Source organism: Nocardia panacis, assembly GCF_003598715.1.
GTDB classification, from domain to species: domain Bacteria; phylum Actinomycetota; class Actinomycetes; order Mycobacteriales; family Mycobacteriaceae; genus Nocardia; species Nocardia panacis.
In genome coordinates this window covers 1-56,008 of record NZ_QZFU01000019.1, presented here as the reverse complement: position 1 = coordinate 56,008, position 56,008 = coordinate 1, and the positions used below count along the sequence as shown (strand labels likewise).

The window sequence follows — 56,008 nt, the reverse complement described above, 5'->3', positions numbered from 1 at the left end:
TGATCCTGACCGACGAGCGCTTCGGCGGCAGTTTCCTCGGCGGCAACCTCTCCGCCCGCGACGCCCTCGACGAGGTCCTGTTCAATGACCCGCCGTTGGCGAACCTGCTGATCACCTACCCCAACCATCCGATCCTCATCGACGATGTGTGGTTGCCCGCGCACCAGCCCGTCGTCATCAGCATGGCGGCCTGCAACAACGACCCGGCGATCCGCGCGGGCGATCTCACCGGCAACCGCTCCCACCTGGCCTGGGGCCTCGGCCCCCATGCCTGCCCCGCGCGTTCCATGGCCTATCTGATCGCGCAGGAGGCCATCGACCAACTCCTCGACGCCATACCGGAACTCCAACTCGATCCGCCCGATCGGACACCGAACTGGCGACCGGGTCCGTTCCATCGGGCGCTGACCGAATTGCCGGTCATCTTCCCGCCGACCCCGCCACTGGATTACCCGCGGTAAGTCGAGGCGTCGCACCCTCGCGGGTGCGACAATAGCCACATGGTTGCCAATGATGTCGACAGCTATCTGGCAGAGGTTCCCGAACCGGGGCGAAAGACGCTGAACCAGCTACGTTCGGACATCCGCGCCCTGCTGCCCGAGGCGCAGGAGTGCATTTCCTACCAGATGCCCGCGTTCAGAATCGACGGCGAGGTCGTCGCGGGATTCGCCGCATTCACCCACCACCTCGCCTACCTCCCGCACAGCGGCTCGGTCCTGCCCGCCCTCGCCGCTGACCTCGCGGGCTACGAGATGACGAAGAGTTCGCTGCACTTCCCACCCGACCAACCATTGCCCCAGCCGCTCGTGCGGAAGCTGATCGAAACCCGGTTGCGGGAATCGGGCAAAGATCTCACCGATTGATGCGGCAGTGCCCGCCGATATCCCGGCTCGGCCGAGAATCGGTGCGGGCGTTCAGGATTCGGCGGCCGCCCGGCGGGCTTCCAGCGCGTCCAATATCAGATCGAGCCCGAATCCGAACTCGCCGGTGTGGTCGTAGTCGGGCCGCAGCGCGTGGTCGACGATGATCTCCCTGAGATACGGCAGTTCCGCTCCCGGCAGGTCGCCGAGGATGGTGCCCGCGACCTCCCGGACATCCTTCGGCGTCGCGAGCGGCAGATTGGCTTCCTGCAGGACATATCCGCCGATGTAGCTGTCGATGAGCGAGACGGCGTGCGCGGCGAGCGGCAGCGGAAAACCGGCCCGTCGCAGGACGCCGAGGACGGCATTGTGGTGCCGCAGCGTCGCGGGACCCGGATCGCGTCGGGAATCCATGAGCCCTAGCGCCCAGCTGTGCCGGGACAGCACCGTGCGCGCGGAAAAGGCACGGGTGCGGATCGCGTCGCGCCAGTCCGCGGCCGCGCCGTCGGGCAGTTCGATGGCGGCGAATACCGCGTCGACCACGCTGTCGAGGATGGCGTCCTTGTTCGGCAGGTGGTGGTAGAGCGACATCGCCTCGACGCCGAGTTCCTGCGCCACCCGCCGCATGGTGATCGCCTGCACGCCACCGCGATCGGCGACCCGGATCGCGGCGTCGAGCACGCGTTCGCGGTTGAGGGGTGGTCGGGTCTGCTGCGGGGGCATGGCGGCTCCAGGGTCGGATGCTTGACAACCTTACAGGTGTAAGTCAACCTTACAGGTGTAAGGTTCCCCGGTGGGAGCCCGTCGAATGCGAAGGAGATTCCCATGCCGATGCCGAGATGGTGGGGCCAAGTGAACAAGCGCGTGTTCAATCCCCGCGCCCTGGCCAGTGGCAATTGGCCGGTGCTGACCCACGTCGGACGTGTCTCCGGCGCCACGTATCGCACCCCGCTGGATGTACATCCCGTCGAGGGCGGGTTCCTGTTCGTGCTCGTATACGGTTCGCGATCGGACTGGGTGCGCAATGTGCTGGCCGCCGGTCGAGCCCACCTGCGCGTCGAGGGGCGCGAGATGAACCTCACCGCACCGCGTTTGATCGGGTTGGACGAGGCGAAGCGCGACCTGCCTCCGAAAGCCCTGGGGCCGAAGATGATGCGCATCACCGAGTTTCTGCGCATGGATGTGGCCTGACGGATCCGAATCGCGGTGTGCGCGCATGAGCAAGCCTCTCGAGCGCACCGTCGCCCAACTGGGCAGGCTGGCCGAAAAGGCGGGCCTGCGCCTCGAGGCGATCCACCCGGCAGGCAACCGCTCGGTCCTCGAACTGCATCCGACGGACCGACTCGTTCGGTGCGTCGCCAGGTGGCTCGAGAATTCCTATACCGCACCATGATTCGGCTTCGATCTGCTCGGCCGGCGAACTCCCCTGCAATTCGGGCGGTTTCGACCAGGCGTCGTCGATGAGGGCGACGCTCATCCTGGACAGGCAGTGGCAGAATCGTGCGATGACAGCCGCCAGGAGCGACCGCCACCGCACACTCTCGGCTTTCCTGGCCTCCCGCAGCGATATTCAGCTTGCCGAGCTGATGGATGCGGGCGTGTCCCAGAGCGTCGGAGTAGGTGGTGGTGCAGCAGTCGTCGATGTCGCCGGGATCTCAGTGTTCGTCAAGCGCGTCCCGCTGACCGATCTGGAGCTCACTCACTGGGGCTCGACAGCGAACCTGTTCGACCTGCCGATGTTCTGCCAATACGGTATCGGCGGACCGAGCTTCAGTGCCTGGCGCGAGTTGGCCGCGAACATCATGGTCACCGATGGTGTGCTCGCCGGCGAGGCACAGTTCTTTCCGATGCTCTACCACTGGCGGGTGCTGCCCGGCCGGTCGCCGATCGCGGACGAACACGCCGATACCGAGGCGGTGGTCCGCGCCCTGGGTGGTTGCCCGGCGGTGCGCACCCGTCTCGAAGCGTTGGCGGCCGCCCGGTGCAGCCTCGTGCTGTTCTGCGAATACATCCCGCTCTCGATATCGGACTGGCTCGGAGCGAACCCGGCGGACAAGGTCGTGACGCTCGAGCGGCAACTCTCGCGGATCGTGACGTACCTGGACGGTCGGCTGCTGCACATGGACGGGCATTTCCTCAATATGCGCAGCGACGGGGAGCGGATCTATCTCAGCGATTTCGGGCTGGCCACCTCGCCGCATTTCGACCTGTCGACCGCCGAGCGCGAGTTCGTCGAACGCCATGCCACCCATGACAGCGACTATGCCGCAATGCGATTGGTCAACTGGGTGGTGACCGATATCTGTGGCATACCGACCCCGATCCGCGGCGGCCCTGTTGCCCGCAACGAGTACGTACTCCGGTGCGCCGCGGGCCACGTCCCGGATGAGGCGCCGTCGGCTGTCGCGCCGATCCTGGTTCGGTGCGCACCCGCCGCCGCGAGGATGAACGCCTTCTACTGGAAATTGTTCGGCGGAGACCTTCATGCGGAATTCCCGGTCCGCGAAAACGAATAGGGCTCATGCCCTTTGCTCGGTCATCGGCGTGAACGGTCGAAGACCGGTGTACACCTGATGTTCACGACGATGGTGATTCGCGCGCTCGTCACAAGCAACTTGTCTCGGTACGGTGGCCGCGCATTGTGGGTTCCATTGAGGAGAAGAAGTTTTGACCATTCACACCGAGACCGCTGTCGTACTATTCCTGGCCGGTGTCATCTTCCTCGTGGCTCTGCTGCTGGGTGTTTGGAAGTGGCGGGCGATGTCCCACGCTCCGGGCGGGCTGGCGCATCCGTATGTCGATATCGCGCACCGCGCCGCCCTCATGTATTCGTTCGCGACGGTGCTGATCGCCCTGTTCGTGGAGCTGTCGGGCTGGTCGGCCGCAGTGAATCTCGGTGCGGGACTGGCGATTATCGTGCTTTTCATGGGAACGATCGCGAACTACATCCGCTTGGGACTGCAACGACAGACCGTCAACCAAATGCACAATCCCCCAAGCTGGTTCGGCTTGGCTTTGGCGGTGCTGATACTCGGCGAAATCGGCGGCTTCAGCGTCCTTCTCACCGGCTTCGCCGCAGGGCAAATATAGGGCCGTTCGCTCGACTTAGGTTAGTCTGACCTGGCTTTGAAGTCGGAATTCGAGAGAATACGCTGTGGGCGCAAGGACGAATGCCGATGCTCAGAAGGGCGAAATATGACAACAGTCGAAATGCCCCATGTCAGCGAGTGCACGGTCGCGAACTGTTCCTACAATCATGACGGCTGCCACGCCTATGCGATCAACGTATCGGGCCAGAATGGCAGCGCCGATTGCGCCACCTTCATCCCCCTGTCGATGAAGGGCGGCTTGGACACCGTCACCAGTATGGTCGGAGCGTGCCAGCGCGCCGACTGCGTCCACAACCAGAACCTCGAATGCGCTGCGGGCGAGATCCGTGTCGGCCCCGGCACCGGGGAACACGCAGCACGCTGCCTCACCTACAGTCCGCGCTGATCACGACCGAACCGGCACGGTCGCAGGTCAATGACCTGCGACCGTGCCGGTTCTTCCGCTGTGTGCGAGCCCAACCGGTGCCCTACGCGGTACCCTACGTTCATGAAGGCCAAGACGAGTGTGTATCTCGACCCCGCGCAGGCTGCACAGCTGAAGGACGCTGCCGAGGCGACAGGGAGGTCGGAGGCCGACCTCATCCGTGAGGGCATCGATCTGGTTCTGCTGCGAGCGCACACGGTGCGTCGCACTCGCCCTTGGCCCTCGTTCGATTCCGGCGATCCAGGGTTCGCCGCCAACAGTGCGGATTTGTTGGGACAGGCATACGGCGAGTGAGCTTCTTCATTGCCGACACCTCGGCTGTCATCGCCGCCTACGACCGGGCGGCGGAACTGCACGAGCGCGCCAAGGAATACCTCGCCAACTCCGTCGCTGTCGTCTCGCCACTGGTGTTCGACGAAATCGATCATCTACTCGTCGCCAGATTCGGAAAGGACCGTCGGACAGCGAATCTCGTACTCGACGACCTGCTCACTTCGGCAGAGGAGGGTGCGGTGCTCATTCCGGCTGTCGACCGTGACGACCTCCGAGTCGCCCAGAGGATCATCCAGCAGTACCGCGGCCTCCGCCTCGATTTGGCTGACGCGGTCAATGTCGTGCTCGCTGAGCGTTACCTCACCAATGACCTGCTGACATTGGACGAGAAGGACTTTCGCGCCGTGCGACCGTTGACACCCACCCATGTGTCGTTCCGGCTCCTGCTGCAGGACGACTGAACCGCCGAGGCGTGTCGGCGAAACACTGCAGGGGGCCTCGGGTTCGCCGGTGCGAACCGCGGGCGGTCCGGCGTTGGCCGATGATGCTATTGGGCGTCGTCGGGTTGTGGAGTGTTCCAGCGGCGGGTGTCGGTGATCTGGGTCAGTGCCGTGATTCGGTCGTCGCGGGTGGTGATGATGTGGGCGAAGGCGGCGTCGACGTCGCCGTGGCCGGAGCGGGCGGTGCCCCAGTAGCGGCCGGTCACGACGACGCGGTGGTGATCGACATGCAGGTATTCGATCGGGTCGACGTGGATGTCGTAGGCGGCGGCGACGCGGCCCCAGACGTCTTTCACCATCGCGGTCGGTCCGTGGTGGTGACCGCCGACACCGAGCGGCATGCCCGCGCTGACGGTGCCTTCGAAGTCGTCGGTGAGCAGGTCGTGGGTGGCGAGTGCGTCGTGGCGGGCGAGTGCGTCGTAGAGCTTCGCGGCGATCTCGGTGGGAGTGGACATGATGTCTCCATGAATTAGCGAGTGGTCTCTAATATGATGAGAGCATGCCACACGCCCCGCCCTGCCCGCTACGGCGCCAACGTGTTCATCGAATGCCGAGCCGGGGTGGCTTGATGCCTAGGCGTTCCCTCGGCGAGATTCGAACTCGCAACAACCGCATCCTGAGTACGGCGCCTCTGCCAGTTGGGCTACGAGGGATAGCGAAAGGCCACTCGGGGACGTGTCGCCGAGTGGCCCTGAGGGGTGCGGGGATTAGGGGCCGTGGCGGGCGGGAAAGGCTAGGGTGCGAGGCGACGTGACACCCGGGGAGAGCAGGGTGCCGGTCATGGGGGAGCCTTTCGGGGAGGGGGTGGATTGCACGCTAGCACCGGATCATGGTGGGCGGTGCGGGTTCCGGGCACGGGTGGGCATATGTCCGGTTCAAGGTTTGCGGGCTTGGAGGGTGAAGCTGAGAGGGAGGCGCTCGGGTTGGTCGGTGAGGCGGTATTCGCCGGAGGCGTCGTAGGTCATGCGGCCGGGGAGGGCTTCCCAAGGGACGCTGCGGTGTTCGGTGAGGCCGGTGAGGGTGAGGCCCGCGTCGAGGACGGCTTGGACGATCTCGCCGAGGCCGTGGTTCCACTCGTGGGTGGTGGTCGCGGTGAGCCGGGTGTCGGTGGCGACGTAGGTGGTGTCGTCGGAGAACACCACGGGCTCAGCGGTTTCGAAGTAGGGGTAGCCGATGACGAGTCGGTCCGTGTGGGTTTCGTCGACCGACTGGAGGACGGGGTGTCCGTCGCGCAGGAAGAGTCGGCCGCCGGGGCGCAGCAGCGCGGCGACGGTTCGTGCCCAGCGCGCCACGTCGGGCAGCCAGCACAGGGTGCCGACGCTGGAGTAGACGAGGTCGAATCGCGCGGCGCCGAGGGCGGTTTCGGCCGCGTAGACATCGGATTCGACGAATTCGATGGCGGCGCCCGTCTTCTCGGCCAGGGCGCGGGCTTGGGCAAGGGAGCCGGGGGAGAGGTCGAGTCCGGTCATGGTCGCGCCGAGGCGGGCCAGACCGAGGGTGTCGGTGCCGATATGGCATTGCAGATGCACCCCGCGCAGGCCGCGTACGTCGCCGAGCAGTGGCAGATCGAAGCGCAGGTCGCTGCCGATGAAGTTCGGATCGGCGAGGAAGTTCGCGAGGTCGTAGTCGGCGGACGCGGCGTGCAGCGGCGCGCGTTCGTCCCAGTTGGCTCGATTGAGCGCGAGATAGTCGTCGGTCACTCGGCTCACTGTGCCACGATGGGCGGGCCGGACGCATGTGAAATTATTGGCGGCAACCATTCGGCAATTCCAACGGAACGGATGAATCGGGCATGATCATCGCTATGAACCGGGCTGCCGGATGCAGGTGACCGCGTTGGTCTGGGTGATCACCATCGCGGCGATCCTCGGGCTGTTCGTCTTCGACTTCTTCGCCCATGTGCGCACCCCGCACGCGCCGACCTTCGCCGAATCCGGTTTCTGGTCGGCGGTCTACATCGGTCTGGCGCTGGCCTTCGGCGGAATCATTGCCTGGCAATGGGGTTCGCGCTACGCGGGGGAGTATTACGCGGGTTTCGTCACCGAGAAGGCACTCTCGGTGGACAACCTGTTCATCTTCCTGATCATCATGTCCACCTTCGCGGTGCCGAGGATCAACCAGCAGAAAGTGCTGCTGATCGGTATTGTCATCGCGCTGGCCATGCGCGGGGCGTTCATCGCGGTCGGCGCGGCCGCGATCAATGCGTTCAGTTGGGTGTTCTACCTGTTCGGCCTGTTCCTGGTCTACACGGCCGTCAAACTGGCACGCGAGAGCGGCCACGAGGCCGAACACGAGCAGCAGCGCGACAATCGGATCATCGTGCTGGCCAAACGTCTGCTGCCGACCACCGACGAATACGACGGCGACAAGCTGATCACCCGCATCGACGGGCGCCGGGTGCTGACCCCGATGGTGCTGGCCTTGCTGGCGATCGGTTTCGCCGACCTGCTGTTCGCGCTGGATTCGATTCCGGCGATCTACGGTCTGACCGAACAGCCCTACATCGTGTTCACCGCGAACGCGTTCGCCCTCATGGGATTGCGCCAGCTCTACTTCCTGATCGGCGGACTGCTGGATCGTCTGGTGTATCTGTCCTACGGATTGGCGGCGATCCTCGCCTTCATCGGGGTGAAGCTGGTGCTGCACGCACTGCACGAGAACACCCTGCCGTTCATCAATGGCGGCGAAGCGGTGGCCGTCCCGGAGATCTCCACGCTCGCCTCGCTCGGCGTGATTATCGGCATCCTGCTGGTCGCGACGGTCGCCAGTTTGATCAAGACCCGCGACCGCGGTAGGCAGCGCTAGCTCAGAAGAGTCGATTCGTGCCGGGCGTCATGGTGAACCCGTGTCCGCTGACGTCATTGCGGCAACTGACGCCCATCTGCTCGGTCTGACAGGTGAAGCCGTGCACGGTCAGGCTGGCCCCGGCGGGTAGCACCTGCCCACCGCTCTGGCCGCCACCGTCCTCGGGTGGTCCGACGAACAGGCCCTGATTCACGCAGAGGTAGCTGGCGCTTTCGCCGACCGCCATGGCCGCGGCGTCGGGCGCGCTGTTCCAGCACGCCTGCATCTCGGGCGGCGGTGGTGTCGATCCCTGGCATCCCGCCGAATGTCGGGATTGGCCGACCGCCTCGTCGAGGATGCCGCAGGACAGGCCGCGGTCGGCGGTGTGGAAGAAATAGCCGCCGACCGCCTGGTACCAGGTGGGATCCATCGGTCCATGGCCGGTCGGCACCCGATCCGGCGTCGGCGGGGCCGGTGTGCTGCCGGAGCAACTCGTGAGCAGCGCGGCGAGCGTCGCCGACGCGAGCAGGGGAGCGGATCTGCGCACAGCGCGAGTCTGCTCGATAACGCGCGCGTCGGGCAGCAGCGCACCCGGTGTGTCGCCGGTAGTTAGCTGAGTCTCATTCGGTGAACGCGCCGAGCGCGGGGAACCATTCGACGACCCGCACCGCCTCGATCAGGCCCTGCTTGTAGAACGGATCCTCGGCGAGCAGCGCCCGCTGCGCCGCCTCGTCCTCGGCGCGGAACAGCAGCAGCGCGCCCGATCCATCCGGATACGGGCCGCTGGTCAGCATGGTGCCCGCCGCCAACTGCTCGCCCAGCCAGGCCCGGTGCGCCGGACGGTGCTCATCGCGTCCGGAGACGGTCGCGTCGGAATAGTCGTAGTGAACGGCGAAAATCGGCACGGTCCGGTCGCTTTCGGTCGGCAGGTCAGAGGTTCAGCAACATTCGAGTATTGCCGAGGGTATTGGGTTTGACGTAACTCAGGTCCAGGAATTCCGCCACACCGGTGTCGTAGGAGCGGCACATCTCGGCGAAGACCTCGGCGGTGACCGGAGTGCCGTCGATCTCGACGAATCCGTGACTGCCGAAGAACTTCGTCTCGAAGGTCAGCACGAAGACCCGCTTCAATGCCAATTCCCTGGCCACCGCGACGAGTTGTCGCACCACGAGTTTGCCGACGCCGGTGCCCTTCACATCCGGGTCCACCGCGACCGTGCGGACCTCGCCGAGGTCGGCCCACAGCACGTGCAGCGCCCCGCAGCCCACCACCCGGCCGTCCAGTTCCGCCACCCAGAATTCCTGAACCGACTCGTAGAGCGTGACCAGATTCTTCTCCAGCAGGATGCGGCCCGCGTAGACGTCGATGAGGCGTTTGATCTCGGGCACATCGGAGGTTCGCGCGCGTCGCACTACCGGAGCCGGGAGTTGCGTGGCCTGGTCGGTGTCGCGTGTCGAACCGCCCAGCGGTCCCGTTGTCGTCATGGGGTGCACATTAGTCCGGCCTGGAACAGGTGGTCATCCGTGGCGGTGCCCTTCGCTCCGGCCGTGCGCGGGTCTACGGACGGCTTCGCCGACAGCGCCCGTTAGGCTGAGCGGGTGCCGCACAATCTGTCGTCCTGTTCACAGCTGCGCGTCCTGTGCCGCGCCCGGAACCGGCGACGGATATGAGCGATCGTCCATCGGCGTGCCACGCCTCGAAGTCACAGACGAGACCCGCCGACGAGTCGGGGGGCGGGTGCAGACCGCAGCCGAACGCCGCCGAGGCGGAGGTATGACGGTGCAACCGGAGGAGATCGACCGATCCATCGCGCAGGCGTCCGGCGCCGCGCAACCGGAGCCCGCGGTGCCATTGCTGAATATCGCCAATGTGCTCACCATGCTGCGCATCGCGATCGTGCCGCTGTTCGTGCTCGCGCTGTTCACCGAGGGCGGCCACGAGACGGGGTGGCGGATCGGCGCGGCCGCGCTGTTCGGCCTGGCCGCCATCACCGACCGTTTCGACGGGCAGTTGGCCCGCAAATACGGTTTGGTCACCGATTTCGGCAAGCTCGCCGATCCGATCGCGGACAAGGCGCTGATCGGGTCGGCGTTGATCGGGCTGTCCATGCTCGGCGATGTGGCCTGGTGGATCACGCTGGTCATCTGCGGCCGGGAGATCGGGGTGACGCTGCTGCGGTTGGCCGTGGTCCGGCGCGGGGTGATACCGGCCGGTCGCGGCGGGAAGCTGAAGACGCTGGTGCAGTCGGTGGCCATCGCCGTGCTGCTGCTGCCGCTGTCGGGTGGATTCGCAACGGCCGGAATGGTTTTGATGTACGTTGCGGTGGTGCTGACGGTGCTGACCGGATTGGACTATGTGGGCCAAGCGGTGCGCGTGTGGCTGGCGGGCGGGCCGGGGCGGGCGCGTCGCGCATGACCGATCCGCTGCTGGCCGAGGCTCCCGCCGCCGATTTGGTGCGTGCCCTCGCGGCGGCCCGCCAGACCGTGGCCACCGCCGAATCCCTCACCGCGGGCCTGGTGTCCGCCGCCATCGCCGGGGTGCCCGGTGCGAGCGCGGTGCTGCGCGGCGGCCTGGTGGTGTATGCCACCGATCTCAAACACAGCCTGGCCGGTGTCGGCGCGGAGGTGCTGGCGACGGAGGGGCCGGTGGCGGCGAGTACGGCCGAGCAATTGGCCGTCGGGGCGCGCAGCCGGTGCGGCGCGGACTGGGGCGTCGGACTCACCGGCGTCGCGGGTCCCGAACCGCAGGATGGTCATCCGGTGGGCACGGTGTACCTGGGGTTGGCCGGTCCCGGCCACACCGAGGTGATGCGGTTGAAACTGTCGGGTGACCGGTGGACGATCAGAATCGGCGCTACCAAGACCGCGCTGCGCGAGTTGCTGCGGTGTCTGCGGGATACGCGGTAGGTGTTCGGGTCGAGCCATCGGGCCGAGGACAGTCGGTGCGGCGGTCGGGAACCTCCCGGCCTTGCCCGGCGTTGTGCCAGAAAGAACTGCGTGCACGGTGTGGGCGCACATCGCGCGGGGAGCGAAGGAGAACGAGATGACGCTGCTGCGAGAGGCGATCGGGGACAGTCTGCGGCGTGCTCGTCTCGCCCAGCACCGGACCCTGCGCGAGGTTTCCACCTCGGCGCGGGTCAGCCTCGGCTATCTGTCCGAGGTGGAGCGGGGTCGCAAGGAGGCCTCCAGCGAACTGCTGGCCTCGATCTGCGAGGCGCTCGACGTACCGCTGTCGCGGGTGCTGTGGGATGTGAGCACGATCATGGCGGGCGCCGACGGATTGCCGGTGCCCGATGGCCGGGTGGCGGCAGAGCCCGCGCCCGCCGAATCCGTGGCTGCCGAGCCCGCCGCCGAGGAAGCGCCGGTCGCGAGCATGTCGGCGGCGCAGGCCGAGCCGATGCCGCGCATCGATGGGGACACCAGGATCGTCATCCCGGCTCCCAGGAGCGACATGCTGGTGCTGGTTCGGAATAACTGACACCCCCGGTGCGGTGGCGGCTCGCCCTGACGCTGCGGACCACCGCCGAAAACGGCTAGATTCTCACTAGGCGTCTGTTGGGCCGGGGTTCGCCCGGCGCGGGTGCCGCATGGTGGAGGATAGGCACATAGGCGGGTGCGTGACGGTCGCGCACCCCGGCCGCTACAGCGGCACAGCAGATGGAGGCGGGATCAATCGATGGCTAATCCGTTCGTCAAGGCCTGGAAGTACATGATGGCCCTCTTCGACGCCAAGATCGAGGAGCACGCGGATCCGAAGGTCCAGATTCAGCAGGCTATCGAGGAAGCCCAGCGTCAGCATCAGGCCCTCTCGCAGCAGGCGGCCTCGGTGATCGGCAACCAGCGCCAGCTGGAGATGAAACTGAACCGTCAGCTCGACGAGGTCGAGAAGCTCAACGCCAACGCCCGTCAGGCGGTCACCCTGGCCGACCAGGCGGCCGCCGCGGGCGATACCGAGAAGGCGATTCAGTACACCAATGCCGCCGAGGCGTTCGCGGCGCAGTTGGTCACCGCCGAGCAGTCGGTCGAGGATCTGAAGGTCCTGCACGACCAGTCGCTGCAGGCCGCCGCGCAGGCCAAGAAGGCCGTCGAGCAGAACGCGATGCTGCTGCAGCAGAAGGTGGCAGAGCGCACCAAGCTGCTCAGCCAACTCGAGCAGGCCAAGATGCAGGAGCAGGTGTCGGCCTCGCTGCAGCAGATGGATTCCACGCTGTCCGCGCCGGGCAGCACACCGAGCCTGGACGCGGTGCGCGAGAAGATCGAGCGCCGCTACGCCACCGCCCTCGGTGCGGCCGAGCTGGCGCAGAATACGGTCCAGGGCCGCATGATGGAGGTCCAGCAGGCCAGCGTCCAGATGGCGGGCCACAGCAAGCTGGAGCAGATCCGCGCCTCCATGCGCGGTGAGGCGCTGCCCGCGGGCGGCAACACCGCCATCAATCCGGCACAGGCCAATCCGGCGGCCACCACTCAATTGAACAAGGGCCAGGCCGCCCAGCAGTAGACGGTTCGACGGTTGCCGATCCGCTGGACGGCATCCGGAGACCCGGCGAGCAGGCCGTCTGCCGCGCCGGTCCCGGATCCGTGCCGGGTGGTCGGTGGGAGAGATGGCATGAGCGGCAAGCAGTCCGGCGGTCGTCGCGTGGTGGCGCGGGCGCAAGCGGTGTTGGCCCGGCAGCCGGGCGGTCTGCCCGAATCGCTGCTGGAGATGGGCGAGCACGCCATGGTCACGGTGCGCCGGTGGGCCGATCCGCGTGAGCGGGAGTTGCGCAGGCGGCGTCGGATGCGCCGCCGCAGTCTGCAACTCGGCACCGCCTCGGGTCTCACCACGGCGGGAGCCGTCGGGCTGTTGATTGTTTCCGCGCCCGCCTGGGCGGTGGTGGTGCTCGGAGGCGGCGCGGTCGCATTGGTGACCGGCACCGCTGTCAGCACCCGGCGATATCTACAGTCGCGTGCGTCGCCGCTGCCGCAGGCCGCGTTCGTGCCGCGCAAGCGGCCCCCGGCTCGGTCGGTGGCGCGCGCCGCCATCGACAGGTTGCAGCGGGCCGAACGCGCGCTGCACGCCCTGAGCGCACAGATCGTCACGTCCCGGCGCATGCCTGCCGAGGAGTTCGCGCAGATGGTGCGGACGGCAGGTTCCGGGGCGGCGGCGCTGCATGCGCTCGCCGCCGATATCGCCGCCATGGAGCAGGCCGTCCAGACGGTCGGCCAAGCCAATCCCGCTGCCGCGCGGGCACTTACCGAGAACGCGCGGTCGGCTGCGGTGCGACTCGAGGGTGGTGTGGCCGAATACGAGCAGGTGGTGGCCGCGGCGGGCAGTGTGCTGGCCGTACCCGAAACCGCCGTGCAGGCTTACCGGTTCGACGATATCGTCGCCGAACTGCGGGATGCGGCCGACCGGCTCGACGGGTGGGCGCAGGCGCTCACCGACCTCGCCGATCGTTCGCCGCGAATCTAGTTCCGCGCGACGGACGCGGCCACGTCGGCCAATTCGGCCACGGTGCCGGTCATGATGGTGGGGATGTGCTCGGTGAGCGTGTCGATCGGCCAATTCCACCAGGCGATTTCGAGTAGCCGCGCGATATCGGCGTCGTCGAAGCGGCGGCGGATCAGGGTGGCCGGATTGCCGCCGACGATCCCGTAGTCCGGAACATCCTTGGTCACCACGGATCCGGACGCGATGATCGCGCCGTGACCGATGCGCACCCCCGGCATGATGGTGGCGTTATTACCGATCCAGACATCGTTGCCCACCACCGTGTCCCCGCGCACCGGCAGGTCGACCAGCAGTTGGATGAACTCCTCCCAGGCGCCGCCCATCAGGTGGAACGGGAAGGTGGACGGCCCGTCCATGCGGTGGTTCGCGCCGCCCATGATGAACCGCGCGCCCTCGGCGATGGCACAGAACTTCCCGATCACCAGCCGATCCGGACCGTAGTGGTAGAGCACGTTCTCCTGCTGGAATCGCGTCGAATCCGCGAATTCCGCATCGTAGTAGGTGAATTCGCCGACCTCGATGAGCGGTGAATCGATCAGCGGCTTCAGCAGCGCCACCCGCTTCATCCCTCGGAACGGATGCAGCACAGTCGGATCGGGCGCGGACACCGGAGTCCGCTCACCGGGCGGGTTGGTCATTGTTCGATACTGCCAGGTCGACCTGCTTTTCAACGGACCGGGTGGTCCGAATCGCCCGATTCGCCGGTCCACAGCGTCGCCATTTCGGTGCGCACAGATCGGGGACAACCCTGATTTGCACCCGGATATCCGGGTTCACCTGGTGATTTCCCGGATCGGGAGTGACAGCATGGAGGAGTCGGATCGCCACGGCGGCGGTCGCGCAGAGCGAGCCTTCGGAGGCATCATGTTGTGGAAGATCATCGGGATCGTCGCGGTCGTCTGGATCGCGCTGGCCATCCTCGGTGCGTTGATCAAGGGGCTGTTCCCGATCCTGGTGATCAGCGCCATCGTGTTCGGTTTGTACCTGCTGTACAAGGCGGTGTCCGGATCGAACGACAACAACAATCACGTCAGCAAGCTGTAGCGGATCGGCGGCGGATACCGGGACTATCCGCCGACCGGTCGCACGGGCCGCGCGTCCGCCTTATCGGCGGCGTGCGGCCCTGCTCTTTGGTCGGTGCGAATCCGCCTGCGCGGCAACGCGTTCGAGGACCGGACGCCACGACTCGATCGGGCGCACCCGCAGGCCGACGATCTTGCCCGCGTCATCGGCGCGGCGCAGGGCCAGGGCGGCGGCGAAATCCGGTTCGGCGCGGAAGGTTTCGATCTCCTCGGCAGTCATCGGACCGCCCTGCGCGATCAAGGTGCGCAGGCTGGCGGGGGAGAGGTGGTGTCCGGTGTCGGTGGCGGCCAGGAAACGCTTTGCCACCACATGCAATTCGACCAGGCGGGCGACTCGGTCGCCGAGCAGGTCGCGGATCGCCGCCGCGCCATTGCGGCCGTGGCCCGCGTCGTCACCGGGGACCAAGTAGTGGCCGATATCGTGGACCAGCCCGGCGACCTGGAGTTGTTCGTCCGCCGGATGATCGCGGCGCAGCAGTTGCGCGCATTGCAGGTCGTGATCGAGGATCGCGATCGGGTCGCCGCTGCGGTCGGCCGCATCCCAGGCGTCGGCGCATTCGCTCAGCAGCGTCAGCAGGTTCTCGACCGTGGATACGCGCATGACCGCTCCTCCTTCTGGTCTGGACCATAGATGTCCGGTGCGGGCTCAAAGGTGAATTCTGTTGGCCTCGCGGCGGGACGGCGGGTGAAGAGTGCACCTGACGGAATCGCCCGGACGAGTGTGGCACGCTAGGGCATGTGTCGAAGTCTCCTCCGGCGCCGTCGCGGCCCAGCTCGCCGCCTGGCCGCGTTGTCGTCGTCCCCGATGCAAACCCGGTATCGGCTCCTCCTCCGCCTTGCCAGGCGAGGAGCTGAGCCACGGATGCCTCCGAATGAGACTCCGACACAGGCCAGGGGCCGATGCGAGTAGCCGTCGTCGCCGGACCCGACCCCGGCCACGCCTTCCCCGCCATCGCCCTGTGCCTGCGCCTGCGCGCGGCAGGTGACGAACCGGTGTTGTTCACGGGGCCGCGCTGGATGGGAGCCGCCAAGGCGGCCGGAATCGCCGTGCGCAGGCTCAAAGGGCTCGCACCCCGACCCGGTGAGGACGATGCCGACGCCGGGCGGCGCCTGCACGAACGCGCCGCCCACATCTGCACCGAGATCCTGCCCGATCTCGGGGCCATGCTGCCGGAGCTGGTGGTCTCCGATGTGCTCACCGTCGGCGGGGGGCTGGCCGCCGAGCGGTTGGGCGTGCCGTGGGTCGAGTTGTCCCCGCATCCGCTGTACCTGCCGTCGAAAGCGTTGCCGCCCATCGGAAGTGGGCTCGCCCCCGGCGTCGGGTGGCGCGGGGGTCTGCGCGACGGTCTGCTGCGCGCCATGTCGGCGCGCGCCGTCCGGCACGGGCAGTCGCAGCGCGAGCGGGCGCGGGTCGGTATCGGGTTGCCCGCCGCCGATCCCGGTCCGGCGGCGCGGTTGGTCGCCACGCTGCCCGCGCTGGAGGTGCCGCGTCCCGACTGGCCCGCCGCCGCGCACGTCATCGGCCCGCTGTTCTGGGAACCCACCGACGCCGTGCTGCCGCTGCCGCCGGGTGACGGCCCGCTGATCATGGTCGCGCCGTCCACCGCGCACACCGGCGTAACCGGGATGGGGGAGATGGTGCTCGCCGCCCTCGCCGGAACCGGTGTGCGCGTGGTCATCTCGCAGCTCACGGCCCCGCCCGCCGACCTACCGCACTGGGCCACCGCGGGTTTGGGGCGTCAGGACCAACTTCTGCGCCACGCCTCGGTGGTGGTCGGGGGCGGCGGACACGGTCTGCTCGCCAAAGCCCTGTCCCACGGAGTTCCGGTGGTGACCGTCCCCGGCGGCGGCGATCAGTGGGAACTCGCCAATCGCGCTGTTCGTCAAGGTAGTTCGCTCCTGATTCGCCCACTCACCGAATCCGCCGTCCGCACCGCCGTGCTGCGCATGCTCGCCGAACCCGCATTCACCGCCGCCGCGCGGCGTGCGGCGGAAAGCGCTACCGAGGTCGCCGACCCGGTTCGGATCTGTCATGAAGTGCGGGAAGGAGTTCCCGCGCGATAGTTCGCGGTGGGAGCCCGGCCGAGCGGTCGTGGTCGCGACACCGGTATGTTGGCACGGTGCGGCTGACCGAATTCCAGGAGTTGATGCACACCGAGTTCGGTGTGGCGCGCGCGGATGCGCTGCTCGCCGACCATATGATTCCGGCTCTCGGTCGGACCGGCGCCAATGCGATCGAGGCCGGTGTCGATCCGCGCGATGTGTGGCGCGCTCTGTGCGCCGAGTTCGACGTGCCCCGAAGTCGCTGGTAGTCGCGCTGCCGCTACCCGCCTGAATTTCCGCTGGTCGACCTGCCGTCCCGGCGGCGTTCGTGCGCAGGCCGGGCTGCTGTCGTTACCCGCTGCCGCCGGAGCAGACCTCGCGACGAATCTGCCTGCGCTGCAAGCTGATCCGGTGCCGGGTCGAGGCAGGGCCTAGCTTCGCCTGGCTTGGTGGCGTGCCGCTTTGGTGCGGTTGCCGCAGGTCGACATCAAGTGCCAGCGGCGGGTGCCGTTCTTGGATGTGTCGTAGAAGAACAGAACACAGTCGGGGTGCGCGCACTGGCGGATGCGATCGGGGGCCGTGGCCATCAGATGCAGCAGGTTGTCGGCGGCGAGCCAGCCGGGGATCCAGATCGGGTCCGGGATATCGGGGATGTCGACGGGGCCGGTGGCGGTGAGGGTGCGGCGGATGCGGCCGTGCTCGAGAATGGCGTTGAGGCCGGTGGGGTCGGCGCGGGTGACGGCGTCGTGGATCGCGGTGCGGGCGGTGCGGGTCGCGTCGAGGGTGTCGCTGGTGCATGGCGCGGTGATAGCTGCGGCCGCGAGCCAGATGGCCAGGCCGGTGGTGTCGGTGAGCAGGTCGCGCGGTCCGCCGTCGATCCAGCGCGTATTGAGCAGATCGAGTGCCCGCGGTTCGCCGGTGTGGGGACGTGGATCGAGCATGACTGAAGTATCGGCCTCCCTGCGGTCGGTGTGAGTGTCGGCCCCTTCGATCGTCGGGACGTGCAGGCGGACGCGGCCGCAGACGGCACTAACCGTTCAATCATATTTCAGGGGTTGACGATGGGTCGGCGATTCACCTGCGGTAATAACCGCTCAAACACTGAATGATGGTTATATTTCAGGAGGATTCATGTCTGTCGCACTCGCCACCGGACATATCGGGCTCAACGTCGCCGATCTCGAACGCTCGATCGAGTTCTACCGGCGCGCACTGGGCTTCGAGCAGTTGACGGCCAGTGTCGACGGGGAGCGGCGTTTCGCCTTCCTCGGCAGGGACGGAAAACTCGTGCTGACGCTGTGGGAGCAGAGCACCGGCTCGTTCTCCACCGCCACACCGGGGCTGCATCATCTTTCCTTCCAGGTCGACAGCCTGGAACAGGTGCGCGCGGTGGAGTCGACGCTGCGCGAACTGTCGGTGCGTTTCGCCCATGACGGCGTCGTCGCGCACGGGGAGGGCGCGGCATCCGGCGGGGTCTTCTTCACCGATCCGGATGGCATCAGACTCGAGGTCTATACCCTTGCCGGAGCCGAATCCCTGCCCGCGCCGAGCGGTTCCGCACCGACCTGCGGATTCTTCTGAGCCACTGTGATATTCGGCGCGATGACTCCGTTCCATTCCGGTGAAATGGCCGTGCAGCGGCGTATGGGCCAGAGTGAGATCGCCGCGCGAACCGGCCGCATGATCCGGTCCGAGATCCCGCCGGTCGCCGCGGATTTCCTCGCCGCTCAGTCCGAGATGGTGCTCGCCGCGGCCGACGCGGCGGGCAGGCTGTGGGCGGGTGCGGTGACCGGTCGGCCCGGTTTCGCGCACGCCATCGACGCCAGGACCATCGATATCGCCGCCCTGCCCGCCATGGGAGATCCCTTGCGGGAGGCGCTGTCCCGCTCGACCCGCATCGGTCTGCTCGCCCTGCAACCGCAGCGGCGCAGGCGAATGCGGGTCAATGGGATGGTGGATCCGATGGCCGACGGGTTGCGCATCACGACCGAGCAGGTGTTCTCCAACTGCCCGAAGTACATCTCGCGCAGGGAGATCGAGTCCCGCCCCCCGAGTGGCACGCCCTCGCGGCCGCTGCTCGGCACCGAGCTCGACGCCGAGCAGCGCGCCCGAATCGCCGCGGCCGACACCTTTTTCATCGCGACCGCGGACCGGGACGGGAATGCCGACGCCTCGCATCGCGGCGGCAATCCCGGCTTCCTTCAGGCGCTTTCGTCGACCCGGCTGCGCTGGCCCGACTATCGCGGCAACTCGCTGTTCATGACGCTCGGCAATATCGCGGTCCAGCCGCGATGCGGTTTGCTCGTCCGGGATTGGGCCACCGGCGACACTCTCCAGCTCACCGGAACCGCCGAACTGGTGTCGGATGCGGACGCCCTGGCGGTCGAATTCACCCTCGCCGAGGTGGTGGAGATGCGCGGTGCGCTCGGGCTGCGCTGGAGCGGGCCGGAACTGTCACCGGCGAATCCCTGATGTAGCGCGTCGGAATAGTGCCGCCGCGCGGTAGCGGATCGATTGCCGGTATCGCGCGGATCGATGCGCGTGTCGTCGGGCGCGTCGCTTGACTCGAACATTTGTTCGTCTAGGCTGGTCGCCAGAACTTGTCGGTGCCGCCCTCTAGTGTGGGCGCCAACCATAAAGCGAGACTTACCCGTCGAGAAGGGGATCAGCACATGGCACCACAGGCCTACGACCGCGACAAGGCGCTCGAACTCGCCCTCGCCCAGGTGGAGAAGAGTTTCGGCAAGGGCGCGGTCATGCGCCTGGGCGAGGAGGTGCGCCAGCCCATCTCGGTGATCCCGACCGGCTCCATCGCGCTGGATGTGGCGCTGGGGATCGGCGGTCTGCCGCGTGGTCGCGTCGTGGAGATCTACGGTCCGGAATCCTCGGGTAAAACCACCGTCGCCCTGCATGCCGTCGCCAATGCGCAGGCCGCGGGCGGTGTCGCCGCCTTCATCGACGCCGAGCACGCCCTGGATCCGGACTACGCCCGCAAACTCGGCGTCGATACCGACGCTTTGCTGGTCTCCCAGCCCGACACCGGCGAGCAGGCCCTGGAAATCGCCGATATGCTGGTCCGCTCCGGCGCGATCGACATCATCGTCATCGACTCGGTCGCCGCGCTGGTGCCCCGCGCCGAGATCGAGGGCGAAATGGGCGACAGCCACGTCGGCCTGCAGGCCCGCCTGATGAGCCAGGCCCTGCGCAAGATGACCGGCGCCCTCAACAATTCCGGCACCACCGCCATCTTCATCAACCAGTTGCGCGAGAAGATCGGCGTCATGTTCGGCTCCCCCGAGACCACCACCGGCGGTAAGGCGCTCAAGTTCTACGCCTCGGTCCGCCTGGATGTGCGCCGTATCGAAACCCTCAAGGACGGCAGCGACGCGGTCGGCAACCGCACCAGGGTGAAGGTCGTCAAAAACAAGGTGTCCCCGCCGTTCAAGCAGGCCGAATTCGACATCCTGTACGGGCAGGGCATCTCCAAGGAGGGCTCGCTCATCGATATGGGTGTCGAGCACGGTTTCATCCGCAAGTCCGGCTCCTGGTACACCTACGACGGCGACCAGCTCGGCCAGGGCAAGGAGAATGCCCGCAAATTCCTGCTGGAGAACACCGATGTCCGCGACGAGATCGAGAAGAAGATCAAGGAGAAGCTGGGTATCGGCGCCGATGTGACCGCCGCGGACGCCGAGGTGCCCGCCGATTTCTGACGCGATGCCGGGGCGGCGCACCTCCGATTCGGTGTCCGAGGCGCGCCGTCGATTGAACGAGATCCTGTCCGCCGTGGGGCAACCGGGAATGGCCCCATCGGCCGGGCGGGATTCGGAACGGGTCCGCTCGGCCGACGGTGGTTCGGTCGAGGCGGACCTCATGGGGAGTCGGTCGAGCGCACCCGATCCGCAGCGGGCGCGCTCGGCCGGATCCCCTCGGGGTCGCCGCGCCGGGGCGCGGTCCGGGACCCGGGCGTCGGCCACACCTTCCGCCGACGACCCGGAGGATCTGGTGGCGGCCGGATCCAGCGGTACGGTCGAGCAGGCCAAGGAGGCATCCCTGCGCCTGCTCGCCGTCCGCGCCCGCAGCCGTGCCGAACTGTCCCGCCGCCTCACCATGAAGGGTTTCGCCCCGGAAACGATTGAGGCGGCCCTGGAACGTCTCGCCGAGGTCGGCTTGATAGACGACGCCGCCTTCGCCGAACAGTGGGTGTATTCCCGCCACACCTTCTCCGGTAAGGGCAAGCAGGCCCTGGCCCGCGAACTCCGCGTCAAGGGTGTTGCCCCCACCGAGGCCGCCGCGGCCCTGTCCGCCATCACCTCCGACGACGAAGCCGCCCGCGCCACCGCCCTCATCCGCCGTAAAATCCGCACCCCCATCACCGATCCGGACAAAACCCTCCGCCGCCTGGTAGCCATGCTCACCCGCCGCGGCTATTCCCCCGCCACCGCCTTCGCGGTAGTGAAAGCCGAACTGGCCCAAGCTGATTCGGAGAAACCCCCACCCGAATTCGACTGACGCCGAATCTTGGATAACTGGACTTATAATAAGTCCAGTTATCCAAGATGGAGGCGCTGTGGACAAACCCCAAGGCATGTTCGATCGGGACTTCGAGTGGGCGGAACTGGCGAGATTCGCCGAATTCGATGATCCGCGGGCAACTTTGGGCATCGTCTCCGGTCGGCGGCGGCAGGGGAAGACCTTCCTCCTGGATGCTCTGGCCACCGCCACGGGCGGTTTCATGTTCACGGCGACCGAGACCACCGAGGCCGACGCGCTGCGGTTGTTCGGCGACGCACTCGCCGATCACCTGGGTGAACCGGTCCCGTTTCGATTCGAGTCGTGGAACACCGCGATTGCGAGGTTGATGCAGATCGCCACGAACGGTCCGAAGGTGGTCGTGATCGACGAGTTTCCCTTCCTGGTCAAGGCGTCACCGAGTCTTCCTTCCATCATCCAGCGCGAGCTGGACCCGGGAGCGCAGCATCGCAACATGCCGGTGCGGCTGCTGCTGTGCGGATCGGCGATTCGGTTCATGGGTCAGCTTCTTTCAGGAGGCGCACCACTGCGGGGTAGGGCCGGCCTGGAGTTGATCGTCCCTACCTTCGACTATCGAGGTGCTGCGCGATTCTGGGGAATCGACGATCCGCTCACCGCGTTTCGGACGAATGCGATCGTCGGTGGTACGCCGGCCTATCGCCGGGAGTTCACGCAGGGCGACACACCTGCCGGACCGGATGATTTCGATGCTTGGGTGGTGCGTGCCGTGCTGAATCCGGGCCGCCCCCTTTTCCGGGAAGGGCGCTACCTACTGGCAGAAGAACCCGCCCTCCATGAAGCCGGTTTGTATCATGCAGTGCTTGCCGCCATTGCGGACGGCAATGCAGGCCGGGGCGCAATAGCGAGCTGCTTGGAACGCAAATCGACCGATCTGGCGCACCCGTTGGCCGTGCTACAGGACGTCGGGATGATCACCCACGAACGGGATGCCTTCCGCCGTAACCGATCCGAGTACCGCATTGCCGATCCGCTCATCGGCTTCTATCACTCGATCATGCGACCGAATTGGGGTGATCTCGAGCGACCGGGCCGGGCCGCAACAGTGTGGCGGCGGGTGCGGCCCACCTTCCGCTCCAAGGTGCTCGGCCCGCATTTCGAGCGAATCTGCCGAGAATGGGCGCGCTGGTATGCCGATGCGGAAACCTTTGGCGGCTATCCGGATCGAGTGGCCTCGGGAACCGTCGCCGATCCGGCGTCGAAGTCCACGCACGAAATCGATATCGCGGTTTTCGGTCGCGATGGGGAACGGGAACAACTCTTGGCCATCGGCGAGGCCAAATCCGGTGAGCCGGTCGGACTGGGTCATCTCGAGCGACTGCGCCGCATTCGAGAGCTGCTCCTCGAACGAGGGATCGCGTCCGAGCAGACGCGACTCGCGCTGTTCGGTGCCCTTGGCTTCACGTCGGATCTGCTTCGGGAAGCGGAGGCGGACAGGGGGATTCAGTTGGTGGGCCTGGATCGGTTGTACTGCGGGGAATGAGGGCTGACATGGTGTGACGTTTCAATCGCAGGTAATCCCCCGTGTCTGTCGCAGCGCTTGTGACGGGAGATGGAGTTGCAGGTTGCCGCGCCGCCCGTCGTGGGTCGGCTCCCCTGTCGACCGCCCGAGCGCTGCGGTCAGGTCGGAGGGCGGCACCGTCACCGATATCGCGGGTAGGTCGTGCAATGGAGCAGGTCGTGGCTTTCCGGCCGCGAGCTGGGCTATCCACGTGGCTTCGAAACGTCGCAACGGGAAACTCCGGTGAAGAATGCATACTTGCTTTCTTCAATCCGGTGGCTGCGCCGCCCCTGAAGAAATATTCTCAACTGCGAGAAGGCTGCAGTGATATGGCATCATATGTTGATGCAGTTCCGAGAAAATCGCAAGAGGGTCCTGGGATTCTGCGTCAAGGCAGCGGCAATTGCCTTTGCGGCGACCATGGCGCCGCTCGTGGCAATGCCCCTTGCCAGTGCCGCGTCGACACCGGCCGAGGCATGCGGGTCGGGCTTCCGTGAGATCGACCATCATGACCTGCCTCTCGGCACGGTATACCTCTTCTACAATGGCAGTGATAATTGTGTCGTTACCTGGAAAAATTCCTACTCGGGTACCCCGACGATCGTAAGCGCCGGAATTCAACTCGCAGACCAGCCCTCGACAAAGGTTTCCGATTCGGGCTCGGATTACAAGTATTACGCAGGCCCCGTGAAGATTTCGGCAGGCGGTAAATGTATCCAGTGGGACGGCGAGGCTCAAAAGCCTGGGAATGTCGCAACCATAGACAACTACTGGAAATCCGGTTCGAGTCACTGCGGATAACCAACGACCAGGTGGTGCGGAACAATAGCGGCCTGCGATTGCTACCGAAACCCGGAGATGCTGCGGCGCGGGCGGGTTCGCTTGGGTCGGATGGGTGTGGTACGGCTTTGCGGGGATGCTGCCTCTCGTTGGCCGACTGAGCCGGATCCGAATTTGAATCGGCTGAATGCCAGGGCGCTGAGGACGATTGCGCCGCCTATCACCTGTAGGGCGGTGATGTGTTCGGCTCCGGCGAGGACGGCGAACGCGGAGGCTGCTACCGGCACCGCGAACATGAAGACCATTGTTTGGGTTGAGCCGACTCGTTGTACGCCCCAGTACCAGGCGACGAGGCCGTAGATGGTGACGGCGAGTACCGAGAAGGCTAGGGACCATGCGGTGAGTGCGGAAAGTCCGGTGTGCCTTTCTGTTTGGAGTAGCGGTGATAGCGCGAGCGATATGGGGACTAGGAACGCCGTGCCGAGTAGTGAGGCCCACGCTGTTACGCGGAGCGGGCTGTAGGCCCCCAGCATGGGGCGGGTGATGACCGGGTACGCGCCCCACAGTAGTGCCGCCGCGACGGCTGCGAGATCGCCCAGTGGCCGATTGTGGGCGACTCCGCCTGTGCCGCGGCCGACTACTACCAGTACCACTCCGACCATGGCGATGACCGCGCTCACCAGTACGGTGCGGCGCACCGGTTCTCCGGTCAACATCGCGAAAAGGGCTGTGCAGAAGGGGGATAGCGCGATGAGGATCGCCGATTCGGTGACGGTGGTGAGTGCCACGGCCGCGCTGAAGGTCAACTGGTAGGCCACGATGCCTACCGCCGCCGACAAGACCAACCGGGGCCACCATCGCCGGGCGATCCCGATGGACCCCCGCCGCTCGCGCAGGAGAACCAGCGCGAGCAGTAGGGGAGCGGCGAAGGCGAAGCGGATCGCGTTGTAGCGCAGCACATCCAGTTCGCGCAGGCCCCAGCCGGTGACGGTGTAGCTCGCGCCCCAGACGAGGCTGACCGAGGCGAGCAGCCAGGTGGCGCGGTCAAGCCGCACGCGACACGCTCACCTGGTCGAGGATCTGTTCGACGGCGGTGATCCCCGATTGCAGTGCGCCCTGGATCCAGGCGTGCGCGACGGAGAGGTGTTCGCCCGCGAAGAAGACGCGGGGGTTCGAATAGGGGTGTGGCGCACCGAGTTCGGCGTGGTATCTGGTGTGCTGGCCGGGGGCGAGGTAGGCGAAGGCGCCGCCGCCGATGCCGACCTGTTCGTCCCAGGTCCAGTGCACGACATCGTCCACGGTGGCGGTGATTCCGGGGTGCAGTTGTTCGAGGGAGCCGAGCACGATTCGGGTGCGGTCGCTTTCGGGGAGGGCGGCGAAGCGGCGGGCATTGTTCTCCCACAGGTAGGCCGCGGTGAGTACGGCCGCGCTGTGCGAGCGCTCGGGATCTGCTGCCACCCAGCGGGTTTCGCCGCCTTCCTGTCGCGCATCGGCCGCATTGGCTGGATTGGCGGCATTATCCGAGGGATACCAGACCTGCTGGATGGGCAGGTCGGTGAAGCTGCCGCCGCCGAAGATGCCGTCGCCGTGTTCCCAAGTGCGTTCACGCACGTGCACAAGGGTTTTGGCGCTGCTGGCGTAGCTGATGCCGCGCACCGCCTGCCGCTGTTTGGCGGGCAGGGCGGGGGTGATGTCAATCTGGTCCAGGCCGGGGGCCGGGATCGCGCACACCACGTAGTCGGCCGTGTCGGTGATCTCGGCGCCGTGCCGGTCTCCGCGCAATCGGACGCCGTCGGCGGTGATCCGGATCTCGGTGATCCGGGTGGCCAGTCGCAGGCTGCCGGGGCGCAGCACGGTGGCGAAGGCGCGGATGAGCGCGTCGGTGCCGTCGACCAATTCGAGTTGGTCGACATTGAATAGTCCGAAGTAGTCGACGAGCACCTCCAGCAGGGAGGCGTGCTCGTAGTGCAGTAGTCCGCTGGCATTGCCGATGAGATCCCACGCGTCGGGCGAGAGGCGTTCGCGGGTGAACTGCCACAGTGACGTGGCGGCCAGTCGGTCGAGTTCCGGATCGGCGACATCGCCCGCCAGCAGCGCCTTGCGGCGGTGGTCGCCGAGGCCGTGCCAGGCCTCGCGCAGCAGTTCCTCCAGCAGCCGCAGCGGGTCGTCCTGTTCGCCGGGCTCGAGCCGGTAGGCGGGCAGCACCTCGCGCACCGCGTGGCGTCGTGCCCGTCGCCCGCGCAGCAGATAGTAGGCGTCCGGATTGGCATTGACGAAAGGTCTTGTCGCCAAATCGAATTCATTGATGTAGTGCAGTGTGCAGTGGTGGTTGCCCGGTATCCGCATGGCCCCGAGTTCGCCGTGCGTGCCATCCCAGAAGCGCTGGGTGCGCACCCGGCCGCCGGGCCTGGCGGTGCGCTCGTAGATGGTGACGTCCAGCCCGTGCCGCTGTAATTCGTAGGCTGCGGCCATGCCGCCCGCTCCAGCCCCGATCACGGCCACTCTGGCCGGTTCCGCGCCGCCGCGACCGCGGCGCAAGTGGCTCGGAAAGGCAAACGATTCGTCGAAAATAACGTCGGTGGTACCCATTCGAGCATCAACTCCCAGATCGCAGAATAGCGCTGTCGGCGCAGCCGTCCTCGACCTCGCGCATGGTCGGAGCGAAGGCGGAGGTACGCCCTAGGTGACGCATCCCGCGGTCGGAAACGCGGGATGGCTACGAGCCTTGCCGCCGCGCGGTCTGTGATCGAGAGTTCGAATCGTGATGAGCGTAATGCGTTCGTAACACCGGATATCCGACATATATCCGATATCCGGTGCTGTGCGAATCAGGGTTTCGGGCCTGCCGGATCGACGCCCGGTGCGGCGTCGGTGAGCACCGAGTCGGCGGGTAGTACGACCGCACCGCCTTTGATCCGTCGTCTGGCTCGCAATCGCTGTTCCACCTTGGTGGCCAGGAATCCGAGTGCGCTGTTGAGGATGATCATGATGATGGCGATGACGATGAGCGCCGGGATCGTATTCCCCTGTGCCGCGCCGAGCTGGTAGCCCGAGCGCACCACCTCGATATAGGTGATCTGGTAGCCGAGGGCCGAATCCTTCAGCGCCACCACCATTTGCGAGATGATCGCGGGCAGCATGGCGGTGATGGCCTGCGGCAGCAGGATCAGCCGCATGAGCTGACCCTTGCGCAGGCCGAGCGCCAGCGAGGCCTCGGTCTGTCCGCGCGGCAGCGATTTGATGCCCGCGCGCACGATCTCGGCGATGACCGACCCGTTGTAGATGGTCAGGGCGGTGACCACGGCGGTGAGTCCGAGCTGCTCGGTTTCGACCAGGTTGTATTTGGAGAACGCCGCGAACAGGAAGATCATCAGGATCAGCACCGGGATGGCCCTGGCCACCTCGACGATGGCGCCCGCGACGAGGCGCACGATCCGATGTTCGGAAAGCCGCAGGATCCCGAACACCATGCCGAGGACCAGCGCCAGCACGATCGACAGGAATGCCGCCAGCACAGTGCCTTTGATACCGGGCAGCAGGTAGGTGGTCCACACGTCCTTGTCGAGGAATGGCTTCCACTTCTCCGCCGTGAACTGGCCCTTGTCCGCGAGGCCCCGGTACAGAAACCACAGCGCGGCCGCCACCACGACGACCACGACGGCGCTGTAGATGCCGTTGCGCAGGCGCGCTTTGGGACCGGGCGCGTCGTAGAGTACGGACGCCCCACTCATCGGGCCACCTCGAATCGCTTTGCGAGCCAACCGAACAGCAATCCGGTGGGCAGGGTCAGGATGACGAACCCGAGCGCGAAGATCGCGCCGATCGCCAGCAGCGCGGCCTCCCTGTCGATCATGGTCGACATCAGGGCGGTCGCCTCGGCCACGCCGATCGCCGAGGCGATCGTGGTGTTCTTGGTGAGCGCGATGAGCAGGCTGCCGAGCGGCGCGATCACCGCCCGAAATGCCTGCGGCAGCACGATGATGCGCAGGTTCTGCAGGAAGCCCAGCCCCAGCGACCGGCCCGCCTCGGACTGGCCCATGGGGACGGTGTTGATGCCCGCCCGCAGCGATTCGCAGACGAATGCGGCGGTGTAGATGCTGAATCCGATGACGGCGAATCGGAAATTGTTCTGCGCCAAGGAATTCGGCCCCTCGGGCGCGAGTCGGATGCCCAGGCTGGTGTAGAGGCCCAGCGACATGAACAGGATGATCAGCGTCAGCGGGGTATTGCGGAAGATGGTCACGTAGGCGGTGCCGACCCAGCGGGCGACCGGGATGGGGGAGACCCGCAGCGCGGCGACGACGGTGCCGAGGATCAGCGCGCCGATCGCGGAGAATACGGTGAGCTGAATGGTGACCCAGAACGCGTCCAGGATCTGCGCGTGGTACTGGGAGATCAGGTCGAACACGGCGGACGCGTCCCTCCGATCGAAGTTGGAGCCGCCGGGGCAACGAGGGGTGGGGCGGGCGATCCGGTCCGGCTTTCCCGGACCGCCCGAGCGACGAGATCAGCGGTGGCGCACCGCGATCAGTAGCGCACGACCTTCGGCGGCGTCGGCGCCTGGTAGCCCGAGGCGCCGACGGTCTGGTCGAACGCCTTCTTCCAGGAGCCGTCGGCGATCATGGCCTCGACGGCGTCGTTGACCTTGTCGCGCAGTTCCTTGTCGCCCTTCTTCAGGCCGATGCCGTAGTTCTCCGTGGTGAACGGCTTGCCGACCACTTTGAACGAGCCCGCGCTCTGCGCGGCGTATCCGGCCAGGATGATGTCGTCGGTGCTGACCGCGTCCCACGAACCGGCCTTGAGACCCTCGAGGCACAGCGAATAGGTGTCGTTGGTCTGCAACTGGGTATCGGGGAAGTTCTTCTGCAGGTTCTGTGCGGGGGTGGAACCCTTGACCGAGCAGACCTTCTTGCCCTTGAGATCGTCGGGGCCGTTGATCGTGGCATTGTCCGCGCGCACCAGCAGCGACTGGCCCGCGATGTAGTAGGGACCCGCGAAATCCACCTTCTCCTTGCGCTGGTCGCTGATCGAGTAGGTGGCCACGATGTAGTCGACCTGACCGTTCTCGATGAGCGTCTCGCGCTGCGGGGACGGCGATTCCTTGAAGGTGATGCCGTCCGGCTTCACACCGAGCTTGCCCGCGACATACCGGGCGACCTCGACATCGAAACCGCTGTAGGAGCCGTCTTTGTTGCGCAGGCCGAGGCCGGGCTGGTCGAATTTGATGCCGATGGTGAGCTTGCCACCCTTGGCGTGGTCGAGCGCCGACTTCTTCTCGCTGCTGCCGCAGCCTGCCGTGGTGGCGGCGGCCAGCGCCAGTGCGGCCACCCCGATGCCGAGCCGAAGCGCACGGTTGATCCTCATCGAGTATTTCTCCCTCTCGTGATTTCTCGGTCGAGCTGTGCCAGCCCGGTTCAGTGGCTCAATATCTTGCCGAGGAAATCCTTGGCGCGCTCGGATTTCGGCGCGGTGAAGAAGGTTTCGGGGTCGGCGTCCTCGACGATCTGTCCGTCGGCCATGAACAGGACCCGATTGCCCGCGCGGCGGGCGAAGCCCATCTCGTGGGTCACCACCAGCATGGTCATCCCCTCCCTGGCGAGCGCGACCATCACCTCGAGCACCTCGTTGACCATTTCCGGGTCGAGGGCCGAGGTCGGCTCGTCGAACAGCATGACCTTCGGGTTCATGGCCAGCGCGCGGGCGATGGCCACCCGCTGCTGCTGGCCGCCGGACAGTTGCGCGGGATATTTCTCGGCCTGATTGGCGATACCGACCCGCTCGAGCAGTTCCATGGCCCGCCCGCGCGCGTCCTCCTTCTTCGTCTTGCGCACCTTCATCGGGGCGAGCATGACGTTTTCCAGGATTGTCTTGTGGGCGAACAGATTGAACGACTGGAACACCATGCCGACATCGGCGCGCAGCGCGGCCAGTGCCCGGCCCTCCTTCGGCAGCGGGACACCGTCGACGGCGATATCGCCGGAGTCGATCGGCTCGAGCCGATTGATGGTGCGGCACAGGGTGGATTTCCCGGAACCCGATGGTCCCAGGACGATCACCACCTGTCCCTTGGGCACTTCGAGATTGATATCGCGCAGCACGTGCAGTTCGCCGAAGTGCTTGTCCACTTTGCGCATCGAGATCATCGGTGCCCCCGTGGCATACGCAGCCTGCGCGGCATCCGCGGTGGTCTCGATTCCGATCGGATCGGCGGCGTCGTCGGTCATGGTCCAAGACCTTAAGGGGTAAAACCGGTTTTGCCCGAGTTTCCGCAGAGACCGGATCCGCCGCGAATATGTCCACTCGTCGGCTTTTCTCGTCGCGTATCGGGCAATCGACCAAATGTCTCACCGCGCCGGTCGATTCGGTATTCGTGTACCTGCGGTAATAGCTATTCGCGCGTCGCGCGTGCCCGCCGATACCCGCGGCGGCCCCGGACCTCGCGCGACGGAGCGGCCTGGATGTTTAACCGATCCTTAACCTGAGGTTCCCCGGCGTGGGATGCGACCGACTGTGGTTCGGGACACACCCGTACCCTGGACGGGTGGTGGATGCGAGCGCGATCGCGACTGGTGAACGGCAGGGCGACCAGGGGCGCACCTATGAGGTCCGCACCTTCGGCTGCCAGATGAACGTGCACGACTCCGAGCGCCTGTCCGGTCTGCTGGAGGACGCGGGCTATGTGAAGGCGGGTCCGGAGGCGACGGCCGATCTGGTGGTCTTCAATACCTGCGCGGTCCGCGAGAACGCCGACAACAAGCTCTACGGCACCCTCGGCCACCTCGCGCCGATCAAGGCCGACCGCCCCGGTATGCAGATCGCCGTCGGCGGCTGCCTGGCGCAGAAGGACCGCGACACGGTCGTGCGCAAAGCGCCATGGGTGGATGTCGTCTTCGGCACGCACAATATCGGCTCGCTGCCCGTCCTGCTCGAGCGTGCGCGACACAATGCCGAGGCCCAGGTGGAGATCCTGGAATCGCTCGATGTCTTCCCCTCGACGCTGCCCGCCAAACGGGAGTCCGCCTACGCGGGCTGGGTGTCCATCTCGGTGGGCTGCAACAACACCTGCACCTTCTGCATCGTGCCCGCCCTGCGCGGCAAAGAGGTCGACCGCAGGCCCGGCGATATCCTCGCCGAGGTCCGGGCGCTGGTCGACCAGGGCGTGCTGGAGGTGACGCTGCTCGGCCAGAACGTCAACTCCTACGGTGTCTCCTTCGCCGATGCCGAGGAGCCGCGCGACCGGGGCGCGTTCGCCAAACTCCTTCGGGCATGCGGGAATATCGACGGACTCGAGCGGGTGCGCTTCACCTCGCCGCATCCGGCGGAGTTCACCGACGATGTCATCGAGGCCATGGCCGAGACCCCCAATATCTGCCCGCAACTGCATATGCCGCTGCAATCCGGATCGGACCGGGTGCTCAAGGCCATGCGCCGCTCCTACCGCAAGACCAAATACCTCGGCATCATCGAAAAGGTCAGGGCGGCAATGCCGCACGCGGCCATCACCACCGACATCATCGTCGGCTTCCCCGGCGAGACCGAGGCGGATTTCCAGGAGACCCTGGATGTGGTGCGGCAGGCCCGCTTCACCAGCGCCTACACCTTCCAGTACTCCAAGCGGCCGGGCACCCCCGCCGCCGAGATGGGCGAGCAGGTGCCCAAGGCCGTGGTGCAGGAGCGCTACGACCGGCTCATCGCGCTGCAGGAGGAGATCTCCCTCGATGCCAACCGGGCGCTCATCGGCACCGAGGTGGAACTGCTCGTCGCCGACGGCGCGGGGAAGAAGAACGCGGCGACGGCGCGGATGAGCGGGCGAGCCAGGGATGGTCGGCTCGTGCACTTCCGTCCCGGCGGGACCGAGGAGTCGATCCGGCCCGGCGATGTGGTCACCGTCGCGGTGACCGAGGCCGCGCCGCACCACCTCATCGCCGATTCGCCCATCACCGCGCATCGACGCACCGCGGCCGGGGATGCGCACGAGCGCGGCGTGACGCCCAAGACCGCGCCGATCGGCGTCGGACTCGGACTGCCCCGCCTCGGCGCGCCCGCGCCGGAACCGGTCGCGGCCGGTTGCGGAACCGCCTGCGGCACATAGGGTCTGTCCGGTCCCGTCGTGTGACGGGCGGGGGACTACCGTTGAGGTGCGGGGCAGCGACGCCCCACCTGACGGGGGTGAATTCACGCGGCGCAGGAGGCGACGATATGGCTGGTGCGGACCGGAATGCGCGGCCCGGTCGCGACGAATCCGAATCGGATAAGGCTACTACCGGTCGTAGTGGGGTGCCCGCGGGCGCGGAATCCGGTAATGGCACAGTGGACGCCGGACGTGTCGGACCCGAACCAGTCGAACGAAGCGAGGACCCCGTGAGCTCGGCCGAGCAGACCAAGGATTTCGAGCAGTTCCGCCGCGAGATCGACGATGTCGAGAAGCGCATCGCGGGCGAGATCGATCCCGGCGTGCGCGCACTGGTGGTGGCGGGTTCGGTCTTCGCGCTGCTCGTCTCGCTGGTGTTGCCGCACGCGGGGGCAGCGCGCGGATTCGATGTGCTGCTCAGCACCGATATCGCGAGCACCGAACACATCGGACTGCCCTCGCGGGTCTTCGTTTGGTTCACCGTGATCTTCGCCATCGGCTGCTCGCTGCTGGCACTCATGACGCGGCGCTGGGTGCTGGCCTGGGTCGCCGTCTCCGGATCGGCCGTGGCCAGTGTCTTCGGTGTGCTGTCGATCTGGCATCGCCAGACGCCGGGCATCAACAACTACCACGGCGCGGGGCCGGGAATCGGTTTGATCCTCGGGGCCATCGCGGTCATCGTGCTGACATTCCACTGGATCCGTGTCGTCTGGAGCCGGACCATCATGCAGCTCGAGGCCGAGGAGCAGCGCCGGTTGGCCGCCGCCGAGGCCGAGGAGCGGGACCGTCGCCTGCTCGGTGGCGAATCCTGAAGTAACGCAGCGGAATACAGTCGAACGGCCGGGCATGATGCCCGGCCGTTCGACTTTTGTCGGGTGGGTTTCAGCGGTTGCTGACGGCGCCCTCGGCGGCCTCCGCCCACTCCCGCCACTGCTTGGCCTGCTCGAGCGCTTTCTCGGCATCGCGCTTCTTACCCGCGGCCTGCGCCTTGGCGGCCTGCTCCTCGAATTGCGCGACGCGCTCGCGGAACTGGGCGGCGCGGGCCACGGCCTCCGGATCGCTGCGCCGCCACTGCGAATCGGCCGCCTCGCGGACCCGCTTCTCGATCGAGCGCAGCTTGCCCTCCAACTCCTGCATGCGCTCGCGCGGCACCTTGCCGAGTGCATCCCAGCGGTCCTGCAGTTCGCGCAGCTGCGAGCGGGCCGTATCGAGACCGGTATTCGGGTCGATGTGCTCGAAGGTGCGCAGCAACTCCTCCTTGGCGGCGGCGTTCTGCTCGAATTCGGCGTCGCGCTCGGAGACCGCGGCATTGCGCGCGGCGAAGAACACGTCCTGGGCGCTCTTGAAACGCCGCCACAGCGCCTCGTCGGCCTCGCGCGGGGCGCGACCCGCCGACTTCCATTCGGTGAGCAGGTCGCGGAAGACGCCCGCGGTGCCGACCCAGTCGGTGGAACCGGACAGCTCCTCCGCGCGCACGCACAACTCCTCCTTGTGCGATTTGGCGGCGGCCCGCTCCCGATCCAATTCGGCGAAATGCGCGCCGCGGCGGCGGTTGAACGCCTCGCGGGCCTTGGAGTAGCGCTTCCACAGCGCGTCATCGATCTTGCGGTCGACGCCGCGAATGGACTTCCACTCGTCGAGGATCTCGCGCAGCCTGTCGCCCGCGGCCTTCCACTGGGTGGATTCGACGGCGATCTTCTCCGCCTCGGCGGCCAGGGCCTCCTTGCGCTCGGTGTGCTCGTGCCTGGCCCGCTCCTTCTCCTCCTTGGCGTGGGCGGCGGCCTCCTCGGAATGTTCGGCCAGGGCGGCCAGGCGCTGGGACAGACCGTCGATATCGCCGATGACGGCCGCGGTGGGCAACTGTTCGGCGAGCGCGGTGGCGGCGGCCCTGGTCTTGCGGGCGTCCGCGCCCGCGGCCAGCCGCGCCTCCAGCAGGGCCACCTCGGTGGCCAGATCGTCGAAGCGGCGGCCGAAATGGGCCAGACCCTCCGCGGTGTCGCCCGCCTGCCACGAACCGATGACGCGCTCGCCTTCGGCCGTCTTCACCCAGGCGGTGCCGTCCTCGTCGACCCGGCCCCACTGGCTGGGATCGCTCACGGTGGGGACGACCACCGGATGCGGATGCTGCTGCTGAACCGGACCCGGTACGGGTTTGGCCGCGTGCGGTTTGGGGGCACGGGGTTGCGAACCACCGGGCTTCGGGCCGCCGGACGGTCGCGGTGTCGCGCCTGGGGTGGCCTTCGCGGTTCCGTTGCTGTCGGTCATAGCTCCTCGTCCCTGCCGCGCGTCACGGCTGCCTGGTTACTCCCTCGCTCATCCCATTGAACCCGGTCCGAGCCGTACAGACCATTGATCGGCGCACTCCCCTGTCGGAATCGCGCCGATACCGACCCGTGATGACCTGGGATGTAGCACCTCGAACACTATCAATGTCGGCCGAGTTTGCGGCACAGACACTCGAACCCCGCAGGTCCGGGCGGGGTACCGGGGCCGCGCGGCGGCCCCGGTGACAGCGGCTACCGTTACCGGGTGTTCTCCGTTGCCGCGCTGGTCCCGTCGCCGCCGATCCTGGTGCCCGAACTCTGCGGCGGCCCGCCGAATTCGAGCGATGAGGACCCGGTCGCGCGGTTGCGCGCCGCCGCTTCGGCCGCCGCGGCAGCGCTGGCGCCCGCGACGCGCTGGGTCGTCATCGGCGCCGGACCGGAGGATTCGGACATACCGCCGGAGGCCGTCGGGACCTTTCGCGGATTCGGCGTCGACATACCGGTCGGTCTGTCGCCGGCGGCGCTCACCGCCGATACCGCGGTGCCCGACCCCGAGCTACCGCTGCCCGCCTTGATCGCCGGCTGGTTGCGGGGGCAGGTCGCACCCGCCGCGTCGATCTCCGTTCGGATCCTCGCCATGGACACACCCGCCGAGCGGTGTGCCGAATTGGGTGCGCGGCTGCGGGGCGAATTGGCGAGCGACCCCGAACCTGTCGGCGTCCTGATCCTCGCCGACGGCGCGGCGACGCTCACGCTGCGCGCGCCCGGCTATCTCGATGAGCGCGCCGCGAGCGTCCAGGATGCGCTGGACGACGCCCTGTCGGCAGGTGATGCGACCGCCATCGCGGCACTGGACCAGGACCTGTGCGCGGACCTGCTGCTCACCGGCCGCGCCGCCTACCAGGTGCTGGCCGGACTCTTCGCGGACGATATTCCCCCGAAGACCGAAACCCTATACCGCGACGCGCCTTTCGGTGTCGGGTACTTTGTCGGTCTGTGGCGTCGCGGGGACTCGACCGCAGCCGTCGAGGCGGCGAATCCCGCTGCGCGCGCGGTGGGATTCGATGACCCCGTGTATCGCGAGGGCAGCGCTGTCGCCGCGGCGAACCTGACGGATCGTCGCGAGAAACCAACTGTCGGGCACGGTGATTCGCGCAGACCGGTGGCGGACACCGGCACGGCGGGCGCATCCGAGGGGGACATCCGGCCGATCGCGGTCCTCGGCCCCACCGCCACCGGAAAATCGGATCTGGGGTTGGCGCTGGCGGAGCGCTTGGGTGGCGAGATCGTCAATATCGATGCGATGCAACTGTATCGGGGGATGGATATCGGGACGGCGAAGCTGCCGGTGCCGCAGCGGCGGGGGATACCGCACCATCAACTCGACGTGCTCGAGGTGACCGAGACGGCGACCGTCGCGGCGTATCAGGTGGCGGCCAGTGCGGATGTGGCGGCGATCATGGCGCGCGGGCGCACCCCGATCATCGTGGGCGGCTCCATGATGTATGTGCAAGCGCTGCTGGATGAATGGGAGTTTCCGGCGACCGATCCGCAGGTGCGGGCGCGGTGGGAGACGGTGCTGGAGCAGGACGGCCTCGCGGCCGTGCACGCGGCGCTGCGCGCGGCCGATCCGGTGGCGGCGCGCACGATTGCGCCCACCGACGGCCGCCGAATGGTGCGCGCGCTGGAAGTCGTCGAGATCACCGGAAGGCCGTTCGCCGCTTCGGCCCCGGTGATCGGCGAACCCCGCTGGGGCACGCGAATTCTCGGCGTCGATCGGGAAACGGCGGAGTTGGACGCGCGCATCGAGACGCGCACCGGGCTGATGTTCGAGGGCGGACTCGTCGACGAGGTGCGCGAACTGCTGAAAGTCGGCCTGCGCGAGGGAGTCACCGCGCGCCGCGCCATCGGCTACGCACAGGTCCTTTCCTATCTCGACGGGGAATACGATCTGGCCCACGCCCGCGAGCGCACCCTCATCGGCACCCGTCGCTATGTGCGTCGCCAGCGGTCCTGGTTCCGCCGCGATACCAGGGTGCGCTGGGTCGACGGCGCCGATCCCGCACTGCTCGACGCCGCGCTCGCGGCATTGGAAACCCACGGCGAACGGACCCCGCAGTGACCCGACGCGTCAGCACCCGCAATGCCGCCGTCCAGGTGTGGACGGCGTACTTGACCAACCGCACCAAGCGGCACCGCGACGGTCGCTTCCTGGTGCAGGGCGTGCGCCCCATCACACAGGCCATCGCCAACGACTGGCCGCTGGAGACCCTGCTGTATCGACTCGGCACACCGGAGTTGTCCGGTTGGGCGCGCGAACTGCTCGACACCACCGAGGTGTCGACCGTCGGCCTGGTGCCGGAGCTGATGGCCGATCTGGGTGAGAAGTCCACGGGCACACCGGAAGTGGTGGCGGTGGCCTGCACCCGCGATCGGGTCCTCGACGACTTCGCACCCGGCGAGCCGGGGGAGGACGCACCCGTGGTGGTGGTCTTCGATCGGCCCAACTCACCGGGCAACCTCGGCACGCTGATCCGGTCGGCGGACGCTTTCGGCGCGTCCGGGGTGATCGTCACCGGACACGGGGCCGACCACTACGACCCGCAGGCGGTCCGCGCCTCCACCGGATCGCTGTTCGCGATGCCGGTCTTGCGCGCCTCGGGTTCGGATCAGGTGCTCGAATTCCGGGATCGGCAGACCAACCGGGGCATTCCCACCCGAATCATCGGCACCGACGAACACGGCGCCCGCGCCCTGTTCGATCACGACCTGACCGAGGCGACCATTCTGGTGATCGGCAATGAGACCAGCGGAATGAGCGCCGGGTGGCGCGCCGTCTGCGACGAGATCGCCGAGATCCCGATGGGCGGCACCGCGAGTTCGCTGGGCGCGCCCTCGGCCGCCGCGGTCGCCCTCTACGAAATTTCCCGGCAGCGCCGGACGTTTGCCAGATGACCCGGTCCGGTCCGGGCGCGAGGGCTGCTGGGAGAATGCCGACGTGTCGATGAGCGAACGAAGGGAGCGGGTCGTGCCGCAGCGTGATATCGAATTCACCAAGGGGCACGGCACACAGAACGAATTCGTGGTGCTGCCCGACGAGGACGTGCGCCTGGATCTGACGCCCGCCCGTGTCGCCGCGCTGTGCGATCGGCAGCGGGGTCTGGGCGCGGATGGCGTGCTGCGGGTCGCGCGGGCGGGTGCGCTGCGCGCGACCGGTGTTCTCGACGCGCTGCCGGAGGGGGTGGCCGCCGACGACTGGTTCATGGACTACCGCAATGCCGACGGTTCGATCGCCGAGATGTGCGGCAATGGGGTTCGCGTTTTCGCGCACTACTTGGCCGCGACCGGGCGCGAGCAGCGCGCGGACTATGTGGTGGGCAGCCGGGCGGGCGCGCGCCCCGTCACGGTGCACTCGGGGGACGCGGTGCACGGCGAGGTCACCGTCTCGATGGGGCGGGTGCGCGAAGTGGGCGCGTCCACCGCGACCATCGGCGGGCGCGGTTGGTCGGGTCTGGGGATCGATGTCGGGAATCCGCATCTGGCCTGTGTGGACCCGGATCTGTCCGCGACGGGGTTGGCCGAATTGGATTTGACGACCGCGCCCGGATTCGATCCGGCGCTGTTCCCCAACGGGGTGAATGTCGAGATCCTCACCGCACTCGCCGACGGTGCGGTGGATATGCGGGTATATGAACGCGGTGTCGGCGAAACCCGTTCGTGCGGAACGGGAACCGTGGCCGCGGCGGCCGCGGCGCTGGCACACGCGGGCATCGATTCCGGCGAGGTGACCGTCCGGGTGCCGGGTGGTGCGGTGCGGGTGCGCCTCGCCGAGGGCGCGGCCTGGCTGCGCGGTCCTTCGGAACTGGTCGCCTCCGGTCGGCTCGCCGGGCAGTGGTGGTCGGAGCGGTCCTGAGCGGGAATTTCGCCCTGCGGATATCCGGATGCGCGGCGTGGCCGTCGCGTGGCAGCATTGAAGGCGTATGAGGAAATCAGAGACGCAGGACATGACCACCCGAGACACGGCGGAAGGCATCCCCGCCGAAGCGGATGCACGCCACGAGGGCGACGGCTACGAGGGCGATAGCTACAAAGGCGACGTCGTGGCCGACTACCGGGCACGGATGGCCCGCAATGGCTGGACGGCCGAGCCCACCGCGGGCGAGTTGCAACTGGAGGATCGCGGTTCGCTGCGCCGCGTAGCCGGGCTCTCCACCGAACTCGCCGATATCACCGAGGTCGAGTACCGGCAGCTCCGCCTGGAACGCGTGGTGCTGGTCGGCGTCTGGACCACCGGCACGGCCGCGCAGGCCGATGCGAGCATGACCGAACTGGCCCTGCTCGCCGAGACGGCGGGCTCCGAAGTGCTCGAGGCACTCATTCAGCGCCGCGACAAACCCGACCCGGCCACCTACATCGGCTCCGGCAAGGCCGAGGAGTTGCGCGCGGTGGTGCTGGAGTCCGGCGCCGATACGGTGATCTGCGACGGTGAGCTCACTCCGGCGCAGCTCACGGCGCTGGAGAAGGTCGTCAAGGTCAAGGTGGTCGATCGCACCGCGCTGATCCTGGACATCTTCGCCCAGCACGCCACCTCCAGGGAGGGTAAGGCGCAGGTCGCGCTGGCCCAGATGGAGTACATGCTGCCTCGGCTGCGCGGCTGGGGTGAGTCGATGTCGCGGCAGGCGGGCGGTCGCGCGGGCAGCAATGGCGGCGTGGGTCTGCGCGGTCCCGGTGAGACCAAGATCGAGACCGACCGTCGGCGCATTCGCGAGCGAATGGCCAAGTTGCGCCGCGAGATTCGCGAAATGAAGACCGCGCGCGACACCATGCGCTCGCGCCGCACCGCCAGCGGTATCCCGGCGGTGGCCATCGTCGGCTACACCAATGCGGGCAAATCCAGCCTGATGAACGCGCTCACCGGATCCGGTGTGCTGGTGCAGGACGCGCTGTTCGCCACCCTGGACCCCACCACCCGCCGGGCCGCGCTCGACGACGGCCGCGAGGTCATCTTCACCGATACCGTCGGATTCGTCCGGCACCTGCCCACCCAGCTGGTCGAGGCATTCCGCTCGACCCTGGAGGAGGTGACCGGCGCGGATCTGCTGCTGCACGTGGTCGACGGTTCCGATCCACTGCCCGCCGAACAGATCAAGGCGGTGCGCGAGGTGATCACCGACGTGATCAAGCGATCGGGCGCGGCGGCCCCGCCGGAACTGTTGGTGGTCAACAAGATCGATGCGATCGACCCGGTCGAGCTGACCCGCCTGCGCGGGCAGTTGCCCGACGCCGCCTTCGTCTCCGCGCACAGCGGGGCGGGTATCGATCCGCTGCGGGGCAGGTTGGCCGAGATACTCGGCGGACTCGATGTGGAGATCAGCGTGCTGCTGCCCTACCAGCGGGGCGACCTGCTGGCCCGTATCCACGCCGACGGCCGCATCATCGGCTCGACCCACGAGGAGGGCGGCACCAGGGTCCAGGCCAGGGTGCCGCACGCGCTGGCCTCGGCGCTGTCGCGGTACGCGCACGCGGGCGGCTCGAACAGCGTTGCCTCCGAATAGATCAGGCACGGCATAGCTTTCGGCACGGCACAGATCAGGTGCGGCATGGCGTCGGCCCGGCGTGGATTCGCCCCGGATTCGATTCGGTGTGATTCCAGCCACCCGCCGGGCATTCACCTCGTGCTTTGTCGTGACGAGGGCCATAGACGGTGCGGCACGGGCGATTTCATTCGGCTATGGTCGGGTGCGATCGCAGGAGGAACTCATGTCGCACGAGCGCACCGCAGTCGACGATCGGCCGTCCGACACCACGTCATCGCTGAGTGATGGTGCGCCGCTGTCGATTTCGCTCACCGAACCCGAGTTGCGGCTGCTGGAGGCGGCGCTCGCGCCGCTGCGGGCGTGGACCAGTCCGCGCTTCCTCGGGATGGAGCACATCCCCGCCGAGGGGCCGGTGCTGCTGGTCGGCAATCACAATCTGATGGGCGGCATTGACGCGCCGCTGCTGTTTCCCGAGGTGCTGCGCAGGCGTGGTCGTCTGGTGCGCGGGCTCGCGGAGAATGTGCTCATCGCGGTGCCCGGTGTGCGGCATCTGCTGCACCACTACGGTTCCGTGCGCGGCACCCGCGCCAACTGCCGCACCCTGCTCGAGCGCGGCGAGGCCGTCATCGTCTTCCCCGGCGGCGGGCGCGAGGCGGTGCGGCGCAAAAACGAGAAGTACGCGCTCAAATGGGAAGGTCGAACGGGCTTCGCGCATATGGCGATCGAGACCGGCGCGCCCATCGTGCCCGTCGCCATGATCGGCGTCGACGACGCCTACGACATCGTCGTCGACGGTGATCATCCGGTGCTGCGCCCGCTGCGGTGGACCGTGCAGGCGCTGGGTCTGAGCCGGGATCTGACGCCGCCGCTGATTCGCGGTCTCGGACCCACCGTCATTCCGCGGCCGGAGCGCTTCTATTTCTCCTTCGGCGCGCCGATCGATCCCGCCGCGTGGTGCGATATCGAGGATCGGCACCTGGCCGCGGTGGATCTGCGCGATGTGGTGCGCAAGGCGCTGGAGGAGGAGTTGCGGTTCCTCTTCGCGGCGCGGGAACAGGATTCGGGGCGCACCCTGGCGGGGCGGGTCCTCGGACTGTTCGGTCGCTGATCCGGCGGCTACTGAGTCGGGAATCTCCCTCGCTTCGAGGAGGTCGCGCCGCAGCGCCAGGTGAGACGCCGATTTTCCGGTCGGAAGTGAACTGCGATTCTCATTCCGGGTACCGTGGAGTGCGACGGCGAGCCGGTGCGCACCGGCCCGCGCAGGCATTAGGAGGTTGGCGTGCAACGCACCCTGTTCGAGCCCGAACACGATCTGTTCCGCGAGTCGTTCCGCAAATTCCTGGACCAGCATGTCGCGCCGCGGCACGCGGGATGGGAGGAACAGGGCATTGTCGACCGCGATGTCTGGCTGGAGGCCGGTAAACAAGGATTCCTCGGCATGGCCGTGCCCGAGGAGTACGGCGGCGGCGGGGTGGAGGATTTCCGCTACAACGCCATCGTCGCCGAGGAGTCGGTGCGCGGCCAGTACTCCGGACTCGGCTTCGCCCTGCACAACGATGTCATCGCGCCCTACCTGCTCGGCCTGGCCAATGAGGAGCAGAAGCGACGCTGGCTGCCCGGCTTCTGCTCCGGGGAGATCATCACCGCCATCGCCATGACCGAACCCGGCACCGGCTCGGATCTGCAGGGCATCAAGACCCGCGCCGTCAAGGACGGCGACGACTGGATCCTCAACGGCGCGAAGACCTTCATCACCAACGGCATCAACTCCGATATCGTGATCGTCGTCGCCCAAACCGATCCGGCGAAGGGCGCGATGGGGTTCAGCCTGCTGGTCGTCGAGCGCGGGATGGCCGGCTTCGACCGCGGCCGCAACCTGGACAAACTCGGTCTCGAGGCGCAGGACACCGCCGAACTCAGCTTCACCGATGTGCGGGTGCCCGGCAAGAACCTGCTCGGCGCCGAAGGGATGGGCTTCGTCCACCTGATGAACAACCTGCCCCAGGAGCGGCTGTCCATCGCCGTCATGGCCGCCGCCGCCATGGAGGCCTGTCTCGACATGACGGTCCAGTACGTGCGCGACCGCAAAGCCTTCGGCAAACCCATTGGCGCACTTCAGAACACCCGCTTCGTGCTGGCCGAACTGGCCACCAAGACCACGGCCGTGCGCGTCTTCGTCGACCGCTGCATCGCCGAACTCAATACCGCCACCCTCTCCGTCGAGGACGCCGCCATGGCCAAGTGGTGGAGCACCGAGGAGCAGATCTCCCTCATCGACCGCTGCCTGCAACTCCACGGCGGCTACGGCTACATGAGGGAATACCCGATCGCCAAGGCCTACATGGACGCTCGCGTACAAACCATCTACGGCGGCACCACCGAGATCATGAAGGAGATCATCGGCCGCTCGCTGAAACTGTCCTGATCCCAACCGTTCCCGACTCCGGCCTCCGGCAGGTGCCCAGCACCCGCAGGGGGCCGGAGTTCTTCGTATCTGCAGCGGATGCGGTGTGTCGGAGGGGGACACACCGTTGGGGGTGGCGGCGGCGCGATGGGCGAGACAGTATCTCGGGAAATGGGGGAACCGGATGCGGGATGGGTGCGTCGGAATAGGAGACGGAGCGAATGGGTGAGCGGAGCGCGCATGGACCTGGGTGAGGACGCGAGCCTCGATGCGCGAAACAGGGTGGTGGGGGAGCGGGTACACGCACTGGTCGAACAGGCCGAGCGGCAGCGGCGGGAATTGGCGGCGGCGAGGGCGCGGGTCGCGGAGCTGACGGGGGCGGCTTGGTCGAGCGATCGGTTGGTTCGGGTGGTGGTCAATGCGGCGGGGGTGCCGGTGGAGGTGCAGTTGGCGGCCACGGCGTATCGGCACGCGCCGCGCGAGAAGTTGGGACGGTCGGTGGTGGAGGCGGCACAGGCGGCGGCTCGGGAGGTGGCGCGCCGGGTGGCGGCGGAATTCGCGCCGATCACCGCGCAATCCGGCGACGCGCCCGACCTGTCGGACCTGGTGCCCGGCGCCACCGATATCGGGGACCTGTTCGGCGCACCGCCCACCGCGCCGAAACCTCGGCTGATGACCGAGGAAGAAGAGGACGAGTACTACCGAAGCGGCGGCTATCTGCGGGAGGGCCGATGAGAGATTTGCGGGTCGATCCGGAGGCGTTGCGCGCCACCAGAACCGGCTTCGACGACGAATCGAACCGGGTGAAGGCGGCGCTCGACAAGCTCAGCCGGGTCATCGCGGCCGAAGGTAGCTGCTGGGGCTCCGACGGGACGGGTCGCGCCTTCGAAAGAAGCTACGCGGCGGGGGCCGAGGAGGACGCCGGGAGCATCGCCGGATTGTCCTCGGTGCTGGCCAATCTCGGGCAGGCCGTCGTCGAGATCGCCGACGACATCCAGAATCGGGACCGCGCCAATGCCGCCGCGACCGACCGATTGCGAGCCTGATATGGGTATCCGAATTCCGGACAACCTGCAAACCGTCGCCAAATGGGTTGTCGACGAGGGTGATTGGCCGCAGGCCGACGAGACTGCCATGCGTCGGATCGCCGCCGCCTGGCGGGCGGTCGGCGCCGAACTCGAGTCCACCGGCGGCGACTGCGAACGCTCCCTGCGCGATGCGCTCGCCGCGCTATCCGCAGGCAAGTCCCACGACGCGCTCGCCGACTACACCGGCCGCATCGGCGGTTCGACCGGCGAAATCGAAAAGCTCACCAAGCGAATCGCCGCCCTCGCCGCGACCCTCGACAACGGCGCGGCCGATATCGAACACACCAAACTCGCCATCATCGGCTCGATCGCCGTCTACGCCAACAAATCCGGTGCAGGCATGGCTGCGGCGCAGGGCGCCTCGGCCCCCGCCGCCGAAGCGGCCGCCCGCGCCACCACCAAGGCCGCCATCCACAGCGCCACCCGGCAACTCATCGAGCGCCTCGACTCGCGCACCGCCGAAACCAATGCCACCCGAACCGCTTTGGCGGCCTCGGGGTGGGGTGCGCTCGAGAATTCGCACACTCTTGGGCCTTCGGGCTCCTCGGCGAGCCGGACCGCTCCGGAGACCACCGCCGACGGTTCGACCAATACCCTCGCAGCCGGTCAGACGAGGGCGACATCGACGCTGCTCTCGGGTGCGGTCGCGCCGGCGGCCGCCCTCGGTCTTTCGGATTCGAGCGCTGTCGCGGGTGCCACGAAGCCAATCGTCACATCCCCGGTGTCCATACCGCAGGACGGATCATCCTCCGGCGCCGCGAAGCTCGTCCCTTCCGCAGGTCCGACATCCGCCGGTTCCCCTCGAACCCCACGAGTTCCAGGTGTCGGCGCGGATCCCTTGCCGCACACGACGATTCCCGGCGTCCCGGAGACCGGTGCCGAGAACGAGAGATCGAACGCTTCGGCAGAATCCCGGTCCCAGACCAAATCCGCACTGGTCAAGGATATTTCGATCGGTTCTGGCGAACCGCAGGCCGCCGACTCCGCAAGCGGTTCCATGCCGACGGTGCGAAACGGAACCCTCGGCCTTGCTTCGGTCGGCGATGATCCGTCGCAGCGGCAGCAGCCCACACCGGTATCGCACCCGAATACGCTTCCGCAATCCGCCGCGACGGATGTAGACGTATCGAGGGTCGCGTCCGGTAGCCAACCCCACGCCGGCACCCAGGCGGCACCGCACCCCTACACCGAAACTGTTCCGCCACAGAGTAATCCGGCTCCGCTGTCCGGTGCCCAGTCCGCCGATACGGGACATCGCCCCGGTCCGGCAGCTCCCGCCGCGCCGATCTCCACTGGTCCCGCAGCTCCCGCCGTCGATTCGAGTCAAAAACCCGGCCAGTTCGTCGCAGGGGGTGACTCATCGCAGAGACCCGTGCCGTCTCCCGCAGGCCCGGTATCCGGTAGTCCTGCGCCGCCTGCCGTCGATCCGGGTCATAGACCTGGCCAGTTCGTGCCTGCGGGTGAGTCGCCCCAGAGGGCGATACCGTCTCCCGGCGCTCCGGTGCCCGGAATTCCTGCGCCCCCGGTCGTCGATCCGGGGCATAGACCGGGACCGCTCGGACCCACGGTCGATCCAACGCATAGACCCACGCCCTACCCCACCACCCCGCCGCGTATCGAAATACCCACTGCGGCACACAATCCCGGCGCAACATCTCGAGTCGACCCGGTCCAGGTCCCGGCGCCGCGCCTGGACTCGCCGGTCAACTCTGTCGCCCCGCGCCCCGACGGCATCCCGAACCCCGGACAACCACTTCGAGCCGATACCCAGAACCCGGTTCGCCCGGATATGCCTCGGCCCGCGGCGGATGCGCCACAGATATCACGTTCGGAGCCCGCTCAGCCCGCTCAGCCCGCTCAGCCCGCTCAGCCCGCTCAGCCCGCTCAGCCCGCGCGGCCGGAGGTGCGGACGGTTGGGGTGGGACAGGGGCATTCGGTCCCGGCGACGACCACTTCGGATGCGCATGGTCACCGATATGACGCCGACGGAACTCACGGGGGTGCGGACTCCGATCCGCAAGTTGGTCAGGTTGTCCCGCAACCGGTCGCCGTCGCGATACCTGTTCCGCCGCAGGATCAGGCGCGGCGCGGTAGGCATCGGCTCGGAGTGCTCGGGCCGGGGCGGGAAAGCGCGTCGGAGGCAGATGATCCCGCGGTGATCGATCGGTGGCAGAAGTTGCCGGTCGAGGACCGCCACTACTACGCCGATCCCGAATTCCATGATCCCGTAGCGGAGTACGAGTATCTGAGCGGCAGGCCCGTCGATCCGCGGGTGGTGGCGGCCCGCGCCCACTTGTCGGCGGAGTTTCCGGTGTCGGCGCGGCTGACGGACGCCGAGATCGAGTTGCTCGGCCTGCTGGCGGACAGTGACTTCGACGAGCGGATCAGTAGGGCTACGCGCCAAGGTGATCGGCTCCTCCTGGATGAGTACGATGCCGAAATTCGCACCCTGGTAACGGCATTGAACAAATTGCCCGACTACACGGGCATTGTGTTCCGTTCGCTGCGGATCGAGGATCCGGCGGAGCTGGCGCGATTCGTCGCCGAATACGGCGCTTCCGAGATCCGGGTGGAGCATGGTTTCGGTTCTGCCGAAAAGGATGATGCGGTGGCCGGCGCGAATGTCGAGCTCATAGTCGAATCGCACTGGGGCAAAGAGGTGTCCTGGATGGGCGAGCGGACGGTGATCTTCCTGCCCGGCAACCGATTCCATGTCGATCTGCGTACATTTGAAAGTGGAAAGTTCCTATTTCATCTCACCGATCTGGGAAGGATATGGGTCGACGCGGAGGTGAACCGGGATGTGGCAGACAATCTGGCCCTCTGGCGCGCGAAGGAGGACGAGGAGCGCGGCGCGGTGCTGAAGTCCCGGCGGCGGATCTGGCGAAACTGGCTGGCCGCCGAATTGATCCGGGAACCGTCGGAACCGACTGGACGGTAGCGACCCGTCGGTAACCTCGTGTCACGGCAACCGGTTATTGTTGCGGCGTGCGCCTGCGTGGCCGGTGGGAAAACGGAATCGTATGGCGTATAGGGGTTGGGTCGCGGGGATCGGGTGTGAAAATCCTCGGTACGGGAGACAATTGACGCGGCGATGTGGTCACGGTGGTAAAGAGGTCAAATGTCCGCTCCTGCAATGAGTCTCGTACCCGTCATGGCTCCGGAGCGGGTGCCCCTGCTCGGGCACGTGCGCCCGTTTCGGCGCGACCCGCTCGGACTGTTCGAATCGTTGCGCGCCTACGGGGAGGTGGTGCGCATTCGGATCGGCTGGCAGCAGGTCTACGTGGTCACCTCCACAGAGGCCACTGTCGAGCTGTTCACGACGAAATCCCGGCAGTTCGACAAGGGCGTGACGGTCGAGTACTTCCGGGATGTCTTCGGCTACGGTCTGCTCAGTTCCGAGGGCGAGACGCACCGCCTGCATCGCCTGCTGCTGCAACCCGCGTTCCGGCGCGAGCGCCTCGCGGGCTATGTGGCGATGATGCGGGATCGGGTCGGCGAGCGGATCGCGCAGTGGCGGCCGGGCCAGGTGCTCGACGCGCGGGAGGCGCTCACCGCGATCACCATCGATATCATCGCGGGGGCATTGATCTCGGCCTCGGTCGGCAAGGAGTTGGCCGAGGAGGTTCAGTCGCGGTTGCCGCGCGTACTCGAATTGTCCTACGGCCGCGCCATGAATCCGTTCCCGGTGCTGAATCGGCTTCCGCTGGCTCGCAATCGGGAGTGGGCCGAACATGTGGCGCGCCTGCATCCGATGATCGACCGGGTCATCGCCGACTACCGCGGCGCGGATCACGACGACGCGACGGATCTGCTCGGCATGATGCTCGCCGCCCGCGACACCGACAGCGGCGCCACCATGTCCGACGCCGAGATCCACGACCAGTTGCTGACGATCCTGCTGGCCGGTTCGGAGACCACGGCCACCGCCCTGTCCTGGCTGTTCGTCCTGCTCACCCAGCATCCGAGGGTGGCCGAGAAACTGGTGGCCGAACTGGATCGGGTGCTGGCGGGTCGTCCGCTGGAATACGACGATCTGCCGCGCCTGCCCTATACCGCGCGCGTCATCGACGAGGCGCTGCGGCACAGCCCGCCGATCTGGCTCATCACCCGCCGCGCGCTGCAACCGGTGGAGTTGGGCGGGCTGCGGGTGCCCAAGGGCGCGTCGATCATGCTCAGCCCGTATCTGACGGGCCACGATCCGAAACTGCTCGCCAACCCGGAGCGTTTCGATCCGGATCGGTGGGCGGGTGAGCGGATGGGGCAGACACTGCGTCGAGCGGCGCTGCCCTTCGGGGCGGGGCCGCGCAAATGTATCGGAGATACCTTCGCCACCTTGGAATTGACGGTCGTGCTGACGACGATCCTGGCGCGCCTGCGGGTCGGTGTGGCGCCGGGCACGGACTTCACGCCCGAGACCGGGATGACCTACTATCCGAGCGGCCTGCGGCTGCGGGTCGACCCGAGGGGCGAAAGCGACTACCCGGGAGCATAATTCGGATCGGAAGTGCAGGTGGTATCCGTCGCGGGCAGGATGCCTTCGGCGAGATAGGTATTCACCGCATCGATCACGCAGGCACTGAGCCCGACCCGGAAGGTGCCGTGAATCCTGGTGTCGGCCAAGGTGATCAGCCGCGACCCGGTCAGATCGCGGTGCAGCGCGACACCTTCGGGATAGGCGGTTCGGGTATCGCGATCGGCCTGCAGGATGAGCGCGGGCACCGCATTGCCGACCTCGGTCGGCGCTTCGACCGGATCGGGCCAGAAAGCGCAGGCCGTGATGTTGTTGGCCATCGCGCCGAAGACGGGCTGACTCGCGCGCGCGGCCTCCACATTGCGGTAGTACCAGGCCGGATCGCGCGGCGCGGCCTTGTCGCCGCAGAGGATCGCGGCCATGGCGGGCGTGTCCAGCGGTGCGGCGGCGGTGATCCGGGATTTCAGCCTGTCCATATCGAAGGGCAGCCCGTCGAGTCCGTCGGCGATCATTCGCACGACCCGAGCCAGATCCGGATTCAGTCGCGGATTCGGGAGCAGCGTGAGCAGCATGGGCGGGAGCGTGTGCTCGTCCACCAGGTACCCGGCGCCGACGAGCGGATGCGCGGCGGCCTGCCGGATCAGGCGCTCGACGAAGGCGCGAACCTCGAAAGCGGTAGCGCCGAAATGGTATTCGCCGTCGTGCCGGGCCGCCCAGCCCGCCCAGTCGTCCAGCGCCGCCTCATTGACCGGACCCATGTCCGCAAACATGCCCGGCCCGTAGCGTCGCGGATCGATCGCGCTGTCGAACACCATCCGACCGGAGTGTTCGGGAAACATCTGGGTGTAGACCGCGCCGAGATAGGTGCCGTAGGAGGTGCCGAAGTAGTTGAGGTCGGGCTCGCCGAACGCGCTTCGGATGACATCCATATCGCGCGCGGTATTGCGGGTGGTGATGCGGCGGGCGCGTTCCGGATCCGGCGCGACGCAGGAGGCGGCGAGCGCGCCCGCCAGCGCGGTGTCGCGTGCGTAACCGAGCAGATCGAAGCCGGCGGAGAAGATCATGGTGGGCAGGGGCAGGGCACAGGTCACGCGGTCGGAGCGGCCGATACCGCGCGGATCCATCCCGATCAGGTCGTATCGGTCGCGCACCTCCTCGGAGAGTCCGGCCCGAATGCCGACCATCATCTTCAGGCCCTGACCGCCCGGACCGCCGGGATTGGACAGCAGGATCCCGCGCCGCCGTGCCGGATCGGCGGGTATGCGAGAGATCGCCACCGTCAGCGTGCGTCCGTCCGGATGGTCGTAGTCGAGCGGCACCGTGACCTCGGCGCACTGCGCGCCCGCCCCATCCAGATCGCGGTCCGCACACGGCTTCCAGCGCAAGGATTGGTGCGTGAAGCGGGCGAGCGGTTCGTCCTGCGCGCTCGCCTGCGGGGGATATCCGACCGCTCCGAAGATGACGGCGCCGCCCACCAGCAGTCGTCGAATCCGCAGTGCCCGCACCGAATCTCCCGTCCGTAGTTCGCGCAGGCTACCGCCGCGAACCCACCGGAGGATCCGGGGCGCGCGGGACCCGTCGTGAATCAGCCCTCACTCGTCGGCGCATGAGCGAGCCGATCGGCCTCGGCCTCGACGGCGGCCGCGTCCACATACGCCTCCGTGGTCAACTCCAGGTAGCCGGTCCACCGGGCGACGCGCGGCCGCCAGCGGGCCAGCGAGGCGGCGGCATGCGCGGCCTCGGCGCTGTCGCCCGTGGCCTCGGCGCGGATCTTGGCGGCCGAGGCTGCCTCGACCGTATTCTTCGCCAGATCCAACTGCTCGCGGCAGTGGTCGAGATCGGGCACCTCCTCGCGCACCGACTCGGCCTCCAGCCGCAGATGGCGGATCAGCCGATCGAGGTGCGGATCGGCCGCACGCGGTGGTTTGCCCTTGGTTCGAAGCCGCTGCCGCCTGCGGAAATCCGCGAGATCGCGCCCCGTGACCGGCGGATAGGTGAGTGCGGCGCTCAACGTGACCACCTCCTTGCCGCGCGCGTCGCGCACCGACAGCGCGGCGCGCACCGCCTCCGGCTTCGGATCGGCGCGGCCCGCCACCCGCGCCTCGAGCACGGCCGTGCGGTATCCCATCCGGAAGTCGTCGCAGATCCACTCGAACAGCGCGGTCGCCGCCTCGAGGTGGGTCTCGCAGATCCGGTTCGTCGCCTCGGCGGGCGCGCCGAGCATGCCGCCCCCCGATTCGGTGACCAGGGTCTCGCCGTTCGGGGCGGTCCGCAGGACCTCCCAGCTGTATCCCGCACCCGAATCGTGCGCGCCGACCGGCTCATCCGTGCTGTGCATGCTGGACCCTTCGCGAAATCCGAATGTTTCACCACACGTCATCGATCAACCGCTGGTTGCCGACCGTACCCGAATCGGTTTCGCGGCAGGTCTTTTCGGGGATCTTCGCCGGGGCGGGGGACCGGTTCGCCCGCGCCGGAAGCCGATTGCGGCGCCACCGGGCGACGACATGCCGCATGACATGTCCCGGATAGCCGCGCGCAATGATAGCTTTCCCGCATGTCTGCTGGTGAGGTGATGGTCATGGACGATGCGCTCGAGTCGGCCCCGGACGCGCTGATAGGTCGTGGCGTGCGCCTGTCCGACAGCTATGCGGTCGGCCGGGAGAAGGTGCGCGAATATGCCCGCGCCGTACAGGATTACCATCCGGTCCACTGGGACGCCGCCGCCGCGACGGGCGCGGGCTACCGCGATGTCGTCGCGCCGCTGACCTTCCTGTCGCTGGTCGGGATCAAGGTCTTCGAGAAGATGCTCGGCGAGGTGTTGGTGGCCTACGATCCGAGCGGCATCATCCAGACCGATCAGACCATGACCTTCCACCGCCCGGTCACCGTCGGCGATCTGGTCACCTCCACCAGCGTGGTGAGCGACCTGCGTCGGGCCGGGGGCGGCGATCTGATCACCACCAAGAACGTGGTCATGGACCTGCGCGGCACCCCGCTGGTCACCGGGTACACCGGGCTGATGGCCCGCCCGCCCGGCGAACCCGGTCATCCGATCGGCGCGGATTTCGCCGCCGCGTTGAAATCGGTGCTGCGGCACGATATTCGCCACGCGATCACACCGCCCTTCGGTCCGCCGCCCGGCGAACCCGAGGGGGCGCAGCCGGTAGAACCGCCGAAACGGGCGGGTCGTCCGCTGCTGAGCGCGGACGTCGGCGCCGAACTGCCGCCGCGCACCCTCGAGTTGACCCTCGGCGATCTGGTGAATTACGCGGGCGTCTCCGGTGATTCGAATCCGATCCACTGGAGTGCGGAGACGGCCCGCCTGGCCGGACTCGAACGCGGTGTGGTCGCGCACGGCATGCTGCTCATGGGGCTCGGCGCCGCCTACTTGACCTCTTGGCTGGGTGATCCCGGCGCGGTCCGCGACTACAGCGTGCGGATGACGAGCCCGGTCTATGTCACCCATGACCGGCCGGGCGTGGTCGAGTTGTCCGGCCGGGTCAAATCCGTTGATCAGGACAGCCGCACGGCCGTGGTCGCCTTGACCGCCCTGCACTCGGGCAAGAAGGTCTTCGGTCGGGCCACCGCGACGGTGCAGCTGTCCTGAGGCGGGTTCAGTGCGGGGGTGCGGTGAGGTCGTAGACGGCGTAGTTGCCCAGCAGAACCGGCGTGTAGTGGGCGGCCACCCAGTCCGCGATATCGCGGTGGCCGACCGGCCGCCACGTGCCCGGCTCGCTCGCCGTCGGAGTGGAGTTGCCGGGTGGGGCGTTTTTGTTCGTCGCTGTCTTCCAGGAGTCCGGGAGTTTCAGCTCCTGGACCAGGTAGTAGCTCACCTCGTGATCGCGCACCATACGCTGGAATTCGTCGAGGGTGGGCACCGGATCGTCGGAGGTGAACCCGCCGATGGCGATGACCGGGGTGCGGGTGGACAGTTCGAGTTCGGCAGCATTGGACGAGCGGTCGACGGCCGCGGACCATCTCGTGTTCGTGGCGCGCAACAGATCGAGCAGGCGCGGATCGAACGCGCCGCCGCCGAAGACATTCAACTGCCTGCGCAGTTCGGACGCCTGCCCGGATTCCGGCGCGCGGGCGGGGCCGACGCTCGGGCTGCCGCCCGTATGCGGCCGAGGCAGCGTCGCCGCCGCGTACGCGGTCGAACCTGCCAGTGCCGCAAGGACTCCCACCGCCATCAGCATTCCGACCATCCGATTCCGGGTCGACCGACGCAGCGCCGCCACCACCAGTCCGAGGGCCGCCGCCACCGCGACGGCCGCGATCACCCATCGCAACCACGGGAGCCAACCCGAATTCCGTTGCAGCAGAACGAATCCCCACAGCCCACCGGCCAGAATCAGTGCCGCCGAACCGATTCGGCCGAACGCGTCCCCGCGCCGCACCCACAGCTCGTGCGCCGCCAACCCGAGTAGGGCGGCGATGGCGGGTGCGATGGCCAGCGTGTAGTAGGCGTGCATCCCGCCCTTCATCACGGTGAAGGCGATCCCGTCGATCAGCACCCACAGCCCGAAAACCAGTGCGGCGCCGCGGCGCAGGTCGGTGCGCGGCGCCCGGCCGCGCGCGAACACGACCAGCGCGAAGGCGAGCAGGGCGGCGGGCAGCAGCCAGGAGATCTCGAACCCGATCTCACCGGTGAACAGCTTCGTGGGGCCTGCCCCCGCCGAACCGAAGGCATTGCCGGGGTTGGGCATATGCGGCATCTCATAGCCCGCGGGCAGTTGGAATCGTTTGCCGCCCTGGTGGTTCTGGCCGAGGAACCGGGCGAACCCGTTGTAGCCGAGCACCAGGTCCATGAAGGTGTTGTCGGCGGACCCGGCCAGGTAGGGCCGGGAGGACGCGGGCCACAGGATGGTCAGCAGCACATACCAGCCGGAGGAGACGACCAGCGCGACCGCCGCCGCGAGCAGATGCGCCAACCGATGTCGCAAGGTGGTGGGCGCGACGACGAGATAGGCGAGCCCGAGCGCGGGCAGCACCATCAATCCCTCGAGCATCTTGGCCAGGAAGGCGAATCCGAGCGCGACCCCGGCCAGGGCCAGCCAGCGCACACTCGCCTTCGGCAGCGCCCGCACGGTGCAGTACGCGCCCGCCGTCATGAGCAGCACCATCACCGCATCGGGATTGTTGAATCGGAACATCATGGCGACCACCGGCGTCACCGCGAAGGCGAATCCGGCCAGCAGTCCCGCGCTCCGGTTGCCGGTGACTCTCGTCACCGCGCCGTACAGCAGCGCGACCGTCGCCACCGCCATGAGCGCCTGCGGGACAAGCATGCTCGCGCTGCTGAAGCCGAACAACTGCCCGGACAGCCCCATCACCCACTGCGAGACGGGCGGTTTGTCGACGGTGATGAAATTGCCGGGATCGAGCGACCCGAACAGCAGCGCCTTCCAGTCCCGCGCCCCGGACCAGGTCGCCGCGGCGTAGAACCCATTGCCCATGCCGTTGACGGTGATATTCCACAGATAGGCCGCCGCCGTGCCGAGCAGCAGCGCGGCCAGGCCGAGACGTTCCCGGTGCCGCGCGGGCGGGAGGTCGGCCGCGCCGGTTCGGGCCGCGCCGGAGACGGGCGGGTCGTCGGTCTGCGGCGCGGACGGGACGGCATCGGGCTCGGCACTGGTCGCGGTCACGCGGGCAAGTCTGGCAACCGAGCGGGTGAGCAGGCTGGAAGTTTCCTGGCAATCGGCTGTGAGCCCGCTGGTGAAACGCCGACGGCCGCACGGATATCCGTGCGGCCGTCGACGGTGTGGCGGATCGCTAGATCTTGCGGATGACCGTGACCACCTTGCCCAGGATCTGCGCGTCATTGCCCGGAATCGGCTCGAAGAGCGGATTATGCGGCAGCAGCCAGACGTTCTTTCCGGTGCGCTTGAACGTCTTGACCGTGGCCTCGCCCTCGATCATGGCGGCGACGATATCGCCGTTGTCGGCCACATTCTGCTGGCGCACGACCACGAAGTCGCCATCGCAGATGGCGGCCTCGACCATGGATTGGCCGACGACCTTCAGCAGGAACAGCGATCCGTCGCCGACGAGTTCGCGCGGTAGCGGGAAGACCTCCTCCACCGCCTGCTCGGCCAGAATCGGCCCGCCCGCCGCGATCCGGCCCAGCACCGGAACGAAGGTGGGCGTAGGGCGATTCGGATCCTCGGCGCCCGCGTCGGCCTCGGCGGATCCGGACCGGGCGCCCACCGCGTGCAGGCTGGTGACCGCGCGCACCGCCTCGTCCAATCCGCGCACGTCGACCGCGCGCGGACGATTCGGGTCGCGGCGCAGAAAGCCCTTGCGCTCGAGTGCCCGCAACTGATGGGCCACCGAGCTGGTGGAGGTGAGTCCGACCGCGTCGCCGATCTCCCGGATGCTCGGCGGATAGCCGCGTTCGCGCACCGAGGTTCGGATGACCTCCAGCACCTTTCGCTGACGCACGGTGAGTTCCGCCCCGGTGCCCGCTGGGTCGGCGCCCACGTGACCGGCGTCGCCGACGCCGTCCGTGTCGTCTGTCTGCCTCACCGCAACCGCCCTTCCTGTCGTGTTTTTCGTCTCTCGAATCTAGCGGGGGAGCCCCGAGGTTTCAAACATCTGTTCGAGGTATGTCGGGCGTTTCTGCTGACTTTGTCGGCGCGGCGTGGTAAAAATCTATCGAACATGTGATCGAATAGCCTCGCCCGCGGGCCGCCTGAGCCGGCCGGCTGTCCTCGTTCCCAGCTCTCGTGCCAAGCCCTCGTTCCAAGAGCAGCAGGCCCCATCCACATCGACGGACGAACCATGGAGGTATTTCCGATGAGCAGCGCGATCAGCACTTTCGCCGGCCCGAATTCCGCCCCGGCGTCGGACGATCTCGGCTTCGACAGCGTCGCGCGCGCGGTCCGCCCCGTCTGCCGGGTCCGCCGCCTCGCCGATGGATCGCATCGGCCCGCAGTGGGGCCGCGCGGTGTCCGCCCTCGCGCGGGCGTCTTCTCCTATGGCGATCATCGGGTCGCCCCGTATCGCCCGCACGGTGCATATCCGATCCGGCGGGTGCGCCGGGCCGAGATCGGCTATGCGGCGCTCGCGCTTGCCGCGCTGCTCAGCGCCCTGGCGGTCACGGTGCTCATCGGCGTGGCGCATTGGAGTGCGTCCCCCTACGATTCGACGCCCGCCACGGTCGTGGTGGAAGCGCCCCATTGAGCAGGGCCTGGCCGAAGTTGTTGATCGAGAACTGGAACATGTTGCTATGGTGCCAATAACCATGCTCAGGGCGAGATTTCGGCTCACTGCCTGCGAGTCGCGGTGCCCCCGAACGATTCCGGAGGCAGCCCGCCCATGCCCGACCTCGCTTTCCGTGCCCGCCGGGTCCTCGCCCGCATAGTCGGCCTGGTGGCCTGCCCCCTGCTGCTATTCGCCGCCGCGCCGATCGCACACGCCGCGCCCGCCTATGCGGAATATCTCGACCTGCCCGCCCTCAATGCGGCAGGCGAGCGCGGCGGCGGGCTGAATCCGGCACTGCCCCTGGACGAATCGATGCTGGCCTCGGCGCTGGACCAGGTCAGGGCGGATGGTCTCCCGCCGAGCCGATATGCCACCCTCCTGCGGCAGTACTGGCTGGTGGTGGCCGCCCGCAATGCCGAAATCGACCTCACCGCCTGGGATCCGACGCGCGGCGTCGCGGCCAACGAGCGCACCTTCATCCAGGTGTATGTCAACTATCAGCGGTTGGCCATGGGTAAGCGGGAGTTCTGGTGGGCAGGCATGGCCGAGTTGGCGGGTGGCTCCTTCGCCTCCGCGTTCGTGGATCTCGATGAGGTGGCGGCGGTCTTCGATCTGCCCGGCCTGCATCGACTCGGCGTGGCAGTCGCCGACCTATTGCGCGGCACCCCACCGGAATTGGTGGCCGGGCTCCCGGAAGAGATCCGCCGCTTCGCCGCCGGAGCGCCCCGGCTCACCGCCGCCGACATCGCCTGGTACCAGACCCGGCTGATGGTCATGCAGCGCCACATCTTCACCGACCTGGTCTCGATGCACGAGGCGTACACCGAGCGCGGCATGTCGGGTATCGATGAGCTGTTCGCGGCGGGCGCGATCGACGAAAGCGCCCGCACCGCATGGCGATCCATCGACTCGGGCACCCGGGAGGGCAGTATCGACGCGCTGACCCGCATGGCCGACCGGGAGCAGAATCAGATCATCGCCGACCAGTGGGACGCCACCGCCGCGGGCCGCGGCGAGACGGGGCGGGTCCTGACCTACGCCAGTACGCTGCTGGGCAAGTCCGCCATTCCGGGGGTGCGCGCGCCCGGCGTCTACGCCCCGGCCACCGTGCGCGCCGAGGTGGGCGGGCATACGCTCGCGCTGCGCACCCCCCTGCCGGATTTCGACTGGGCCGACCGCGACACGCGCTGGGCCTATCTGCTCGCCGAGTTGATCCCGCGGCACATCGACCTGGAATCCGATCCCGCCGCCGCCGCGGCGGTACTGGGAGAACCCTTCTCCAGCAAGCTGATTCGTGGCCGACTCGGTTCCCGACTACCCGATCTGCTCGCCGATCTCGGTTCGGAATGGGCGGTCGTGAACTAGGCCGGCCTAGGCCCAATGCCGCTCAGTTAGCGATCCTGCCGGGTTGTCAACCCGGCAGGATGTGGATGCTGATCTGCGTTTTGTAGCTGTTGCGGTCGATGTCGCCTTTGGCGCGGTGTTTGGAGATGGCGCGTTTGACG

At 67.4% G+C, this 56,008-nt stretch carries 59 protein-coding genes and 1 tRNA gene (1 of these 60 cut by a window edge); 39 read left to right on the top strand and 21 right to left on the bottom strand.

Going from position 1 to position 56,008, the window contains the following annotated elements:
* Together D5S18_RS14895 and D5S18_RS14890 are read left to right on the top strand one after the other, a co-directional pair.
* A protein-coding gene (locus D5S18_RS14895; protein ID WP_239003773.1) for a cytochrome P450 family protein crosses the window boundary here: on the top strand, positions 1-461 show its 3' end. The gene continues 793 nt to the left of window position 1, outside the view; 461 of the gene's 1,254 nt are visible here — the last part of the coding sequence; the start codon falls outside the window, past its left edge; it ends in the stop codon at positions 459-461.
* A 39-nt stretch (positions 462-500) separates the two neighbouring features.
* On the top strand, positions 501-863 hold the full coding sequence (locus D5S18_RS14890) for an iron chaperone (protein WP_120041353.1): 363 nt from the start codon (positions 501-503) through the stop codon (positions 861-863).
* A gap of 51 nt (positions 864-914) precedes the next feature.
* Here D5S18_RS14890 and D5S18_RS14885 read toward each other — a convergent pair whose 3' ends face one another.
* Positions 915-1,583, bottom strand: coding sequence for a TetR/AcrR family transcriptional regulator (locus D5S18_RS14885; RefSeq protein WP_120041350.1), 669 nt, complete (start codon positions 1,581-1,583; stop codon positions 915-917).
* Positions 1,584-1,685: 102 nt separating this feature from the next.
* On the opposite strand from D5S18_RS14885, the gene D5S18_RS14880 reads away from it, so the two are divergent.
* From D5S18_RS14880 to D5S18_RS14855, 7 genes are all read left to right on the top strand, one after another.
* Positions 1,686-2,051, top strand: coding sequence for a nitroreductase family deazaflavin-dependent oxidoreductase (locus tag D5S18_RS14880; protein WP_120041348.1), 366 nt, complete (start codon positions 1,686-1,688; stop codon positions 2,049-2,051).
* A gap of 25 nt (positions 2,052-2,076) precedes the next feature.
* Positions 2,077-2,253: a hypothetical protein gene (locus tag D5S18_RS34875; protein WP_158607878.1), complete on the top strand. Its 177-nt coding sequence runs from the start codon at positions 2,077-2,079 to the stop codon at positions 2,251-2,253.
* Positions 2,254-2,365: 112 nt separating this feature from the next.
* Positions 2,366-3,376: a serine/threonine protein phosphatase gene (locus D5S18_RS14875; protein WP_120042148.1), complete on the top strand. Its 1,011-nt coding sequence runs from the start codon at positions 2,366-2,368 to the stop codon at positions 3,374-3,376.
* 157 nt (positions 3,377-3,533) lie between these two features.
* The gene (locus D5S18_RS14870) at positions 3,534-3,950 is read left to right on the top strand and encodes a hypothetical protein (RefSeq protein WP_120042147.1); all 417 of its coding nucleotides are present in this window, start codon (positions 3,534-3,536) and stop codon (positions 3,948-3,950) included.
* A 105-nt stretch (positions 3,951-4,055) separates the two neighbouring features.
* On the top strand, positions 4,056-4,355 hold the full coding sequence (locus tag D5S18_RS14865) for a DUF1540 domain-containing protein (protein WP_120041346.1): 300 nt from the start codon (positions 4,056-4,058) through the stop codon (positions 4,353-4,355).
* 102 nt (positions 4,356-4,457) lie between these two features.
* Entirely contained in the window at positions 4,458-4,688 is a 231-nt protein-coding gene (locus D5S18_RS14860; RefSeq protein ID WP_158607877.1) for a ribbon-helix-helix domain-containing protein, read from the top strand.
* Complete coding sequence (locus D5S18_RS14855) at positions 4,685-5,128, top strand: PIN domain-containing protein (RefSeq protein ID WP_158607876.1); 444 nt, start codon at positions 4,685-4,687, stop codon at positions 5,126-5,128. The genes D5S18_RS14860 and D5S18_RS14855 overlap by 4 nt, the downstream gene beginning before the upstream one ends.
* An 86-nt stretch (positions 5,129-5,214) precedes the next feature.
* Here D5S18_RS14855 and D5S18_RS14850 read toward each other — a convergent pair whose 3' ends face one another.
* From D5S18_RS14850 to D5S18_RS14840, 3 genes are all read right to left on the bottom strand, one after another.
* Positions 5,215-5,622 carry a nuclear transport factor 2 family protein gene (locus D5S18_RS14850; RefSeq protein WP_120041340.1) on the bottom strand — a complete coding sequence of 136 codons (408 nt, stop codon included), beginning with the start codon at positions 5,620-5,622 and terminating at the stop codon, positions 5,215-5,217.
* A gap of 124 nt (positions 5,623-5,746) precedes the next feature.
* Positions 5,747-5,820: transfer RNA gene (locus tag D5S18_RS14845), tRNA-Leu, on the bottom strand.
* A gap of 222 nt (positions 5,821-6,042) precedes the next feature.
* Positions 6,043-6,876, bottom strand: coding sequence for a class I SAM-dependent methyltransferase (locus D5S18_RS14840; RefSeq protein WP_439651125.1), 834 nt, complete (start codon positions 6,874-6,876; stop codon positions 6,043-6,045).
* Positions 6,877-6,988: 112 nt separating this feature from the next.
* On the opposite strand from D5S18_RS14840, the gene D5S18_RS14835 reads away from it, so the two are divergent.
* The gene (locus D5S18_RS14835) at positions 6,989-7,972 is read left to right on the top strand and encodes a TerC family protein (RefSeq protein WP_120041336.1); all 984 of its coding nucleotides are present in this window, start codon (positions 6,989-6,991) and stop codon (positions 7,970-7,972) included.
* A gap of 1 nt (position 7,973) precedes the next feature.
* Here D5S18_RS14835 and D5S18_RS14830 read toward each other — a convergent pair whose 3' ends face one another.
* From D5S18_RS14830 to D5S18_RS14820, 3 genes are all read right to left on the bottom strand, one after another.
* Positions 7,974-8,498, bottom strand: coding sequence for a hypothetical protein (locus tag D5S18_RS14830; protein ID WP_120041334.1), 525 nt, complete (start codon positions 8,496-8,498; stop codon positions 7,974-7,976).
* Positions 8,499-8,571: 73 nt separating this feature from the next.
* The gene (locus D5S18_RS14825) at positions 8,572-8,856 is read right to left on the bottom strand and encodes a YciI family protein (protein ID WP_120041333.1); all 285 of its coding nucleotides are present in this window, start codon (positions 8,854-8,856) and stop codon (positions 8,572-8,574) included.
* A 25-nt stretch (positions 8,857-8,881) separates the two neighbouring features.
* Positions 8,882-9,436, bottom strand: a complete 555-nt coding sequence (locus D5S18_RS14820; RefSeq protein ID WP_120041330.1) for an amino-acid N-acetyltransferase — start codon at positions 9,434-9,436, stop codon at positions 8,882-8,884.
* Between the two features lie 289 nt (positions 9,437-9,725).
* Here D5S18_RS14820 and pgsA point away from each other — a divergent pair, with 289 nt between their 5' ends.
* The 5 genes from pgsA (at position 9,726) to pspM (ending at position 13,403) form a co-directional block, all read left to right on the top strand.
* Positions 9,726-10,367, top strand: coding sequence for a CDP-diacylglycerol--glycerol-3-phosphate 3-phosphatidyltransferase (pgsA, locus tag D5S18_RS14815; RefSeq protein WP_120041328.1), 642 nt, complete (start codon positions 9,726-9,728; stop codon positions 10,365-10,367).
* Entirely contained in the window at positions 10,364-10,858 is a 495-nt protein-coding gene (locus D5S18_RS14810; protein WP_120042146.1) for a CinA family protein, read from the top strand. The genes pgsA and D5S18_RS14810 overlap by 4 nt, the downstream gene beginning before the upstream one ends.
* Positions 10,859-10,994: 136 nt before the next feature.
* A complete protein-coding gene (locus D5S18_RS14805; protein ID WP_120041326.1) occupies positions 10,995-11,429 on the top strand; it encodes a helix-turn-helix domain-containing protein in 435 nt (144 codons plus the stop codon).
* Between the two features lie 198 nt (positions 11,430-11,627).
* Positions 11,628-12,449, top strand: coding sequence for a PspA/IM30 family protein (locus tag D5S18_RS14800; protein WP_120041324.1), 822 nt, complete (start codon positions 11,628-11,630; stop codon positions 12,447-12,449).
* Between the two features lie 108 nt (positions 12,450-12,557).
* Positions 12,558-13,403: a phage shock envelope stress response protein PspM gene (pspM, locus tag D5S18_RS14795; RefSeq protein WP_239003772.1), complete on the top strand. Its 846-nt coding sequence runs from the start codon at positions 12,558-12,560 to the stop codon at positions 13,401-13,403.
* On the opposite strand, the gene D5S18_RS14790 is transcribed toward pspM, so the two are convergent.
* Positions 13,400-14,080 (bottom strand): CatB-related O-acetyltransferase, encoded by a 681-nt coding sequence (locus D5S18_RS14790; protein ID WP_120041322.1) that lies wholly within the window; start codon positions 14,078-14,080, stop codon positions 13,400-13,402. The genes pspM and D5S18_RS14790 overlap by 4 nt on opposite strands.
* Before the next feature lie 226 nt (positions 14,081-14,306).
* Between D5S18_RS14790 and D5S18_RS14785 the strand changes: the two genes are divergently transcribed.
* Positions 14,307-14,486, top strand: a complete 180-nt coding sequence (locus tag D5S18_RS14785; RefSeq protein ID WP_120042144.1) for a hypothetical protein — start codon at positions 14,307-14,309, stop codon at positions 14,484-14,486.
* 60 nt (positions 14,487-14,546) lie between these two features.
* Here D5S18_RS14785 and D5S18_RS14780 read toward each other — a convergent pair whose 3' ends face one another.
* On the bottom strand, positions 14,547-15,125 hold the full coding sequence (locus tag D5S18_RS14780) for an HD domain-containing protein (protein ID WP_120041320.1): 579 nt from the start codon (positions 15,123-15,125) through the stop codon (positions 14,547-14,549).
* Positions 15,126-15,424: 299 nt separating this feature from the next.
* Between D5S18_RS14780 and D5S18_RS14775 the strand changes: the two genes are divergently transcribed.
* Positions 15,425-16,588 (top strand): glycosyltransferase, encoded by a 1,164-nt coding sequence (locus D5S18_RS14775; RefSeq protein ID WP_120041318.1) that lies wholly within the window; start codon positions 15,425-15,427, stop codon positions 16,586-16,588.
* Positions 16,589-16,644: 56 nt separating this feature from the next.
* Positions 16,645-16,836, top strand: coding sequence for a DUF3046 domain-containing protein (locus D5S18_RS14770; protein ID WP_120041316.1), 192 nt, complete (start codon positions 16,645-16,647; stop codon positions 16,834-16,836).
* Positions 16,837-16,998: 162 nt separating this feature from the next.
* Here D5S18_RS14770 and D5S18_RS14765 read toward each other — a convergent pair whose 3' ends face one another.
* Positions 16,999-17,508, bottom strand: a complete 510-nt coding sequence (locus D5S18_RS14765; RefSeq protein ID WP_120041314.1) for a CGNR zinc finger domain-containing protein — start codon at positions 17,506-17,508, stop codon at positions 16,999-17,001.
* 190 nt (positions 17,509-17,698) lie between these two features.
* Here D5S18_RS14765 and D5S18_RS14760 point away from each other — a divergent pair, with 190 nt between their 5' ends.
* The 6 genes from D5S18_RS14760 to D5S18_RS14735 all read left to right on the top strand — a co-directional run bounded on the left by D5S18_RS14760 (position 17,699) and on the right by D5S18_RS14735 (position 23,420).
* On the top strand, positions 17,699-18,148 hold the full coding sequence (locus D5S18_RS14760) for a VOC family protein (RefSeq protein ID WP_120041312.1): 450 nt from the start codon (positions 17,699-17,701) through the stop codon (positions 18,146-18,148).
* A 21-nt stretch (positions 18,149-18,169) separates the two neighbouring features.
* The gene (locus tag D5S18_RS14755; protein ID WP_120042143.1) at positions 18,170-19,039 is read left to right on the top strand and encodes a pyridoxamine 5'-phosphate oxidase family protein; all 870 of its coding nucleotides are present in this window, start codon (positions 18,170-18,172) and stop codon (positions 19,037-19,039) included.
* A 200-nt stretch (positions 19,040-19,239) separates the two neighbouring features.
* Positions 19,240-20,280: a recombinase RecA gene (gene recA / locus D5S18_RS14750; protein WP_120041309.1), complete on the top strand. Its 1,041-nt coding sequence runs from the start codon at positions 19,240-19,242 to the stop codon at positions 20,278-20,280.
* A 289-nt stretch (positions 20,281-20,569) separates the two neighbouring features.
* Positions 20,570-21,079 (top strand): regulatory protein RecX, encoded by a 510-nt coding sequence (locus tag D5S18_RS14745; RefSeq protein WP_439651142.1) that lies wholly within the window; start codon positions 20,570-20,572, stop codon positions 21,077-21,079.
* A 58-nt stretch (positions 21,080-21,137) separates the two neighbouring features.
* Positions 21,138-22,601: an ATP-binding protein gene (locus tag D5S18_RS14740; RefSeq protein WP_203236748.1), complete on the top strand. Its 1,464-nt coding sequence runs from the start codon at positions 21,138-21,140 to the stop codon at positions 22,599-22,601.
* 363 nt (positions 22,602-22,964) lie between these two features.
* Positions 22,965-23,420: a hypothetical protein gene (locus tag D5S18_RS14735; protein ID WP_239003770.1), complete on the top strand. Its 456-nt coding sequence runs from the start codon at positions 22,965-22,967 to the stop codon at positions 23,418-23,420.
* A gap of 41 nt (positions 23,421-23,461) precedes the next feature.
* On the opposite strand, the gene D5S18_RS14730 is transcribed toward D5S18_RS14735, so the two are convergent.
* The 6 genes from D5S18_RS14730 to D5S18_RS14705 form a co-directional block, all read right to left on the bottom strand.
* Positions 23,462-24,454 carry a DMT family transporter gene (locus tag D5S18_RS14730; RefSeq protein WP_120041305.1) on the bottom strand — a complete coding sequence of 331 codons (993 nt, stop codon included), beginning with the start codon at positions 24,452-24,454 and terminating at the stop codon, positions 23,462-23,464.
* Complete coding sequence (locus D5S18_RS14725; RefSeq protein WP_120041303.1) at positions 24,444-25,988, bottom strand: flavin monoamine oxidase family protein; 1,545 nt, start codon at positions 25,986-25,988, stop codon at positions 24,444-24,446. The genes D5S18_RS14730 and D5S18_RS14725 overlap by 11 nt, the downstream gene beginning before the upstream one ends.
* 239 nt (positions 25,989-26,227) lie before the next feature.
* Positions 26,228-27,130, bottom strand: a complete 903-nt coding sequence (locus D5S18_RS14720; RefSeq protein ID WP_120041301.1) for an amino acid ABC transporter permease — start codon at positions 27,128-27,130, stop codon at positions 26,228-26,230.
* Complete coding sequence (locus D5S18_RS14715) at positions 27,127-27,807, bottom strand: amino acid ABC transporter permease (RefSeq protein ID WP_120041299.1); 681 nt, start codon at positions 27,805-27,807, stop codon at positions 27,127-27,129. The genes D5S18_RS14720 and D5S18_RS14715 overlap by 4 nt, the downstream gene beginning before the upstream one ends.
* Positions 27,808-27,926: 119 nt before the next feature.
* Entirely contained in the window at positions 27,927-28,763 is an 837-nt protein-coding gene (locus D5S18_RS14710) for a glutamate ABC transporter substrate-binding protein (protein ID WP_120041297.1), read from the bottom strand.
* Between the two features lie 50 nt (positions 28,764-28,813).
* Positions 28,814-29,542 (bottom strand): amino acid ABC transporter ATP-binding protein, encoded by a 729-nt coding sequence (locus D5S18_RS14705; protein ID WP_120042140.1) that lies wholly within the window; start codon positions 29,540-29,542, stop codon positions 28,814-28,816.
* Between the two features lie 401 nt (positions 29,543-29,943).
* Between D5S18_RS14705 and miaB the strand changes: the two genes are divergently transcribed.
* The gene (miaB, locus tag D5S18_RS14700) at positions 29,944-31,491 is read left to right on the top strand and encodes a tRNA (N6-isopentenyl adenosine(37)-C2)-methylthiotransferase MiaB (RefSeq protein WP_439651141.1); all 1,548 of its coding nucleotides are present in this window, start codon (positions 29,944-29,946) and stop codon (positions 31,489-31,491) included.
* 269 nt (positions 31,492-31,760) lie between these two features.
* Complete coding sequence (locus D5S18_RS14695; RefSeq protein WP_120042138.1) at positions 31,761-32,342, top strand: Rv2732c family membrane protein; 582 nt, start codon at positions 31,761-31,763, stop codon at positions 32,340-32,342.
* A gap of 70 nt (positions 32,343-32,412) precedes the next feature.
* On the opposite strand, the gene D5S18_RS14690 is transcribed toward D5S18_RS14695, so the two are convergent.
* Positions 32,413-33,795: a DUF349 domain-containing protein gene (locus tag D5S18_RS14690; protein ID WP_120041295.1), complete on the bottom strand. Its 1,383-nt coding sequence runs from the start codon at positions 33,793-33,795 to the stop codon at positions 32,413-32,415.
* Positions 33,796-34,995: 1,200 nt separating this feature from the next.
* On the opposite strand from D5S18_RS14690, the gene miaA reads away from it, so the two are divergent.
* The 10 genes from miaA to D5S18_RS14640 all read left to right on the top strand — a co-directional run bounded on the left by miaA (position 34,996) and on the right by D5S18_RS14640 (position 47,318).
* A complete protein-coding gene (gene miaA, locus D5S18_RS14685) occupies positions 34,996-35,916 on the top strand; it encodes a tRNA (adenosine(37)-N6)-dimethylallyltransferase MiaA (RefSeq protein ID WP_120042137.1) in 921 nt (306 codons plus the stop codon).
* Positions 35,913-36,749 (top strand): TrmH family RNA methyltransferase, encoded by an 837-nt coding sequence (locus tag D5S18_RS14680; RefSeq protein WP_120041292.1) that lies wholly within the window; start codon positions 35,913-35,915, stop codon positions 36,747-36,749. Before miaA ends, D5S18_RS14680 begins: the two co-directional genes overlap by 4 nt.
* Before the next feature lie 88 nt (positions 36,750-36,837).
* Positions 36,838-37,707, top strand: coding sequence for a diaminopimelate epimerase (gene dapF, locus D5S18_RS14675; RefSeq protein WP_120042136.1), 870 nt, complete (start codon positions 36,838-36,840; stop codon positions 37,705-37,707).
* A gap of 208 nt (positions 37,708-37,915) precedes the next feature.
* A complete protein-coding gene (gene hflX / locus D5S18_RS14670) occupies positions 37,916-39,349 on the top strand; it encodes a GTPase HflX (RefSeq protein WP_239003840.1) in 1,434 nt (477 codons plus the stop codon).
* Between the two features lie 205 nt (positions 39,350-39,554).
* Positions 39,555-40,439, top strand: coding sequence for a lysophospholipid acyltransferase family protein (locus D5S18_RS14665; RefSeq protein WP_120042135.1), 885 nt, complete (start codon positions 39,555-39,557; stop codon positions 40,437-40,439).
* A 171-nt stretch (positions 40,440-40,610) separates the two neighbouring features.
* Entirely contained in the window at positions 40,611-41,756 is a 1,146-nt protein-coding gene (locus D5S18_RS14660) for an acyl-CoA dehydrogenase family protein (protein ID WP_120041288.1), read from the top strand.
* 204 nt (positions 41,757-41,960) lie between these two features.
* Positions 41,961-42,470 (top strand): YbaB/EbfC family nucleoid-associated protein, encoded by a 510-nt coding sequence (locus tag D5S18_RS14655; RefSeq protein WP_158607875.1) that lies wholly within the window; start codon positions 41,961-41,963, stop codon positions 42,468-42,470.
* Positions 42,467-42,781: a WXG100 family type VII secretion target gene (locus D5S18_RS14650; protein ID WP_120041284.1), complete on the top strand. Its 315-nt coding sequence runs from the start codon at positions 42,467-42,469 to the stop codon at positions 42,779-42,781. The genes D5S18_RS14655 and D5S18_RS14650 overlap by 4 nt, the downstream gene beginning before the upstream one ends.
* A 1-nt stretch (position 42,782) precedes the next feature.
* Positions 42,783-45,764: a WXG100-like domain-containing protein gene (locus tag D5S18_RS14645; RefSeq protein ID WP_120041282.1), complete on the top strand. Its 2,982-nt coding sequence runs from the start codon at positions 42,783-42,785 to the stop codon at positions 45,762-45,764.
* A gap of 195 nt (positions 45,765-45,959) precedes the next feature.
* On the top strand, positions 45,960-47,318 hold the full coding sequence (locus tag D5S18_RS14640) for a cytochrome P450 (protein ID WP_158607874.1): 1,359 nt from the start codon (positions 45,960-45,962) through the stop codon (positions 47,316-47,318).
* Here D5S18_RS14640 and D5S18_RS14635 read toward each other — a convergent pair.
* Both D5S18_RS14635 and D5S18_RS14630 read right to left on the bottom strand, forming a co-directional pair.
* Positions 47,303-48,802 carry an alpha/beta fold hydrolase gene (locus D5S18_RS14635; protein ID WP_147403960.1) on the bottom strand — a complete coding sequence of 500 codons (1,500 nt, stop codon included), beginning with the start codon at positions 48,800-48,802 and terminating at the stop codon, positions 47,303-47,305. The two genes, D5S18_RS14640 and D5S18_RS14635, sit on opposite strands and share 16 nt — an antisense overlap.
* Before the next feature lie 80 nt (positions 48,803-48,882).
* Positions 48,883-49,635: a hypothetical protein gene (locus D5S18_RS14630; protein ID WP_120041276.1), complete on the bottom strand. Its 753-nt coding sequence runs from the start codon at positions 49,633-49,635 to the stop codon at positions 48,883-48,885.
* A gap of 219 nt (positions 49,636-49,854) precedes the next feature.
* On the opposite strand from D5S18_RS14630, the gene D5S18_RS14625 reads away from it, so the two are divergent.
* A complete protein-coding gene (locus D5S18_RS14625) occupies positions 49,855-50,907 on the top strand; it encodes a fused (3R)-hydroxyacyl-ACP dehydratase subunits HadA/HadB (protein ID WP_120041274.1) in 1,053 nt (350 codons plus the stop codon).
* Between the two features lie 7 nt (positions 50,908-50,914).
* Here the strand turns inward: D5S18_RS14625 and D5S18_RS14620 are convergent, their stop codons facing one another.
* The gene (locus tag D5S18_RS14620; protein WP_239003769.1) at positions 50,915-52,945 is read right to left on the bottom strand and encodes an ArnT family glycosyltransferase; all 2,031 of its coding nucleotides are present in this window, start codon (positions 52,943-52,945) and stop codon (positions 50,915-50,917) included.
* Between the two features lie 127 nt (positions 52,946-53,072).
* Complete coding sequence (gene lexA / locus D5S18_RS14615) at positions 53,073-53,780, bottom strand: transcriptional repressor LexA (RefSeq protein ID WP_239003839.1); 708 nt, start codon at positions 53,778-53,780, stop codon at positions 53,073-53,075.
* Between the two features lie 315 nt (positions 53,781-54,095).
* On the opposite strand from lexA, the gene D5S18_RS14610 reads away from it, so the two are divergent.
* Both D5S18_RS14610 and D5S18_RS14605 read left to right on the top strand, forming a co-directional pair.
* The gene (locus D5S18_RS14610) at positions 54,096-54,482 is read left to right on the top strand and encodes a hypothetical protein (RefSeq protein WP_147403959.1); all 387 of its coding nucleotides are present in this window, start codon (positions 54,096-54,098) and stop codon (positions 54,480-54,482) included.
* A gap of 135 nt (positions 54,483-54,617) precedes the next feature.
* A complete protein-coding gene (locus D5S18_RS14605; RefSeq protein ID WP_120041266.1) occupies positions 54,618-55,868 on the top strand; it encodes a hypothetical protein in 1,251 nt (416 codons plus the stop codon).
* Positions 55,869-56,008: the final 140 nt, after the last annotated feature.

Coding starts and splice junctions, on each gene's coding strand:
- D5S18_RS14890 (WP_120041353.1), top strand. CDS start 501: ATGGTTGCCAATGATGTCGACAGCTATCTGGCAGAGGTTCCCGAACCG.
- D5S18_RS14885 (WP_120041350.1), bottom strand. CDS start 1,583: ATGCCCCCGCAGCAGACCCGACCACCCCTCAACCGCGAACGCGTGCTC.
- D5S18_RS14880 (WP_120041348.1), top strand. CDS start 1,686: ATGCCGATGCCGAGATGGTGGGGCCAAGTGAACAAGCGCGTGTTCAAT.
- D5S18_RS34875 (WP_158607878.1), top strand. CDS start 2,077: ATGAGCAAGCCTCTCGAGCGCACCGTCGCCCAACTGGGCAGGCTGGCC.
- D5S18_RS14875 (WP_120042148.1), top strand. CDS start 2,366: ATGACAGCCGCCAGGAGCGACCGCCACCGCACACTCTCGGCTTTCCTG.
- D5S18_RS14865 (WP_120041346.1), top strand. CDS start 4,056: ATGACAACAGTCGAAATGCCCCATGTCAGCGAGTGCACGGTCGCGAAC.
- D5S18_RS14860 (WP_158607877.1), top strand. CDS start 4,458: ATGAAGGCCAAGACGAGTGTGTATCTCGACCCCGCGCAGGCTGCACAG.
- D5S18_RS14850 (WP_120041340.1), bottom strand. CDS start 5,622: ATGTCCACTCCCACCGAGATCGCCGCGAAGCTCTACGACGCACTCGCC.
- D5S18_RS14835 (WP_120041336.1), top strand. CDS start 6,989: ATGCAGGTGACCGCGTTGGTCTGGGTGATCACCATCGCGGCGATCCTC.
- D5S18_RS14820 (WP_120041330.1), bottom strand. CDS start 9,436: ATGACGACAACGGGACCGCTGGGCGGTTCGACACGCGACACCGACCAG.
- pgsA (WP_120041328.1), top strand. CDS start 9,726: ATGACGGTGCAACCGGAGGAGATCGACCGATCCATCGCGCAGGCGTCC.
- D5S18_RS14810 (WP_120042146.1), top strand. CDS start 10,364: ATGACCGATCCGCTGCTGGCCGAGGCTCCCGCCGCCGATTTGGTGCGT.
- D5S18_RS14805 (WP_120041326.1), top strand. CDS start 10,995: ATGACGCTGCTGCGAGAGGCGATCGGGGACAGTCTGCGGCGTGCTCGT.
- D5S18_RS14800 (WP_120041324.1), top strand. CDS start 11,628: ATGGCTAATCCGTTCGTCAAGGCCTGGAAGTACATGATGGCCCTCTTC.
- pspM (WP_239003772.1), top strand. CDS start 12,558: ATGAGCGGCAAGCAGTCCGGCGGTCGTCGCGTGGTGGCGCGGGCGCAA.
- D5S18_RS14790 (WP_120041322.1), bottom strand. CDS start 14,080: ATGACCAACCCGCCCGGTGAGCGGACTCCGGTGTCCGCGCCCGATCCG.
- D5S18_RS14785 (WP_120042144.1), top strand. CDS start 14,307: ATGTTGTGGAAGATCATCGGGATCGTCGCGGTCGTCTGGATCGCGCTG.
- D5S18_RS14780 (WP_120041320.1), bottom strand. CDS start 15,125: ATGCGCGTATCCACGGTCGAGAACCTGCTGACGCTGCTGAGCGAATGC.
- D5S18_RS14775 (WP_120041318.1), top strand. CDS start 15,425: ATGCGAGTAGCCGTCGTCGCCGGACCCGACCCCGGCCACGCCTTCCCC.
- D5S18_RS14765 (WP_120041314.1), bottom strand. CDS start 17,508: ATGCTCGATCCACGTCCCCACACCGGCGAACCGCGGGCACTCGATCTG.
- D5S18_RS14760 (WP_120041312.1), top strand. CDS start 17,699: ATGTCTGTCGCACTCGCCACCGGACATATCGGGCTCAACGTCGCCGAT.
- D5S18_RS14755 (WP_120042143.1), top strand. CDS start 18,170: ATGACTCCGTTCCATTCCGGTGAAATGGCCGTGCAGCGGCGTATGGGC.
- recA (WP_120041309.1), top strand. CDS start 19,240: ATGGCACCACAGGCCTACGACCGCGACAAGGCGCTCGAACTCGCCCTC.
- D5S18_RS14735 (WP_239003770.1), top strand. CDS start 22,965: ATGCAGTTCCGAGAAAATCGCAAGAGGGTCCTGGGATTCTGCGTCAAG.
- D5S18_RS14725 (WP_120041303.1), bottom strand. CDS start 25,988: ATGGGTACCACCGACGTTATTTTCGACGAATCGTTTGCCTTTCCGAGC.
- D5S18_RS14720 (WP_120041301.1), bottom strand. CDS start 27,130: ATGAGTGGGGCGTCCGTACTCTACGACGCGCCCGGTCCCAAAGCGCGC.
- D5S18_RS14710 (WP_120041297.1), bottom strand. CDS start 28,763: ATGAGGATCAACCGTGCGCTTCGGCTCGGCATCGGGGTGGCCGCACTG.
- D5S18_RS14705 (WP_120042140.1), bottom strand. CDS start 29,542: ATGATCTCGATGCGCAAAGTGGACAAGCACTTCGGCGAACTGCACGTG.
- D5S18_RS14690 (WP_120041295.1), bottom strand. CDS start 33,795: ATGACCGACAGCAACGGAACCGCGAAGGCCACCCCAGGCGCGACACCG.
- hflX (WP_239003840.1), top strand. CDS start 37,916: ATGGCCCGCAATGGCTGGACGGCCGAGCCCACCGCGGGCGAGTTGCAA.
- D5S18_RS14665 (WP_120042135.1), top strand. CDS start 39,555: ATGTCGCACGAGCGCACCGCAGTCGACGATCGGCCGTCCGACACCACG.
- D5S18_RS14650 (WP_120041284.1), top strand. CDS start 42,467: ATGAGAGATTTGCGGGTCGATCCGGAGGCGTTGCGCGCCACCAGAACC.
- D5S18_RS14645 (WP_120041282.1), top strand. CDS start 42,783: ATGGGTATCCGAATTCCGGACAACCTGCAAACCGTCGCCAAATGGGTT.
- D5S18_RS14640 (WP_158607874.1), top strand. CDS start 45,960: ATGAGTCTCGTACCCGTCATGGCTCCGGAGCGGGTGCCCCTGCTCGGG.
- D5S18_RS14630 (WP_120041276.1), bottom strand. CDS start 49,635: ATGCACAGCACGGATGAGCCGGTCGGCGCGCACGATTCGGGTGCGGGA.
- D5S18_RS14625 (WP_120041274.1), top strand. CDS start 49,855: ATGTCTGCTGGTGAGGTGATGGTCATGGACGATGCGCTCGAGTCGGCC.
- D5S18_RS14610 (WP_147403959.1), top strand. CDS start 54,096: ATGAGCAGCGCGATCAGCACTTTCGCCGGCCCGAATTCCGCCCCGGCG.
- D5S18_RS14605 (WP_120041266.1), top strand. CDS start 54,618: ATGCCCGACCTCGCTTTCCGTGCCCGCCGGGTCCTCGCCCGCATAGTC.